The organism is Mycobacterium sp. ACS4331 (assembly GCF_001667265.1).
Classification (GTDB): Bacteria; Actinomycetota; Actinomycetes; order Mycobacteriales; family Mycobacteriaceae; genus Mycobacterium.
Genome location: NZ_LZHW01000087.1, coordinates 1 through 57,671, shown reverse-complemented (window position 1 = coordinate 57,671; position 57,671 = coordinate 1). Strand labels below are relative to the sequence as shown.

Genomic DNA, 57,671 nt, shown 5'->3' with positions numbered 1-57,671 from the left:
CAGCTGTCTGTTGAAGGCCGCATGAGCGCCCCGACCACGGAGGATCAGCGGGCTCCCGCCCGACGTCCCAGAATCGCCACCTTCATCCGGCGGTTCGCGCCGCTGATCATCCTGGGCTGGATCGGCTTCACCTTCCTGCTGGGGGCCACCGTGCCCCCACTGGAAGTCGTGGAACGTGAGAGGTCGGTCTCGTTGAGCCCCGCGGACGCACCGTCGGTCCGGGCTGCGCAGCGAATGGGAGAGGCCTTCAACGAGTCCGCGGGCGGCGGAGTGGCGATCCTGGTGTTGGAGGGCCAGCAGCAGCTCGGGCCGGACACCCATCGGTACTACGACGACCTCGTCCGTCAACTGCGGGAGCGGCCGGAGGCCGTCGAGCACGTCCATGACTTCTGGGGCGATCCGCTCACCGAGGGTGCAGCCGAGAGTGCCGACGGTAAAGCGGTTTTCGTCCAGTTGGATCTTGTCGGAGAGATCGGGCAGGCGCAGTCGATCGAGTCGGTCAAGGTCGTCAAGGACATCGTCGATGGGACTCCGCCACCGCCCGGCGTGCAGGCATACCTCACGGGGCCCTCGGCGATCGTGTCCGACATGGGGGAGAGCGGTAACCGCACGGTCATCCTGATCACGCTCGTGACCGTCAGCGTCATCTTCGTGATGCTGCTCCTGCTGTACCGCTCAATCCTGCTCGTCCTGATCCTGTTGTTCACCGTCTTCATCGAGTTGCAGGTCGCCCGCGGTGTCGTGGCATGGCTTGCGATGCAGGGGTACGTCGGGTTGACGACGTATGTCGTGAACCTTCTGGTGTCTGTGGGGATCGCGGCCGGAACCGACTACGCGATCTTCTTCACGGGCCGATATCAGGAGGCACGGCAGGCGGGGGAGACCCGCGAAGAGGCGTTCTACACCACCTATCGCAGTGTCGCCAAGGTGGTGCTGGCATCCGGTGCGACCATCGCCGGGGCGATCGCCTGCCTGAGCTTCACCCGGCTGCCCTTCTTCCAACCCCTGGGCATTCCGGGCGCGATCGGGATCATGGTGGCGGTCGCCGTTGCGTTGACATTGGTGCCGGCGTGCATCGCAGCGACTTCTCGTACGCGCATCTTTGACCCGAAGCGGCCCGTCGTCACCCGCCGATGGCGACGGATCGGCACTGCGATCGTCCGATGGCCCGGACCGATTCTCGTTGCCACGATGGCGATTTCGCTGATCGGACTCCTGACTCTGCCCGGTTACACACCCAGCTACACCGATCAGAGGTATCTGCCACCGGACATCCCCTCCAGCAAGGGTTTCCAGGCTGCCGCACGACACTTCCCCGAATCGCGGCTGACATCACCCGACCTGCTGATGATCGAGTCGGATCACGACATGCGCAACTCGTCGGATCTGTTGGTGCTGAACAGACTCGCCAAGGCGGTCTTCGCGGTACCGGGGGTGGCGAACGTGCAGTCCATCACCCGCCCGGAGGGGACACAGATCAAGCACGCGTCACTGCCATTCCTGCTGAGCATGAGCAACGCCAGCCAGAAGCTGGTCATGCCGTTCCAGCAGCAGCGGATGGAGGACCTTGCGGCGCAGGCCGAAGAGATGACCACGATGATCGAGCTGATGCAGCGGATGTACGGGCTGATGCAGCAGATGGTGGACACCACCCACAGCATGATCGAGACCACCCGCGAGATTCAGTCGACGACCGAGGAGTTGCGGGACCACATCGCCGATTTCGACGATTTCTTCCGGCCGATCCGCAACTACCTCTACTGGGAGCCGCACTGCTACAACATCCCGATCTGCTGGTCGCTGCGCGGCATCTTCGATGCTCTGGACGGTGTCGACAAGGTGACGCTGAAGATGCAGGACCTGATCGCAGATCTGGACAAGCTGGATGTGCTGATGCCGCAGATCCTCACGCAGTTCCCGCCGATGATCGCCAACATGAAGAGCACCCGCACGATGATGCTGACGATGCACAGCACGATGTCGGGCATCTTCTCCCAGATGGAGGAGTCGAACCAGAACGCGACAGCGATGGGCAAGGCGTTCGACGCCGCGAACAACGACGATTCCTTCTATCTGCCGCCAGATGTCTTCGAGAACAAGGACTTCAAGCGGATCGCTGACATCTTCATGTCTCCGGACGGCAAGGCGGCGCGGCTGCTGATCGCGCAGAAGGGTGATCCCGCATCGCCTGAGGGCATCGCGCGTGTCGAACCCATCCGGACCGCGGCCGAGGAGTCGCTGAAGGGGACTCCGCTGGAGAGCTCGAAGATCTACCTCGCCGGCACCGCCGCGGGCGTCAAGGATCTGGTGGACGGCTCACGGATCGACCTCCTGATCGCCGCCGTGGCGGCGCTGTGCCTCATCTTCCTGATCATGGTGATCGTGACGCGAAGCCTGATCGCCGGTCTGGTCATCGTGGGGACAGTGGCCCTTTCGTTGGGTGCGTCATTCGGTCTCTCGGTGCTCGTCTGGCAGCACTTCCTGGGGATACAGATTCACTGGGTCGTGCTGGCGATGTCGGTCATCGTGCTGCTTGCTGTCGGCTCGGACTACAACCTGCTGCTGGTCTCGCGCATGAAGGAGGAGCTCTCCGCGGGTATCAACACGGGCCTGATCCGTGCAGTGGCGGGCAGCGGAAAGGTCGTGACGGCAGCGGGTTTGGTCTTCGCGGCGACGATGGGCTCCATGATCGTGAGCGACCTGCTCACCATCGGTCAGGTGGGGACCACAATCGCGCTCGGCCTCCTGTTCGACACGCTTGTCGTGCGGGCATTCATGACGCCGTCCATCGCCGCCCTGCTCGGTCGCTGGTTCTGGTGGCCGCTGCGGGTGCGCCCCCGCCCAGCCAGTTCGATGCTTCGCCCGACCGGGCCTCGTCCGCTGGTGCGTTCGCTGCTGCTCAGGGATTGACCAGGGCGTATGGACATTGAGCGTCCCCGTCCGCCCCGCGTAGCGCGGACGATTCGTCGGATGGCCCCCATCATTGTCTTGGGGTGGCTGGCCATCATCCTGTTCACCACGCTCTCGGCGGTCGGTGGCGACTGGCGAGCGGCAATCCCTGCGCTTGAACGGGTGGCCGAGGAGAACTCGGTGTCGCTGATGCCCGCTGAGGCACCGTCGACGGTCGGCATGCTCAGGATGGGTCAAGCCTTCGGCGAGTCCGACTCGGACAGTTCGGCGATGATCGTGCTGGAGGGCGAGCAACCACTCGGTGAGAATGCCCGCGAGTATTACGCGGGTTTGGTGCGTGAGCTGCGAGACGACACGAAGCACGTCGAGCACGTCCAGGATCTGTGGGGTGATCGACTCACGTCCTCCAGTGTGCAGAGTCCCGACGGCAGAGCCGTTTACACGCAGCTGAACCTGGCCGGGAACCAGGGCACCGCGTTGGGCGACGAGTCGGTGCGGGCGGTTCGTGACATCGTGGACCGCTCGTCACCGCCGGAGGGGGTACGGGTCTATGTGTCCGGCGCGGCACCGCTCGCGTCCGACATGCAGCACAGCGGCAACGACTCGGTCCTGAAGATCACGATCGTGACGGTCGTGATCATCTTCACGATGCTCCTGATCGTCTATCGCTCTGTCATCACGGTGGTTCTGCTGCTGGTCATGGTCGGTTTCGAAGTGGCCGCGGCACGTGGAATCGTGGCCTTCCTCGGCGCCAACGAAGTGTTCGTGCTGTCGACGTTCGCGGTCAACATGCTGGTCTTTCTGGCCATCGCGGCCGGAACCGACTACGGAATCTTCTTCTTCGGCCGGTATCAGGAGGCGCGCCAGGCCGGCCAGGATCGAGAATCGGCTTACTACACCACCTATCGCAGCACCGCCCCCGTGGTCCTGGCCTCCGGTCTGACCATCGCGGGTGCGATTCTGTGTCTGAGTGTCACCGGGCTGCCCTACTTCAACACGATGGGTGTTCCCTGTGCCATCGGCATGCTCACCGCCGTCGCCGCGGCGGTGACCCTGGTGCCGGCGGGAATCGCGATCGCCGGCCGCTTCGGTCTGCTCGATCCGAAGCGCACCCTGAGGTCTGGCCGGTGGCGAGGTATCGGCACGGCGATCGTCCGCTGGCCGGGGCCCATCCTGGCTGCGTCGCTGACGGCGGCACTGGTCGGTCTCCTGGCGTTGCCCGGGTATCAGACGAGCTACAACGACCGCGACTACATCCCCCCGGACATCCCGGCGAATCAGGGATTTCTCGCGGCTGAGCGCCATTTCTCGCAGTCCCGCCTCTCGCCCGACATCCTCATGGTCGAGACCGACCACGACATGCGGAATCCCACGGACCTCCTGACGCTCAACAAGATCGCGAAGGCCGTCTTCAAGGTTCCCGGGGTCTCACGCGTCCAGGGCATCACGCGGCCCGAGGGAACCCCGATCGCCAACACGTCCATTCCCTTCCTCATCAGCCTGCAGGGGGCCACCCAGGTCCAGATCCAGAAGCTGCAGAACGAGCGCAACAAGGACATGTTGAAGCAGGCCAACGACATGGCCGCCATGATCAAACTGATGGAAGACCAGTACCGGTTGACCAAGATGCTCAACGCGATCACCGACGACATGATCGCGACCACGCACGCCGTTGAGGACATCATCGTCGGTCTGAGGGACAGTCTCACGCTGTTCGACGACTTCTTCCGGCCCATTCGGAACTACTTCTACTGGGAACCGCACTGCTACAACATCCCCATCTGCTGGGCGTTGAGGTCGATCTTCGACGTCATGGACGGCACTCAAGAACTCACCGACAAACTCGATGTGCTCGTGGAGAACATGGATCAGCTGAAGGTGATCCTTCCGCAGATGCTTGAGGTCTTCCCCCGGATCATCGAGGTGATGCGGACCCTGCGGACGATGCAGCTGACCATGTACAGCACGATGTCCGGGCTGGCCGAGCAGTCAGAGGAGACGACCTCCGACGTCAGCGCGATGGGCCAGGCCTACGACGAGTCGAAGAACGACGACTCGTTCTACCTGCCGCCGGAGGTGTTCGAGAACGCGGAGTTCAAGCGGGCCATGGCGTCCTTCATGTCTCCGGATGGCAGGGCCGCGCGATTCATCATCTCCCACAAGGGTGATCCGGCCACACCTGAGGGAATCGCCAGGATCGACAAGATCAGAACCGCGGCAGAGGAGTCGCTCAAGGGGACACCGCTGTCCAATGCCCAACTCCACCTCGCCGGTGCGGCAACAACTGCCAAGGACTGGCATGACGGTTCGGCGAATGACCTGTTGATCGCCGGAATCGCCGCCATCTGCCTGGTGTTCATCATCATGTTGATCATCACGCGCAGCTTCATCGCGGCGCTGGTCATCGTCGGTACGGTCGTGCTGTCCCTCGGTGCGTCGTTCGGACTCGCGGTGCTGTTGTGGCAGTACATCCTGGGCATCCACCTGCACTGGATGGTGCTGGCGATGTCGGTGATCATCCTGTTGGCGGTGGGCTCCGACTACAACCTGCTGTTGGTCTCCCGGATGAGAGAAGAGGTGGGAGCCGGCATCAACACCGGCATCATCCGGGCGATGGGTGGCACCGGCAAGGTCGTCACCACCGCGGCACTCGTATTCGCCGCCACGATGGCCTCGATGGCGGTGAGCGACCTGCGGATCATCGGCCAGATCGGTACCACCATCGGGTTGGGTCTGCTGTTCGACGCGATGATCGTCAGGTCCTTCATGACGCCCGCCATCGCGGCCCTGCTGGGACCTTGGTTCTGGTGGCCGCAGCGCGTGCGCTCGCGTCCGGCAAGCACCATGCTGCGGCCCTACGGCCCGCGTCCGCTGGTGCGGGCACTGCTCGGGACAGACCGCCCGCGCGGCGACGACGATGCTCCCACGATCGAGTTTCCCCGGGCGCCGGGCTGATCACAGTGCGAAATGGCCTCTGCCGCCTTGAGATTGCTCTTGGATGTGTAACGCGGGCGAAACAAAGGAGGATAAGAAGGTTAAGTCTCGGTGGATTGGGGGCGAGACTTGCGTTTCAGGTGTACTCGCAGCGAGATTGGGTAATCTCGACCGGGGGCAGCTGAGCGGAGCACATTTCATCAGCAATCTGGAGGGGAAGCATGAAAAAGCTGTTGACCAGTGTGGTCGTGGCCGCGGGCGGCCTGGCGATGTCGTTGACCGCGGGTGCGGGGGGAGCCGCCGCAGATCCCGTGCTTGATCCGATCGTCAACACCACATGTAATTACGACCAAGTGATGGCTGCCGTCGGAGCACAGAGTCCCATGGCGGCCGCGGTGTTCAACTCCTCGCCGAAACAGCAGGCTGGCCTGCGCCAGTTCCTCGCCGCTTCTCCCGAGCAGAGACTGCCGATGGCTGAGTCAATCAGGGACGCTCCACAGAACCAGCCGTACCTGGGTCTCATCCAAACCGCCTTCAACACCTGCAACAGTTTCTGAGCGAACGGCTCGAAGAACGCGACGGAGCGAAGATCGGCGCGACGTGCACGTGAGTGCGTCGCGCCGTTTTTCGTACGTCACCAGTGGAACATCGTGCGTTAACATCGGCGCCGTCGCACGTCGATGCGCCGAATGTCGTTCGGCCACAGCCACGATCGCAGACAGAGTTTTATTCGCCATAAACGCCGAGGGCGGAGTAAGGTTGGGCACTTGAGCGCGGTGCGACCCATGTTCGCGCGCGCGACGCTCCGCAGTATCATGATGGATAGTGTTGCCGCACAGGCGAATTCGACGATCGCACACCGCTCAGGTGGCCCGCTTGGATGTTGCTGGGAGAATCCTGACGGTGCCGAAAAATATCGTCAAAAAATTTGCTGTGTATGAAAATTTGGGGTAGAGCGTGTTCGCTCGACGTGCAGTGGGTATCCACCAACATCGGCGGATCGAACAAATGCAGGACCGCCAGTACTGGCTTGTCACAAGGGATCAACGGTGATCGGTGTGGGGATGGCGACGCAGCGGCGTGATGGCGGCAAAGCCTGTCGGCCTGTCTAAGTCTTAGCCACGGTGGGAGGGGGTAGTTCGCCAGCAACTTACGCGAAAGCTGTCGGGCAAATCGTTTCTTTAGGTAAAGTCCGAAACACTTGACGTTCTATCGACTGATCTGGAGTGCCGGTGAGCATCAATCCGTTTGACGACGACAACGGCAGCTTCTACGTCCTGGTCAACGACGAGGAGCAGCACAGCCTTTGGCCCACCTTCGCCGACGTTCCGGCCGGGTGGCGCGTGGTCTACGGCGAGGCGGAGCGTGGCGCGTGTCTCGAGTACATCGAGCAGAACTGGCCGGACATTCGCCCGAAGAGTCTGCGTGACCGGCTGAACGCCGGTCAAGCGTCTGATTCGTAGACGCTCTCCAGCGCCGCCACGCGGCGTGACGGGAACATTGGCCACAGGGTCGGGGGATCCGTGGGGGGACTCAGATGGAGTCTGTCGATCGTGCATATCCGCTGACTCGCGGGCAACTCGACATCTGGCTGTCACAGGAGACAGGAGACACCGCCGCAACCGAGTGGCAACTCGGGCTCCTGGTCAGGATCGACGGTGCGGTTGACCGCCATGCCCTCGAATGGGCTGTCACGCGCGTGGTGCGGGAGATCGAACCGGGTCGGGCGTCCATCGCTGAATGCGACGGGCAGATCGTGCAGCGAGTGCTCGACGACCCCGAAGTGGTGCTCGATTTCCACGACCTCACCGGTGCCGACGACGGGTTGGCCGAGGTTCACCGAATCGTGTCGGCAATCCAGAGTGCGCCGATGCCGTTGTCGGGACCTCTGTTCAGATTCGCGTTACTGCAGACCCGGGCCGACGAGTTCCACCTGTTCGCATGCTGTCACCACATAGTGGTCGACGGATTCGCCCTGGGACTGGCGGGCCAGCGGATCGCCTCGGTGTATACGGCGGTCGTGTCCGGCGCTCCGGTCTCCAGTCCCCTCTTCGGCTCGCTGCAGGACATGGTGGACCTCGAGTCGGCTTACGAGATGTCCGACGCCTACCGTGACGACGAAGAGTACTGGACCAGAAACCTGCCGCCCGAGGTCGACACGGATGAGGGCCTGCAGGACGCCGCGTACGGCGCAGGTCCGATCCCGTCGCGTCCCACGGACCCATTCCCGTTGGACGCCAGCGTCATCGGTGCGGCGGAGGAGTTCGCCAACACCCTCGGCGTTCCGCGTTCCTCGGTGCTGACCGCCGCATGCGGCCTGTTGGTGCGTGGCAGGTTCTCCGAAGGCCCTGAGGTGGTGCTGGACTTCCCCGTCAGCCGGCGAGTCGAGCCAGAGGCCAAGACCCTCCCAGGCATGTTCGCCGGGATCATCCCGCTGACATTGACGGTCTCCCCCGAGACCTCCGTCGCGGACTTCTGCCTGCATGTCGATTCCAGGATCCGTGAAGCGCTTGAGCACCAGCGCTTTCCGGTGCACGCGCTCGAACGGAGGGAACGCACCCACCCCCTCGGGCATTCCACGCCGCGCGTCGGCGTCAACTTCCTGCCCACCACCACTGCTCTCTCCTTCGGTGGTGTCCCGGCCACAGCGTCGTACACCAACACCGGTCCGGTCGGCAGTTTCGGGCTGATCTTCTCGAGCGCTGACGGTGACCTTCTCCTGAGCACCGCTGGCGCCGAACAGCCGTCGTCGGCCTGGAACGGTCCTGACCTGGCGAATCAACTCGTCCGAGTGTTGAAGGCAATGCTCAGCGATCCCACCCGGCGGGTGTCGACGGTCGATGTGTCGGCTGACGAAGAGCTTGCCGACGTGTACGCGTTCGGTCACCGGGATGCGTTGGCCCAACCGTGCCTGACCAGGGTCTCGGTGCCGGAGATGTTCGCCGAGCGGGTCCGGAGCGATCCGGCGGCGGTGGCCGTTCGTTTCCAGGATCGTAGTCTGACGTACCGAGAACTCGACGATGCTTCGACTCGGCTCGCGTATCAGCTCTCCCGCGCTGGAGCGGCCCCTGGTGAGCGGGTCGCACTGCTGTTCCACCGAAGCCCGGAAGCGATCACTGCGATGTTGGCAGTGCTCAAGACGGGTGCGGCGTATGTGCCGATCGACCCGGCACATCCGGACAGCCGGATCGATTTCATGCTCGGGGACGCCACCCCGGTGGCGTTGGTCACCACCGGTGCCCTGGCAGATCAGATGGCGGCACACGCTATTCGGGTCATCGTCATCGACGAACCGCAGGTCGGCGACGAACACGGGGTGAACCTGCCGGCGCCGGCGGCAGACGATGTGGCTTACGTCATCTACACCTCGGGCACCACCGGTGTGCCCAAGGGCGTGGCGATCACGCATCACAACATCACGCAGATGATGGGGGCGCTGGCTGCCACAGATGTGCCGGTGGGCCCGGGCCAGGTGTGGTCACAGTGGCATTCCTACAGTTTCGACATTTCGGGCTGGGAGATCTACGCGGCACTGTTGACCGGTGCGTCGCTGGTGGTCGTGAGCGAGGAGACGGGACGTTCCCCAGAGGATCTGCGGGCGCTGCTGGTGGCGGAGAAGGTCACGGTGCTCAGCCAGACGCCCTCGGCCGCAGGGATGTTGTCGCCAGACGGACTCGACTCGGTCGCGTTGCTGGTCGGGGGCGAGGCGTGTCCACCGGACCTGGTGCGGCGGTGGGCACCGGGACGGCTGATGCTCAACGAGTACGGTCCGACCGAGGCGACCATGTGGGTCACCACGACCACGCCGCTCACCGCCGAGGTCGAGACGGTCCCAATCGGGCGGCCACTGCCGGGGACCGCGCTGTTCGTGCTGGACGGATGGCTGCGCCCGGTACCCGTGGGCGTGGTCGGTGAGTTGTACGTCGCCGGGCACAACGTTGGTGTGGGGTATCTGGGGCGCTCGGCGTTGAGCGGATCCCGATTTGTGCCGTGTCCGTTCGGGTCGCCGGGGCAGCGAATGTATCGCACCGGCGATCTCGTGCGCTGGGGTTCCGACGGGCAGTTGCGGTATCTGGGTCGTGCTGATGAGCAGGTCAAGATCCGTGGGCATCGGATCGAGTTGGGTGAGATCCAGGCTGCTCTGGCGGCTTCGGACGCTGTCAACCAGGCCGCCGTGATCAGCCGTGAGGACCGGCCCGGAGACAAGCGTCTCGTCGGGTACGTCACCGGAGCGGTTGACCCCGCCGAGCTTCGGGCGGAAGTGGCCGAGACACTGCCCGCCTACATGGTGCCGTCGGCCATCGTGGTGCTCGAATCGTTGCCGGTGACGGTGAACGGCAAGCTCGACAGGCGTGCCCTGCCGGCCCCGGACTACCAGGACGCCGCGGCCTATCAGGCTCCGCGCGACGCAGTGGAGGAGATCCTCGCCGGTGCCTTCGCGGAGGTGCTCGGCACGGACCGGGTCGGCGTCGGTGATTCGTTTTTCGACCTCGGGGGCGACTCGCTGTCAGCGATGAAACTGGTCGCAGTCGTCAACGCCGCGCTGGACGCGAAGATCTCGGTGCGAGTGCTGTTCGAGAATCCGACCGTGGGTGCACTGGCCACCCGGGTCGGCGACGTTGCCGACATCATGGATCCACTGCGGCCCGTCGAACGACCCACGCCGGTCCCGTTGTCGTTCGCGCAGAACCGGCTGTGGTTTCTGGATCAGCTCCAAGGTCCCTCATCGGTCTACAACATGGCCATCGCGCTCGAACTGCGCGGACCGCTGGATCACGGCGCGCTGAAGGCTGCGCTGGCCGATGTCGTATCACGACATGAGACCCTTCGCACGTTGTTCGTGGCCGCGGACGGGGTTCCGCACCAGGTGATCCTCCCGCCTGACGAGGCCGAGGCGGGATGGCGAGTCATCGACGCATCGGGTTGGACGTCGGCGGCGTTCGAACGCTCCGTCAACGAGGCAGCCGGCCACCGCTTCGATCTGAGCGCAGAGACCCCGCTGAGAGTCACGCTGCTGCGCCGCAATGACAATGACCACGTCCTTGTCGGCGTGGTGCACCACATCGCCGCCGACGGCTGGTCGATCGCGCCGCTGATCGCGGACCTCGCCACCGCCTACCGGGCCCGCTGTGGTGGTCAGACCCCTGATTGGGCCCCGCTGCCGGTTCAATACGTGGATTACACGCTGTGGCAACGCAAACAGCTCGGCGATGTCGAGGACGGCGGCAGCCGGCTGGGCCAGCAGGTGGCCTACTGGCGAGACACGCTTGCAGGTCTGCCGGAGATGCTGGAGTTGCCGACCGTCCGGCCGTATCCGGCCGTCGCCGACCACCGCGGGGCCACCATCGCCGTGGAGTGGTCAGCGGAGTTGCAGCGTCGTGTGCGCGCCACGGCGCGGGACCACGGAGTCACCACCTTCATGGTCGTCGAAGCGGCGCTCGCGGTACTGCTCACGAACGTCAGCGGCAGCTCCGATTTCGCTGTCGGCGTCTCTGTGGCGGGCCGGCCCGATCCTGCCCTCGAGCAGCTGATCGGCTTCTTCGTCAACACCCTCGTCCTCCGGGTGGACACCGGCGGGGACCCGACGGTGGCCGAGCTTCTCGACCAGGTGCGCCAGCGCAGTCTGTCGGCCCTCGAACACCAGGACGTGCCGTTCGAGGTGCTCGTGGACCAGATGAACCCGACCCGGTCCATGACACACCACCCCCTTGTCCAGGTGATGTTGGCCTGGCAGAACTTCGCCGGGCAGCAGGGCACTGACCCCACGGACGGATTGGTGCTCGGTGACGTGGCGGTTCGCCAGATACCGGTGCAGACCCGGACCGCTCGGATGGACCTGGCGTTCGCCCTGGGTGAGCGCTGGAATGAGCGTGGTGAACCACGGGGGATCGGTGGAACGGTCGAGTATCGCACCGACGTGTTCGACGCGGCCAGTGTCGAGCGGCTGCTTGCATACCTGCATCGGATCCTCCTGGCGATCACCGCCGACTCGTCGCAGCGCCTCTCCTTCCTGAATCTGCTCACCGAGGACGACGACCGGCAGCTGGCCGAGTGGGAGAACCGGACGGCGTTGGTGGAACGCGCGGTGGCGTCCATCCCCGCGGCCTTCGCCGGACAGGTGGCGAATCGCCGGAACGCGGTGGCGTTGACCTTCGGTGAGCGTTCGCTGACCTACCGCGAGTTGGATGAGGCGTCCAACCGCGTGGCCCATCGGTTGGCCGAGCACGGCGCCGCGCCGGGCCAGCGCGTGACCCTGCTGTTCAGCCGGTCCATCGAGGCGATCGTGGCCATCCTGGGCGTGCTCAAGACCGGTGCGGCCTACGTGCCGATGGATCCCGCGCACCCCGACGCTCGGACAGCCTTCGTCCTCGCCGACGCCGACCCGGTGGCTGTGGTGACCACGACGACGCTGCGCCCGCATGTGGACGGCCACGGCGTTCCGATCGTCGACATCGACGACGAGCGCCTGGCCACTGCTCCGAATGCAGCACTGCCGGTGCCGGCAGCCGACGACATCGCTTACCTCATCTACACCTCGGGCACCACGGGTGTGCCCAAAGGCGTTGCGGTACAGCATCGCAACGTGATCGAACTGCTGGAGTCACTGGGCTCGGACCTCGAACTGGCCGGGCAGGTGTGGACGCTCGCGCACTCGTTGGCCTTCGACTATTCGGTGTGGGAGATCTGGGGTGCGCTGCTCGGTGGCGGACGCCTGGTGATCGTGCCCGAGGCCGTGTCCCGCTCACCGCAGGATCTTCTGACCCTGTTGGTGACCGAACAGGTCAACATTCTGAGCCAGACCCCGTCAGCGTTCTACGGTCTGCAGGCCGTCGAGGCGTCGGCACCCGAGCTGGGGCAGCAGCTGAAGCTGCAGACGGTGGTGTTCGGCGGGGAGGCGCTCGACCCGCAGCGGCTCGGCTCATGGCTTGACCAGCACGCCGGGTTGCCGCGCATGATCAACATGTACGGCATCACCGAGACGACTGTGCACGCATCGATTCGCGAGATCGTCGCTGCCGACGCGGCACGCAGTGGCAGCCCGATCGGCGTGCCGCTGTCGCACCTCGGATTCTTCGTGCTCGGACGTTATCTCAAGCCGGTCCCGGTCGGGGTGGTCGGCGAACTGTACGTTGCCGGCGGCGGCCTCGCAGTCGGGTATCTCGGTCGGCCGGGGCTGTCCGCGTCGAGGTTCGTGGCGTGTCCGTTCGGTACGGCCGGGATGCGGATGTACCGCACGGGCGACCTGGTGCGGTGGGGTCCGGACGGTCAGTTGGAGTACCTCGGTCGGGCTGACGAACAGGTCAAGATCCGTGGGCATCGCATCGAACTGGGGGAGATCCAGGCGGTGCTGGCCGGCCTCGACGGAGTCGAGCAGGCCGCGGTCACAGCCCGTGAGGATCTGCCGGGGGAGAAGCGTCTCGTCGGTTATGTCACCGGTTCCGTCGATCCGGTGAGGCTCCGCAGCCAGCTTGCGGAGCGCCTGCCGTCCTACATGGTGCCGACAGCGGTGGTGGTGCTCGAGAGTCTGCCGTTGACCGTGAACGGCAAGTTGGACACTCGCGCCCTGCCCGAACCCCGGTACGCCGAGCGGGGCGGGGTGTACCGCGCCCCCACCGACCCCACTGAGGAGATCCTGGCCGGCGTCTTCGCCGAGGTGCTCGGGCTTGAGCGGGTTGGGGTCGATGACTCGTTCTTCGATCTCGGCGGGGATTCACTGTCGGCGATGCGGTTGATCACGGCGGTCAACAGGTCACTCGATGCCGGGCTCTCGGTGCGGGCGCTGTTCGAGGCGCCGACGGTGGCGCAGCTTGCGCGCCGGACCGGTGACGAGGTGGACTTCCCGGCGCCGTTGGTGCCCGCCGATCGGCCGGCCACGGTGCCGTTGTCGTTCGCGCAGAACAGGTTGTGGTTCCTGGACCAACTGCACGGTCCGTCGCCGATCTACAACATCGCGGTCGCGCTGAAACTGCGCGGCGTCCTCGACGTCGAGGCTCTGAGGACCGCATTGGCGGACGTGGTGGGGCGCCACGAGAGCCTGCGGACGGTCTTCGCGGCTTCGGATGACGGTGTCCCGCAACAGGTTGTGCTGCCCGGCACGGAGGCCGGCTTCGGTTGGCGGATCCTCGACGCATCTGGTTGGTCGCCCGCGCAGGTCTCCGCGGCGATCGCCGATGTCGTCGGCCACACATTCGATCTGCAGACCGAGATCCCTTTGCGGGCAGAGCTTCTGCGACTCTCGGACAGTGAGCACCTCTTGGTCGGCGTGGTGCACCACATCGCCGCGGACGGCTGGTCGATCACCCCGCTGGTGAAGGATCTGGCGCGGGCTTACGAGGCGCGCAGGCACGGCCACGCGCCCTCCTGGGCCGCGCTGCCCGTGCAGTATGTCGACTACACGCTGTGGCAACGCGCCGAACTCGGCGATGTCGACGACGGTGGGAGCCGCATCGCGACGCAGGTGTCGTACTGGCGGGAAGCGCTCGCCGGCCTGCCCGAATGGCTGGAACTGCCCACCGATCGCCCCTACCCGGCCGAGGCCGACTTCCGTGGATCCGCAGTCACCGTCAACTGGCCGGCCGAGTTGCAGCAACAGATCCGCAGGACGGCCCGCGAGCACAACGCGACCACATTCATGGTGGTCCAAGCCGCACTGGCCGTGGTCCTGGGCAGGATCAGCGCGAGTTCCGATGTCGCCGTGGGATTCCCGATTGCCGGGCGGCGCGACGCCGCGCTCGATGACCTGATCGGGTTCTTCGTCAACACCGTGGTCCTTCGGACCGACCTGTCCGGTGACCCCACGGTTGGCGAGTTGTTGGGTCAGGTGCGCCAGCGCAGTCTCTCCGCATTCGAGCACCAGGACGTGCCGTTCGAGATCCTCGTCGAACGTCTCAACCCCGCCCGCTCGCGCACCCACCACCCGCTGGTCCAGGTGATGTTGGCCTGGCAGAACTTCGCGGGGCAGGGTGGCGAGCCCAGCGCGGGACTGTCTCTGGGCGACGTGGACGTGGCGGAAGTGCCAATCGACACCCGCACCGCGCGTATGGACCTCGCGCTGTCACTCGGGGAGCGGTGGACTGACACCGGCGACCTCGCCGGAATCGGCGGCAGCGTGGAGTTCCGCACGGACGTTTTCGACGCGGCGAGCATCGACACCCTCATGGAACGGGTGCGACGCGTGCTGGACGCGATGACCACCGACTCCTCGCAGCGGGTCTTCTCGATCGACCTCCTCGATCCCTCGGAGCGCGCCGGGCTGGACGTGATGGGCCAGCGGACCGTGTTGGCGGAGACCGTCACGCCGGTGTCCATCCCCGCGCTGTTCGCCGAGCACGTCGCGCTGGCCCCCGAGGCGGAAGCGGTGACCTGCCAGGGCCGTTCACTCACCTATCGCGAACTCGATGATTCCGCGAACCGCTTGGCGCACCTTCTTGTCGGGCAGGGCGTCGGGGCCGGGGACTGTGTGGCGATTCTGCTTCCCCGCTCACTTGAGGCCGTTGTGGCCATCCTGGCGGTGCTCAAGTCCGGGGCGGCGTATCTGCCCATCGACCCGTCACTGCCGTCCGCCCGGACGGACTTCGTCCTCTCCGATGCCGCGCCGGTCGTCGCCGTCGTGACCGCGGACCTCGTCGAGCGCGTAGCGGGTTCGGGTCTGGCGGTCATCACCGTCGACGACCCGCGACTGGATTCCCAGCCCACCAGTGCAATTCCGGAGCCGGACCCCGATGACCTGGCCTACCTGATCTACACCTCTGGGACCACGGGTGTGCCCAAAGGTGTTGCCGTCACGCATCGTAACGCCACCGAACTCTTCAAGACGCTCCACGTCGACATGGGTCTGCCAAAGGGTCAGGTCTGGACTCAATATCACTCGCTGGCCTTCGACTTCTCCGTGTGGGAGATCTGGGGCGCGCTGCTCGGCGGTGGACGGCTTGTGGTCGTGCCCGACACCATTGCCCGGTCCCCGGAGGCGTTTCGCCAACTGCTGGTCGACGAGCACGTCAGCGTGTTGACGCAGACCCCGTCCGCAGTGGGTGCGTTGTCCCCCGAGGGACTGGACCACGTGGCACTCGTGGTGGCCGGTGAGGCCTGCCGCCCCGAAGTCGTGGACCGGTGGGCTCCCGGCCGGGTGATGATCAACGGCTACGGCCCGACCGAGACCACCGTATGCATCGCGATCAGCGCGCCCATGACATCTGGGACGACTGTGCCGATCGGCTTCCCCGTGACCGGTGCTGCGCTCTTCGTGCTCGACGAGTGGCTGCAACCGGTGCCTCCCGGGGTCGTCGGCGAGCTGTATGCGGCCGGCCGAGGAGTGACGAGCGGTTACCTGCGCCGCGCAGGGCTGACCGCATCACGCTTCGTGGCATGTCCGTTCGGGGCACCGGGGCAGCGGATGTACCGCACGGGCGACCTGGTGCGTTGGGGTGCCGACGGGCAGCTTCAGTATCTGGGTCGCGCTGACGAACAGGTCAAGATCCGCGGGTACCGCATCGAACTCGGTGACATCGAGTCCGCGCTCTCCGCAGTCCGCGGTGTGAAGCAGGCGGCCGTCGTGGTGCGAGAGGACCGGCCCGACGACAAGCGCCTCGTCGGATACATCACCGAGTCGATGCCAGGGGCGGTGGACCTCGCGGCAGTCCGACCCGAGCTCGCCGAGCGCCTGCCGGCCTATATGGTGCCCTCGGCGGTCGTCGTACTGGACGCGCTGCCGCTCACGGGAAATGGCAAGCTCGACAGGCGCGCCCTGCCCGCACCGGATTACCAGCGCGGGGACGGCTACCGCGCACCCGCCACCCCGGCGGAGGAGATGCTGGCCGGCATCTATGCACAGGTGCTGGGGCTGGAGCGGGTCGGTGCCGACGATTCCTTCTTCGAGCTCGGCGGCGACAGCATCTCGGCGATGCGTCTGATCGTCGCGATCAACCGTGCCTTCGATTCGGATGTCTCGGTTCGCACCGTGTTCGAGGCACCATCGGTCGCACAGCTGGCGGCCCGTCTCGACGACGAGGGGGACCGCCTCGAGCCGCTGGTCGTGATGGAACGCCCACCGGTGGTGCCGTTGTCGTTCGCGCAGAACCGACTGTGGTTCATCCACGAACTGCAGGGACCGTCGCCGGTCTACAACATGGTGGTCGCACTCGAACTGAACGGTGCCCTCGACGCCGGCGTCCTCAAGTCAGCACTGGCCGACGTGGTCGGGCGGCACGAGAGCCTGCGGACGGTGTTCGCCTCCACAGACGGCATCCCGCACCAGGTCGTCGTACCTGCCGAGGACGCGGATTTCGGCTGGTCGGTCATCGACGTCGCGGGCTGCTCAGACGGCGAACTCGCCGAGGCGGTGCGTGAAGCCGCTCGCTGCACCTTCGATCTGTCGACCGAGATCCCTCTGCGGGCGACCCTGTTCCGCCGCACCCCGGATCGCCACGTACTCGTCGGCGTGGTGCACCACATCGCCGCCGACGGTTGGTCGCTGATGCCGCTCATCAGTGACCTCGCCGACGCCTATCAGGCGCGGCAGCAGGGCGTGGCGCCGGCGTGGGCGCCGCTGCCGGTGCAGTACATCGACTACACGCTCTGGCAACGCGCGCAGTTCGGCGACCTCGACGACAGCGCCAGCCGGATCGCCACCCAGCTGGCCTACTGGACCGACGCACTGGCCGACATGCCGGAACGCATCCAACTGCCCACCGACCGGCCTTACCCCGCGGTCGCCGACAACCGCGGCGCCAGCGTGGCGGTGGCATGGCCGGTCGAGGTCCAGCAGCGAGTGCGCGAGCTCGCCCGCGAGCACAACGCCACGAGTTTCATGGTGGTCCAGGCCGCACTCGCGCTGTTGCTGTCGAAGACCAGCGCCGCCACCGATGTGGCGATGGCCTTCCCGATCGCCGGTCGTCGCGATGCGGCGCTCGACGATCTCATCGGCTTCTTCGTCAACACCTTGGTGCTGCGGGTCGACGTGTCCGGTAATCCGACGGTCGGCGAGCTGCTGAACCGGGTACGGCATCGCAGCCTCGCCGCGTTCGAGCACCAGGACGTGCCGTTCGAGGTGCTCGTCGAGCGCCTCAACCCGACGCGGTCGCTGACACACCACCCGCTCGTCCAGGTGATGCTCGCCTGGCAGAACTTCGCCGGGCAGGGCAACGATCTCATCTCGGGGCTGGCCCTCGGTGACGTCGAGGTGAGCCAACTGCCGGTTGACACGCGCACCGCACGGATGGATCTGTCGTTCTCACTGGGCGAGCGGTGGAATGAAGACGGCGAGCCCATGGGCATCGGCGGCGCAGTGGAGTTCCGCACCGACGTATTCGACACGGCCACCATCGAAGGGCTCGTCGACCGATTCGAGCGGATCCTGCTGGCAATGACCATGCAACCGGCACAACGGATCTCGGCTGTCGACATCCTCGGTGAGGATGAGCATGCCCGCCTCGATGAACTGGGCAACCGTGCTGTCCTCTCCGCCGACGGAACCGCGAGGGTGTCCATCCCGGCGTTGTTCGCCGAACATGTCGCGAGCACTCCCGATGCTCCCGCGGTGACCTTCGAGGGCCGGACGTGGACCTACCGCGAGATCGATGAGGAGTCGAACCGACTGGCACACAGCCTGTCTCGACGCGGCGTCGAATCCGGCCAGCGCGTCGTGCTGCTGATGGAACGCTCGGTGCAGGCTGTCGCCGCGATCCTCGGCGTCCTCAAGGCCGGGGCGGCCTACGTGCCGATCGACCCGATGGTTCCCGACGCCCGGATCGACTTCATTCTCGCCGACGCGGCGCCGGTCGCCGCGATCACCACCGCGGATCTGCGTGACCGGTTGACGGGCGGGGTCGCGACGATTGTTGAGGTGGGATCGGCCCCAAGTCCTGAGTTCGGTGACGCGGGCACCGCGCCGTCAGCGGCACCCGTCCCAGAGGACACCGCCTACCTGATCTACACCTCCGGAACCACCGGCGTGCCCAAAGGCGTTGCCGTCAGCCACCACAATGTCACCCAGTTGATGACGAGCCTCGATGCCGGCCTGCCTCGGCCGGGCGTGTGGGCCCTGTGTCACTCGCTCGCCTTCGACGTCTCGGTGTGGGAGATATTCGGTGCCCTCCTGCGCGGTGGCCGAGTGGTGATCGCCGCCGAGATGGTGGTGGGATCGCCGCAGACTTTCCAGGATGTCCTTGCCGCGGAAGGCGTCAGCGTCCTGACCCAGACCCCGTCGGCCGTGGGGATGCTCTCGCCGGAGGTGTTGGACTCGGTCGCGTTGGTGGTCGTCGGCGAGGCCTGTCCGCCGGAGGTGGTGGAACGGTGGGCGGTCGGACGGACGATGATCAACGCATACGGACCCACCGAAACCACGATGTGTGTGGCGATCAGTGCGCCGCTGACGCCGGGGTCCACGGTCCCGATCGGCTCACCGGTGGACCGGGCGGCGCTGTTCGTGCTCGACGGATGGCTGCGGCCCGTGCCCGCAGGTGTCGTCGGCGAGCTCTACGTGGCAGGTGATGGTGTCACCAACGGTTACCTGGGCCGGCCCGCGCTGACCGCGTCGAGGTTCCTGGCGTGCCCGTTCGCGGGCCGGGGCGCCCGCATGTACCGGACCGGCGACCTGGTCAGTTGGGGTGCCGATGGGCAGCTTCAGTATCTGGGCCGCGCCGACGAGCAGGTCAAGATCCGCGGTTACCGCATCGAACTGGGCGAGATCCAGTCCGCCCTGGGCAATCTCGACGGCGTCGGACAGGCGGCGGTGATTGCCCGCGAGGACCGCCCCGGCGACAAGCGCCTGGTCGGGTATGTGACGAAGGCGCACGCCGAAGCGCTCGACCCCGCGGCGCTGCGTGCCGCGCTGGCTGAGCGGCTGCCCTCGTACATGGTGCCGACGGCTGTGGTGGTGCTCGATGCCATGCCGTTGACGTCCAACAACAAGCTGGACACGAAGGCGCTGCCGGCGCCGGACTATGGCGACAGCGCCCGCTATCGCGGGCCGAGCAACGCGGTCGAGGAGATTCTGTCGGGCATCTACGCCGAGGTGCTCGGGCTTGAGCGGGTCGGCGTCGACGACGCCTTCTTCGAACTCGGCGGTGACAGCATCCTGTCGATGCGTGTGGTGGCCCGCGCCCGGGCCGCGGGACTGACGTGCAGGCCGCGCGACGTCTTCGTCGAACAGACGGTGGCCCGACTGGCGCGGGTGGTGGGGTTCGCCGATGGCGGGGGCGAGGCCGACGACGGCGTCGGCCCCGTGGTGGCCACGCCGATCATGGGCTGGTTGCACGACGTCGAGGGCCCGATCGATCAGTTCAACCAGACCATGGTGGTGCAGGCACCGGCCGGTGTCGGCGAGGCCGACGTGATCGTGGTGCTGCAGGCGCTGCTCGACCGGCATGGCGCGCTGCGCCTGCAGGTGCGCGAGGGCGGGGCCGGCGGCTGGTCGCTGGGCGTGCCCGAGGCGGGACTGCTCGATGCCGCGCCGTTGGTGCACACCGTCGACGTGCTGACCCGCGAGGCGCTGCTCGACGCACGCTCACGGTTGAACCCGGCGGCCGGAGTGATGCTGTCGGCGCTGTGGGCTGTGGAGACGGGCCAGCTCGCCGTGATCGTGCACCACCTTGCCGTCGACGCCGTGTCATGGCGGATCCTGTTGGAAGATCTCAACATTGCGTGGGCGCAGCACCACGCCGGGCAGCCCATCGCGCTGCCGCCCGGCGGAACGTCCTTCGCGCGGTGGTCCGCGGTGCTGGCCGACCGGGCATCAGACCCGGCCATCGTCGCTGACGCGGAGGCCTGGCGGAAGCTCGTGGTCGACTCGGCACTGCCGGCCCCGCGCCCCGAGGTCGACACCTATGCCAGCGCGGGGCAGCTGACCGTCGAGCTGGACGCCGAGACCACCCGTCTGCTGCTGGGTGAGGTGCCGACGGCGTTCCACGCCGGTGTGCAGGACATCCTCTTGATCGCCTTCGGATTGGCATGGGCGGAGTTCTTCGGGACGCCGCGTGCCCCGATCGCGATCGACGTGGAGGGCCATGGCCGCCACGAGGAACTCGCTGACGGAATCGACTTGTCGCGGACCGTCGGTTGGTTCACCACCAAGTACCCGGTGTCGCTCGATGTGAGTGGTCTGTCCTGGGCCGAAATCACGGCTGGTGAAGCAGGACTCGGCGCCGTCGTCAAGAGCGCGAAGGAGCAGCTGCGCGCTCTCCCGGAGGGCGTGACCTACGGTCTGTTGCGCTATCTGAACTCGAATGTGGAGCTGGCCGAATCGGATCCGGCGATCGGCTTCAACTATCTCGGTCGCGTCGGTGGGGCCGCGGAGCTCTCCGGCGATCTGTGGCGCATCGACCCCGACAGTGCGGAGTTCACCGCCGCCGCCGCGGCGGTGCCGATGCCTCTGGCGCATTCCGTCGAGGTCAACGCCGGGACGATGGAACGGGCTGGCGGGCCGCAGTTGCACGCCACCTGGACCTGGGCGACATCGGTGCTCGACAGGGACCAGGTCGATCGGGTCGGCCGCCTCTGGTTCGAGGCGCTGGCAGGCATCTGCGCACACGTCCGCCGGGGCGGCGGCGGGCTCACCCCGTCCGACGTCCTGCCTGCGCGGCTTGACCAACAGCAGATCGACGACCTCGCGAAGCAGTATTCGCTCGCAGACGTGCTGCCGCTGACGCCGCTGCAACAGGGTCTTCTCTTCCTCACAAGTCACGCTGACGCCGACGAGCGCGGCGACGATGTGTACGTCGTGCAACTGGCGCTGACGCTGACCGGAGCCCTGGATGTGGACCGGCTTCGTCGGGCCGTGCTGCAGGTGGTCCAGCGCCACCCGCACATCGTGGCGCGCTTCTGTGATCAGTACGACCAGCCCGTGCAGGTGATCCCCGCCGAACCCGAAATGGCATGGACATACCAGGATTCGGCGAACGAGGAGCGGTTCGAGGCGCTGTGTTCGGCGGAACGGTCCGCAGTCCTGCGCCTGGCGGAGTCCCCGGCATTCCGGGTGGCGGCGGTCCGCACCGCGCCGGCACAGCATCGAGTGGTGCTGACCAGCCACCACATCGTGGTCGACGGATGGTCGCTTCCGATCCTCCTCCAGGAGATCTTCGCGTGTTACTTCGAGCAGCCCCTGCCGGCACCGGTGCCTTACCGCAGGTACGTCTCCTGGCTGGCTGAGCGAGATCTGACTGCGGCGCACGAGGTGTGGAAGCGGGTGCTCTCCGGATTCGACAACCCCACGCTTGTCGGTTCCGCCGCGGCGTCCGTGCCCGGGCCGCATGAGATCGTCGCTGCGCGGTTGTCGGAGCCGACGACCCAGGCCCTGACCGAACTGGCCCGGTCCCAGCGCACCACGGTCAGCACGGTGCTGCAGTCAGCGTGGGCATTGATTCTCGGCCAGTTGACCGGTCAGCAGGATGTCGCCTTCGGTGCCGTGGTCTCCGGCAGGCCCGACGAGGTGCGAGGCGCGGACTCGATGGTCGGCCTTCTGATCAACACCGTTGCGGTGCGGGCCACCTTCAACGGATCCGCCACCGCCGAGGAACTCCTCGAGCAACTGCAGCACACCCACAACGAAACCCTCGAGCACGAACATGTGGCACTGCCCGAGATTCACCGGCTCACCGGCCACGACCAGCTCTTCGACACCCTGTTCGTGTACGAGAACTATCCGGTCGACGGCGCGGCAGCGCTGAGCGCGGAGGGGTTGAGCCTCGGTGACTTCTCGAGTCGCGAGTACAACCACTATCCGCTGGCTCTGCAGGTCCTGCCCGGGGATGAACTGGGCATCCGTGTCGAGTTCGACACCGCCGTGTTCGAGAAGTCCGCGATCGAGGCGTTGACAGCCCGATTGGAGCGACTCCTGGTGGCGATGGCGGCCGATCCCCGGCGGCCGGTGTCGTCGCTGGACCTTCTGGATGCCGAGGAGCATTCTCGGCTCGACGAGTTCGCCAACCGGAGATCGCTGCAGAAGTCGACACCTGAGGCGGCGTGGATTCCGGCCCTGTTCGCGGACCGGGTGGCGGAGGCGCCCGAAGCGCCGGCAGTGACCTTCGAGGGGCGGTCGCTGACGTACCGGGAGCTCGACGAGTCGGCGAATCGGTTGGCGCATCTGCTCATCGAGCACGGCGCGGGTCCCGGCCGTTGCGTGGCGCTGCTGCTGCCGCGGTCGCCGGAGATGGTCGTATCGACATTGGCCGTGTTCAAGGCGGGAGCCGCATACCTGCCGCTCGATCCCGCGCATCCCGACGCCCGCATCGACTTCATGATCGGCGATGCCGCGCCGGCCACGGCGGTCACGACGAGGGAGTTGGCGCACCGACTCGACGGATACGACCTTCAATCGGTGGTTGTCGACGACCCGCGGATCATGGATCGGCCCGTCACGGCGCCCCCCGTTCCGGCGGCCGCCGACATCGCCTACCTCATCTACACCTCCGGGACCACCGGAACCCCGAAAGGTGTTGCTGTCGCGCATCGCCACGTGATCCAACTGCTGAAGACACTCGGTGAGCACCTGCCCGTCTCGGGGGTGTGGACGCAGTGTCACTCCTACGGCTTCGACACCTCGGTGTGGGAGACCTGGGGGCCGCTGCTCAACGGTGGCCGTCTGGTGGTGGTGCCGGACACGGTGGTGCGCTCACCGGATGAGTTCCACGCCCTGCTGGTCGATGAGGCGGTGGACCTGCTCACGCAGACCCCGTCGGCGGTGGGTGCGCTGTCCCACGAGGGTCTCGACGGCATGGCGCTGGTGGTGGCGGGGGAGGCCTGCCCCCCGGATGTGGTGAACCGGTGGGCACCCGGACGCGTGATGATCAACGCCTACGGCCCGACCGAGACCACGATGGTGGTGACCCTCAGTGCCCCATTGGCGGCGGGGACGGGTGAGCCGCCGATCGGGTCGCCGGTGGCGGGAGCGGCACTGTTCGTGCTGGATGCGTGGTTGCGACCGGTGCCGCTGGGCGTGGTCGGTGAGCTTTATGCAGCGGGCGACGGGGTGACGTTCGGGTACGTGGGTCGACCCGAACTGACCGCGACCCGGTTCGTCGCGTGTCCGTTCGCGGGCGGCGGAACACGGATGTATCGCACCGGGGACCTCGTGCGATGGGGCGCCGACGGGCAGTTGCAGTACCTGGGCCGCGCTGACGAGCAGGTCAAGATCCGCGGGCACCGCATCGAACTGGGTGAGATCCAAGCCGCTCTGGCGGGTGTGGCCGGTGTGGAGCAGGCCGCGGTGATCGCCCGTGAGGACCGTCCCGGTGTGAAGCGGTTGGTCGGCTACATGACGGGAACTGCCGACCCGGGCGATGTTCGGGCGGCGCTGGCGGAGCAGTTGCCGAGCTACATGGTGCCCGCGGCCGTCGTGTCCGTCCCGGCCTTCCCCCTCACGGTCAACGGCAAGCTCGACACCCGTGCCCTCCCGGCTCCCGATTACCAGGACTCCGAGCGGTATCGCGCGCCGGCCAACGCGGTCGAGGAGATCCTGACCGGTATCTACGCGCAGGTGCTCGGGCTCGAGCAGGTCGGCGTGGACGACGCCTTCTTCGAACTCGGCGGCGACAGCATCTCCTCCATGCAGGTCGTGACGCGGGCCCGGGCCGCGGGTCTGATCTGCCGGCCGCGTGACGTGTTCACGGAGCAGACAGTCGCTCGCCTGGCTCAAGTCATCGCAGTGGCGGACGGGCCCGCGGAAAGCGATGACGGCAGCGGCCCAGTGGTGGCCACGCCCATCATGCGGTGGCTCGAGGAGGTCGATGGTCCGGTCGACCGGTTCAACCAGACCATGGTGGTGCAGGCACCGGACGGGGCGACCGAGGCCGATGTCGCGGTGATCCTTCAGGCACTGCTCGATCACCACGCGATGCTTCGGCTGCGCGTGCAGACCGACGATGCGGGCCGCTGGAACCTGACGGTGCCAGAACCGGGCTCGGTCGCCGCCCTCGACGCGCTCACGTCGGTGGAAGCGTTCTCCGATGCGGCACTCGTGACGGCGCAGGCACGCCTGAATCCGGGTGCCGGGATGATGTTGTCCGCGCTGTGGGCACGGTCGACGCGACAGTTGGCCGTCATCATCCACCACCTCGCGGTCGACGGCGTGTCATGGCGAATCCTTCTGGAAGACCTGAACATCGCGTGGGCTCAACACCACAGTGGTCAACCGATCGCCCTCCCGGCCGGCGGCACGTCGTTCGCGAGATGGTCATCGGCGTTGGCGGACTACGCGAGGACATCCGTCGTCACACAGTTCGCCGACACGTGGCGGCGCATCGCGGACGTGCCCCCGGTTCTGACCCCGCCGCACCCGGAACAGGACACCTACGCCACAGCCGGATCCATGGCGTCGATGCTGGACAGCGAGACCACCCGCCTGCTTCTGGGTGAGGTGCCCGCAGAGTTCCACGCCGGTGTGCAGGACATCCTGTTGATCGCCTTCGGGATGGCGGTGCGGGAGTTCGTCGGTGCCAACGGTGATGCGCCGATCGGTATCGAGGTGGAGGGCCACGGCCGCAGTGAGGATGTCGCTGGTGACCTCGACGTGTCGCGCACCGTGGGCTGGTTCACCGCCAAGTACCCAGTGGCTCTCAGAGTCGGTGAATTGTCCTGGGCAGAAGTCACTTCCGGTGCGCCGCGCATCGGATCCCACGTCAAGAACCTCAAGGAGCAGCTGCGCGCCCTCCCGGACGGCATGACCTACGGGTTGCTGCGCCACCTGCGTGAGGACGTGGAACTCGGTGGGCCCGAGCCCACGGTGGGTTTCAACTATCTGGGCCGAATGGACGCAGGTGCCGCCGCGTTGTCGGAGGACGTGTGGCGGCCCGGCGAGGACGTCTCGATGGCGGCGGCGGCTGCCGAGTTGGCAATGCCCTTGCCGCACACCGTGTCTCTGAACGCCGCGACCGTCGACACGGAGGCGGGCCCGAGTCTGCGGGCGAACTGGACGTGGGCGTCCTCGGCGCTGGACGAGTCCGCTGTCCAGCGGTTGAGCAGCCTCTGGTTTGACGCGCTGAGGGGCATCTGCGCCAGTGTCCGCGGCGGCGGTGGTGGTCTCACGCCATCGGACATCGCTCCCGCCCGGCTCGACCAGGAACAGATCGATGAGTTGCAGGCCCGGTACCGGGTGGCCGACGTTCTGCCGCTCACGCCGTTGCAGAAGGGACTGCTCTTCCACACGAGCACCGTCGACGACGGCGATCTGTACACCGGACAGCTGTCGATCACCCTGGTCGGCCCACTCGACGTCCGTCGCCTCCGGGAAGCCGTCAACAGCTCGGTGAAGCGCCACCCCAATCTGGTGGCTCAGTTCGCCGACGACTACCGCGAACCGGTGCAGGTGCTCCCGGTCGACCCGGTCGCTCCCTGGCGCGTCGTGGAGTTGGATCCGGCCACGAGCGAAGCGGAGATCGAGGCACGGATCGCACAGGAATCGGCGGCAGAGCGTGCGGCCGTACATGATCTGGCCCACTCGCCCCCATTCAGAGCGCTGTTGGTCGAGACCGCACGCGACCGCCACCGACTCGTCCTGACCAACCATCACATCGTGACCGACGGATGGTCGATGTCCATCCTCATGAAGGAGGTCATCGCCTCCTATCACGGGATGCGGCTTCCCGCGCCGGCGTCGTACCGCACCTTCGTCACCTGGCTCCTCGAGCGCGACGTGGAGGCCGCGCGGGCCGCCTGGAGCGAGGTGCTGGCCGGCGTGGACACGCCGACGCTGGTGGCCCCGACGGGCCATCAGCGGTTGGGCCGCCGGGGTGTTCGATCGCTCGAACTGACCGAGGACGTCTCGCGCGCGGTGCGGGAATTGGCCCGCTCGCAGCACACCACCGTGAGCACGGTGCTGCACGCGGCATGGGCACAGATCCTGATGTGGCTGACCGGGCAGACCGACGTCGTGTTCGGAACCACCGTCTCGGGACGTCCGACCGACCTGCCCGGTGCCGACAGCCTGGTCGGCCTGTTGATCAACACGGTGCCGGTGCGGGCCACGATCACGGCGGACACCACGATCGCGAGCCTGCTTGCGCAGCTGCAGACCGCGCACAACAACACGCTCGAACATCAGCACTTGGCGCTCAGTGAGATTCACCGCAGCACCGGTCACGACCAGCTGTTCGACACGGCCTTCGTGTACGAGAACTACCCGATCGACGATCGTGCCTCGCTCGGCGAACAGGACCTGACGATCACCGACGTCACGCCGCGCGAGTTCAACCACTACCCGTTGACGGTGCAGGCCGTGCCCGGTGACCGGTTGACCCTGCGGATCGAGTTCGACACCGAGGCGTTCGGGGACCGCAAGATCGAGAAGTTGATCGAACGGCTGCGCCGGGTGTTGGTGGCGATGGCTGGCGATCAGGACGGAGACTCATGACGGCGGACGCCTCCCGACGGCTCTTGTCGATCGATCTCTTCGACGAGGACGAGCACGACGATCTCGACGAGTGGGCCAATCGATCGGTCCTGTCGCGGCCCGGTCCGCCGGCGGTCTCGATCCCGGCCATGTTCGCCGAACACGTGGCGCACTCGCCCGACATCGTCGCAGTGAGTGCCCAGGGCCGCTCGATGACCTACCGCGAACTCGATGAGGCATCGAATCGCCTGGCGCACCTGTTGATCTCGCGAGGAGCTCGGCCGGGCAGACACGTGGCGTTGTTGTCGCACCGGTCAGTCGAGGCCGTTGTCGCGGTCATCGCAGTGGTCAAGTCCGGGGCCGCGTATCTGCCGATAGACCCCGTGGTGCCGGATGCGCGAATTGAGTTCATCCTCGCCGATGCCGCCCCGGTCGCCGTCCTGACCACAGGCGAGTTGGCGGACCGACTGGACGGATCTGGGGTCTACATCCTCGAATTCGACGACCCCCGCATCGGGGTTGAACCGAGTACGCCGGTCCCAGCGCCCGACGCCGAGGACACCGCATACCTGATCTACACCTCAGGGACCACTGGCACTCCGAAAGGTGTTGCCGTCACCCATCACAACGTGACGCAGTTGATCGGGTCGCTCGACGCAGGCCTGCCCAACCCCGGAGTGTGGGCGCTGTGTCATTCGCTGGCATTCGACGTGTCGGTGTGGGAGATCTTCGCCCCGCTGCTGCGTGGTGGCCGGGTGGTGGTGGTGCCCGAGGAGGTGGCGGCCTCACCCGAGGACTTCGGTGCCGTGCTCGCCGACGAGCGGGTCACCGTGTTGACCCAGACACCCTCTGCGGTGGCGGCGCTGTCGCCGTCTGGTTTGGAGTCCGTCGCGCTGGTGATGGCCGGGGAGGCCTGCCCCCCGGAGGTGGTGGACCAGTGGGCTCCTGGGCGCGTGATGGTCAACGCCTACGGGCCGACTGAGACCACGATGTGCGTGTCGATCAGCGCCCCGTTGACGCCGCAGACCGGTGCACCGATCGGGACGCCGGTGCCGCAGGCCGCGTTGTTCGTGCTGGACAGCTTCCTGCGTCCCGTCGATGCCGGCGTGGCCGGTGAGCTGTACGTGGCCGGCGCGGGTGTGGCGAACGGGTACCTTGGCCGGTCCGGTTTGACCGCATCACGTTTCGTGGCATGCCCGTTCGGCGGGTCGGGTGCACGGATGTACCGCACCGGTGACCGGGCCCGGTGGGACGAGAACGGTCAGTTGCACTATCTGGGCCGAGCCGACGAACAGGTCAAGATTCGTGGATACCGGATCGAACTGGGGGAGGTGCAGGAGGCGCTTGCCCGGGCCGACGGGGTCAGACAGGCCGCGGTGATCGCGCGGGAGGACCGCCCGGGCGACAGGCGCCTGGTCGGATACATCACCGGGACCGCGGACCCGGTGCAGGTGCGTGCCGAGCTGGCGGAGCGGTTACCGGGTTACATGGTGCCGGTCGCGGTGGTGAGGTTGGAGGCGCTGCCCCTGACGTCGAACAACAAACTCGACACCCGGGCGTTGCCCGCACCTGAGTATCAGGGTGCCGAGGGTGCCTACCGGGCGCCGTCCACGCCCACCGAGGAGCTGCTGGCCGACATCTACGCACAGGTCCTCGGGCTCGACCGGGTCGGAGTCGACGATTCGTTCTTCGAACTGGGCGGCGACAGCATCCTGTCGATGCAGGTGGTTGCCCGGGCGCGGGCCGCCGGTGTGTTGTGCAAGCCGCGGGACGTCTTCGTCGAGCAGACGGTGGCCCGCCTGGCTAGGGTGGCCGGCGTCGTCGACGGTGCCGGTGTGGTCGACGAGGGCATCGGAGACGTGACGCCGACCCCGATCATGGGCTGGCTGAGGAGCCTGCGCGGGCCGGTCGACCAGTTCAGCCAGACCGTGGTGGTCAGGGCTCCGGATGGGGTGATCGCGGACGACGTGATCGCCGTGGTTCAGGCGTTGCTGGACCGGCATGCGATGTTGCGAATGCGGGCCCGCGAGGACGCCGACGCCGGATGGGTGCTGTCCGTGCCCGAGAAGGGCGCGGTCGACGCGCGATCCTGCGTGCAGACTGTCGAGACCCTCTCGGCGGAAGCGCTCGCCGATGCGCGGTCGGCGTTGGACCCGGCCGCTGGCGTGATGCTGCGGGCGTTGTGGGTCGGCGACACCCAGCAGTTGGCGTTGACCGTGCATCACCTCGCTGTGGACGGTGTGTCGTGGCGAATCCTGTTGGAAGACTTGAATCTCGCATGGATGCTGCGACGGGGCGGAGAGCCGATCGTGCTGCCCGTCACCGGCACGTCCTTCAAACGCTGGTCGGAGCTCTTGGCCGAGTACGCCGGCCGCGCGGAGGTCGCGGCGCAGGCCGACGCGTGGCGACGGGTGGCGGGTGTCGCACCGGTGCTGCCGGCGACCGACCGGCAGCGCGACACGTATGCCGACGCGGGGTCACTGTCGATGTCGCTGGACGTCGCCACCACCGAGAGGCTGCTGGGGGAGGTGCCCGCCGCGTTCCACGCAGGCGTCAACGACATCCTGCTGATCGCGTTCGGGCTGGCGATCGCGGAGCTGACGGGCACCGGCGCAGCGCCCATCGGGATCGACGTCGAGGCCCATGGGCGTGACGAGGACTTGGGCGATGTCGACCTGTCGCGCACAGTGGGGTGGTTCACGGCGAAGTACCCGGTGGCACTGACCGTCGGGAGTCTGACCTGGGACCGGATCGTTGCGGGCGATGCCGCGGTCGGTGCGATCGTCAAGGCCGCCAAGGAGCAGTTGCGCGGGCTGCCGGATGGACTGACCTACGGTCTGCTGCGTCACCTCAACGCCGACGTCGACTTGTCCGCTGAGGATCCGACCATCGGCTTCAACTATCTGGGACGGCTGGGTGGCGGCACCGCGCCGTCACCGGACTTCTGGCACGTCGACCAGGACGGCATGGCCGATGTTGGGGCGGCGGCGCCGCCGATCTCGCTGGCGCACACCGTCGAACTCAATGCCAGCACAGTGGAGGGTGACGCGGGACCGCGGCTGGAGGCGGTCTGGACGTGGGCGCCCGCGCTTCTCGACGAGGAGCAGGTCGCCCGGCTGGCCCGACTGTGGTTTGAGGCGCTGGCCGGCATCTGCGCGCACGTGCAGCGCGGTGGGGGAGGTTTGACGCCATCGGATATCGCTCCGGCTCGGCTGAGCCAGCAGCAGATCGACGAACTGGCGGACGAAGTCGACCTCGCCGACATCCTGCCGTTGACCCCACTGCAACAGGGGCTGCTCTTCCACAGCGGAACCGCAAGGGGTGCAGGCGAACTCGACGATCTCTACACCCTGCAGCTTGATGTCACTGTCGACGGCCCCCTGGACGCCACTCGGCTGTGTGAGGCGACCCGCGCTGTCGCGCGCCGCCATCCGAATCTGTCGGCGCGGTTCTTCGAAGGCTTCGACGAGCCGGTGCAGGTTCTGCCCGCCCAGGGTGAACTCGCGTGGCGCTACGTCGAACTCGACGAGATCGGCGCCGAAGTGCAGGTTGAGCAGCTGTCCGCGGACGAGCGCGCGGCGGTGTGCGATCTGGCGCGCGGCCCCGTGTTCCGGGTGGCGCTGATCCGCACCGCCCCGGGCCGACACCGGTTCGTGCTCACGGTGCACCACATCGTGATGGACGGCTGGTCGCTGCCGATCCTGCTGAAGGAGATCTTCGCCGGCTACTACGGGCATGCGTTGCCGGCGCCGACGCCGTTCCGAAATTTCGTCGACTGGCTTGCTGACCGCGACCACGACGCCGCCCATGCCGTGTGGCGGCAGGTGTTGGTGGGCTTCGAGACGCCCACCCTGGTGGGTCCGCCGAATCGGATGGCCCTGGGGCAGCGTGGTGTTGAACTGCTGACCGTGCCGTCGCCTCTGATGCAGGCGTTGACGGATCTGGCACGTTCGCAGCACACGACGGTGAACACTGTGCTGCAGGCCGGTTGGGCCATGATGCTGTCGGCCCTGACGGGCCAGCGCGACATCGCGTTCGGCGTCACCGTGTCGGGGCGCTCACCTGAACTGCCCGGTGTCGAGTCGATCGTCGGTCTGATGATCAACACCGTGCCGATGCGCGCGGAGATGGGTATCGACACCACCACCGTGGGGCTGCTCGACCAATTGAAGACCGTGCACAACGACACCCTGGACCATCAGCACGTCGCGCTCAGTGAGATCCATCGCGTCACCGGTCACGAGGTGCTGTTCGACACGCTGTTCGTCTTCGAGAACTACCCGATCGACGTCGCAGAACTCACCGGCGCCGACGGTGTGGCCGTCGCCGACGTCGTCACCCGCGAATCCACCCACTACCCACTCACCGTCCTGGTGCTGCCCGGCGACGAATCGACCATCCGCGTCGAATACGACAGCGCTGTATTCGACCCCGACCGGGTCAGGGCACTGCTCGGGCGACTGCAACGGGTGCTGGCCGCCATGGCGACGGATCCGGAGGCGCGCCTGTCCGGGATCGATCTGCTCGATGACGGCGAACGGGAACGACTGGACCGCTGGGGAAACACCCCCGCCCTCGAAAGCGCTGTGCCCGAGCCGGTGTCGATACCATCGGTGTTCGCTCAAGTCGTCGGCCGGTCGCCGGATTCGCCCGCGATGACGTTCGAGGGCCGCACCCTGACCTACCGCGAACTGGACACGGCGTCGAACCGGCTGGCGCACCTGCTGGTTGCTGAGGGGGTGGGGCCGGGGTGCTGCGTGGCGCTGCTGATGCCACGGTCGGCGCAGGCGATCGTGGCGGTGCTTGCGGTGCTCAAGACGGGCGCGGCCTACCTGCCCATCGACCCGGCGACCCCAGCGGCCCGCATCGCGTTGATTTTGGACGATGCCGGGCCGACCGTGGTGTTGACCACCGCGAAATTGCACTCGCTGCTCGAGGGGTGTGCGGCGCCGACGATCGATGCCGCCGACCCGCGTATCGAGGCGCAGCCCGACACCGCGTTGACGTTCCCGAGCGGGGACGACCTCGCGTACCTGATCTACACCTCCGGGACGACGGGGACGCCCAAGGGCGTGGCGCTCACGCACGCCAACGTGACGCGCATGCTGCAGTGGGTGGATCTCGGCCTGCCGAGTGACGGGGTCTGGTCGCAGTGGCATTCGCTGGCATTCGACGTCTCGGTGTGGGAGATGTTCGGTGCGCTTCTTGGGGGCGGACGACTGGTCGTGGTGCCCGAGAGCGTCGCGACCTCACCCACGGACCTGCATGCCCTGCTGGTCGCCGAGGGTGTCACGGTGCTCAATCAGACTCCTTCGGCCGCTTCGGCATTGAGTCCCGAGGGTTTGGACGCCGTGGCCCTCGTGGTTGCGGGTGAGGCGTGTCCGCCGGATCTCGTGGATCTCTGGGCGCCGGGGCGGTTGATGCTCAACGGATACGGACCCACCGAGACCTGGTACACATCGTTCAGCGCTCCGCTGTCCGCCGGGTCGGCTGTGGTGCCGATCGGCGCGCCCACCGCAGGCTCGGCGTTCTTCGTCCTCGATACGTGGTTGCGACCGGTGCCCGCGGGCGCGGTGGGCGAGCTGTACGTCGCCGGAGCCGGTGTCGCCACGGGCTACGTGGGGCGGCCCGGGCTGACCGGCTCGCGGTTCGTGGCGTGCCCGTTCGGAGCCGGTGGGGCACGGATGTACCGCACCGGCGACCTGGTGCGCTGGGGCGAGGACGGACAGCTGCACTATCTGGGCCGCGCCGACGAACAGGTCAAGATCCGTGGCTACCGCATCGAACTCGGTGACGTGCAGGCAGCGCTCGGCGGGATCGACGGGGTTGACCAGGTCGCGGTGGTCGCGCGGGAGGACCGTCCTGGAGACATGCGCCTGGTCGGTTACATCACCGGTACGGCGGATCCACGACAGATTCGTGCCCAGCTTGCGGACCGGCTGCCCTCCTACATGGTGCCGTCCGCGGTGATGGTCGTCGACGCGTTGCCGCTGACGGTCAACGGAAAACTCGACAAGCGTTCGCTGCCGGCACCGGATCACGTGGACGCTGGTGTCCCGTACCGGGCGCCGTCGGACCCGGTCGAGGAGATTCTCGCCGGAATTTACGCGGATGTCCTCGGTGTGGATCGGGTCGGTGTGGACGACTCGTTCTTCGATCTGGGCGGCAACTCGCTGTCAGCGATGCGTGTCGTCGCTGAATTGAACAGGGCTCTCGGATCGCAGCTTTCGGTGCGGGCGTTGTTCGAGGGCCCGACCATCGCTGCGCTGGCACCCCGCACTGGTGACTTCGGTGATCGCTTCGAACCCCTGGTGCCGGTGGAACGGCCGGATGTGGTGCCGTTGTCGTTTGCTCAGAGTCGGTTGTGGTTCCTGGATCAGCTGCAGGGGCCGTCGCCGGTTTACAACATGCCGGTGGCGTTGCGGCTCAGTGGCGATCTCGACGTCGAGGCCTTGGAGGCCGCACTGGCCGACGTGGTCGGGCGGCATGAGAGCCTGCGGACGGTGTTCGTGGCACCCGAAGGTGTTCCGCAGCAGGTGGTGCTGCCCGCGTCGAGAGTGGAGTTCGGGTGGCGTGTCGTCGATGCGGGCGGGTGGTCGTCTGACCGGTTGGAGCAGGAGATCATGGCCGCAGCCGGGCATTGTCTCGACCTGTCCACCGAGATTCCCTTCCGTGCAGTGCTTTTCCGCGTCGCAGAGCAGGAGCACGTGTTTGTTGGGCTTGTGCACCACATCGCGGGGGATGGTTGGTCGATCACCCCGCTGGTGAGAGATCTCGCTGCGGCGTACGAGGCGCGGCAGCGCGGCGATGCGCCCGCATGGACTCCGCTGCCGGTGCAGTACGCCGATTTCACGTTGTGGCAACGGCGGGAACTCGGCGATATCGACGACGCCGGCAGCCGGGTTGCCCTGCAGTTGGCGTACTGGCAGGACGCGCTGGCCGGTATACCGGACCGATTGGAGCTGCCCAACGACCGGCCGTATCCGGCGGTGGCCGACTATCGGGGTGCCAGTGTGCCGGTGGACTGGCCGGCTGAGTTGCAGCAGGCGGTGAATGACCTGGCCCGTGCGCACAACGCGACGAGTTTCATGGTGGTGCAGGCCGCCCTGAGTATCCTGCTGTCCAAGATCACCGCCAGTTCTGATGTGGCGACAGGGTTTTCGATTGCGGGCCGCCGGGATCCGGCTCTTGATGACCTGGTGGGGTTCTTCGTCAACACGTTGGTGCTTCGCGTTCAGATCGACGGGGATCCCACGGCTGCCGACGTTGTGGAGCAGGTGCGCCAGCGCAGCCTGGCCGCCTATGAGCATCAGGACGTGCCGTTCGAGGTGCTGGTGGACCGGCTCAACCCGGCGCGGTCGTTGGCTCACCATCCTCTGGTTCAGGTCCTGCTGGCGTGGCAGAACTTCGCCGGGCAGGGCGGCAACGCGATGCCGTCTCTGTCGCTTGGTGAGGTCGCGATCACCCAGGTGGCGATGGACAGCCACGTCGCGCGCATGGACCTGTCGTTCTCCCTCGGCGAGCGATGGGACTCAGACGGTGCACCGGCGGGGATCGGTGGTGCAGTTGAGTTCCGCACTGACGTGTTCGACACCGCGACTGTCGAGAGGTTGGCGCAGTGTTTGAGACGGGTGCTGGTCGCGATCACCTCGGACGTGACGCAACCGCTTTCGTCGATCGACCTGCTCGACGATGCCGAGTCCGCCGAGTTGGCGCAGTGGGGCAACCGGGCGGCATTGACCTCGCACCCGATGACGCCGGAGTCCATCCCCGCGGTGTTCGCGGCGCAGGTGGCCCGGTCCCCAGATGCCGTTGCGCTGAGTGACCGCGGGCGGTCCTTGACGTACCGGGAACTGGACGAAGCCTCAAACCGATTGGCGCATGCGCTGGTCGAGCACGGTGCAGGCCCAGGCGAGCACGTGGTGTTGCTGATGAACCGATCGGCGGACGCGATCGTCGCAATCTTGGGAGCCCTGAAGACGGGGGCGGCCTACGTGCCGATCGATCCAGCCCACCCGGACACGCGAATCGGGTTCGTTCTCGACGATGCGGCCCCAGTCGCAGCCATCACGTCATCCGAGCTGCGCCATCGCCTGGAAGGTCACGATCTGCCCACGGTTGTGGTTGACGATCATCGGATTGGCGAGCAGCCGACGACGGCGTTGCCCGCTCCCGCCGGTGATGACATCGCCTATCTGATCTACACCTCGGGCACCACGGGAAACCCCAAGGGGGTGGCGATCACCCATGCCAATGTGCTTCAGCTGTTGGCGTCATCACCGGTCGACCTTCCGCGGGAAGGGGTGTGGACGCAGTGGCACTCCTACGCCTTCGACGTCTCGGTCTGGGATGTCTTCGTCCCCCTGCTCGGTGGCGGCCGATTGGTGGTGGTGCCAGAGGAGGTCGCGGCATCGCCGGAGGAGTTCCGGGCACTGTTGGTGGCCGAACACGTCACGGTGCTCAGTCAGACGCCGTCGGCGTTGGCGATGATGCCGCAGGAGGGTCTCGGTTCGTTGTCGCTGGTCGTCGCCGGTGAGGCGTGCCCGCCGGACCTCGTGGACCGGTGGGCGCCGGGACGGGTGATGATCAACGCCTACGGGCCGACTGAAGCCACCATCTACGCCGCTATCAGCGCACCTCTGAAAGCTGGATCGCAGGTGGTCCCGATCGGACGGCCGGTGCCCGGGGCGTCGTTGTTTGTGTTGGATCCGTGGTTGCGTCCGGTGCCGGTGGGTGTGGTCGGTGAGTTGTATGTGGCCGGTTCCGGTGTGGGTGTGGGGTATATGGGTCGTGCGGGGTTGACGGCGTCGCGGTTTGTGGCGTGTCCGTTCGGTGGTGTGGGTGTTCGGATGTACCGGACGGGGGATCTGGTGCGGTGGGGTGCCGATGGGCAGTTGCGGTATCTGGGCCGCGCCGACGATCAGGTCAAGATTCGCGGGTATCGCATCGAGTTGGGTGAGATCCAGGCGGTGTTGGCTGATCTGGATGGCGTCGAGCAGGCCGCCGTGATCGTTCGCGGGGAGCGCCCCGAGGATAAGCGTCTGGTCGGTTACGTGGTGGGCGACTGTGAGCCCACCACACTTCGTGCGGCATTGGCTGAGCGGTTGCCGGGTTACATGGTGCCCGCGGCGATCGTGGTCATCGGCACGCTGCCGTTGACCGTCAACGGGAAGCTGGATCGCCGTGCCCTTCCGGCTCCGGAGTATCAGGACGCTGGTGACGGATACCGGGCGCCGAGTACTCCGACTGAGGAGATCCTGACGGGCATCTTCACTGCGGTTCTTGCTGTCGAGCGGGTCGGTGTGGACGATTCGTTCTTTGACCGGGGCGGGGATTCGCTGTCGGCGATGCGGCTGGTGGCGGCGGTGAACAACGCGTTCGACTCCCAGATCGCGGTGCGGACGCTGTTCGAGGCCCCGACCGTCGCGGGTCTCAGTGATCGCCTCGCTGCGCCTGGTGGACCCGACGACGTCGATCGAGTGCTGCCCCTGGAGATCCTCCGCCCCGGGACCGGTACACCTCTGTGCTGCATCCACGACGGATTCGGGCTGAGCTGGCCCTATCGCAGACTGGGTGAGCTTCTGGACTGCCCGATCATCGGGATCAACCAGGTCGCGGGTGAGGGTGAGGTCGAACCCGAGTCGATCCGAAGCATGGCCATCAATTACGCCGACCGGCTTCAGTCACGCTGTCCGACAGGGCCGTACAACCTTCTGGGCTGGTCTTTCGGCGGGGTGGTCGCGCACGAAATGGCAGCGGAGTTGCAGCGGCGCGGATGTGTGGTCGAAAACCTGATCCTGTTGGATCCGTCGCTGAGAGCGATCCAGGTCTTTGTGCCTGGCACCACAATGGACGAGGCCAGTGTTCTGAAGCAGCTGCTGCGGGTCAACCGGATTCCAGTTCCGGCCAAGGGACGGAGGCTGACCCGCCGGCAGGCCATGGAGACGGTCGAGGAGAATTCAAGCACTGGCCTGGTTATTCCCTCACAGGAGATCCTGGGGCTGATGACGCGCAGTATCAATGCCAACCGGCGGCTTCTCATGCGACATCGTGCAGGGGTGGTCAATGGTGATGCGGTGATCTTCGCCGCAGCGCACCTGCCCCGTCTCGGTCCCACGTCGCGTCCAGTGCGATCGCGCTGGGCCGTCCTGGCGCAGCGCAGGTGGTGGCGACGGCGGGTCAGCGGCGAACTTGCGGTACATGCCGTCGGCTGCACCCACTACGAGATGCTGACGGACGAGGCGCTCAACCAGTACGGAGCTGAGCTTCAGAAGATGCTGGGCCGCTGAACAATCGGTTCCGCTCCACGGTCAGCAACGTGAACTGTCGAGCGGTGAGGCGTCTGGTCACAGCCGGGATATGCCCTGCAACAGCATCCAGGTTGCGGCCAGGGCACAGATGGACAGAAAAATCGGAGTCCGGCGGGCCGCCGTCCAGTCATGCACCCGCCCCAGCACGGTTTGAGTTCTGCCGGGCGCTATCCAGTAACTGACCAGGATGAGTTCGTTGGGTGCGAACATGATGACGATGCATACGAGGACGGCGCTGATCTGTGCGGCGGGGCCGAAGCCCGACATCACGATCACCGCGGCGATGAACAGTATTCCCTCCACCGAGATCGAGAACATGCCGAGAACGTAGGCGACCCACAGTGCTCCCCGCTGCCAGGCATCCCGAAGTCGAGTCCACAGTCGTTGCCGTGCCGTGGCGGGCGAGGTGCCGGGGGTCTCATCCCGATGGTCGAGTCTGTGCAGGAACGGAATTCCCTGGTGAGGTTTCTCCGGACGCGTGGAAGAAATGTTGCCGGCGGCCACCGCCATCTTCGCGCGTGATCGCATCAGGTGGCGCAGCCCCAGGCCGGCGGTGATCGCCAGAATCACTGCGCCAAAGCCGATCTGGAAGCGGGGGCTGATGTCCACATCCACACGGAGGAATCCGTTCGGCACGAAGTTGAGCACCAGGACGGGGGTCAGCAGATAGAAGAGACCCACAGTGACACAACCCAGCCAATAGGCGAGCAGATTCTGCACCGGTCGCGGACGCGAGATGATCAGGAGCATCAGCGCCAGGCGTACGGGGTTCAGGGCAGACAGGGCCGCCAGACCCGTCGCCGTACCCCACATCCTCAGAACCCCGCTCGACGGGGCGATCCAGAACGTGCGTCAAGTAGCGCGTTGATCGACACCTCTGAACCGTGTCGAACCCGCCCGGGACGCGAGAACCTGGTTCCCCAGCGACGATGACCCTCCATGTCAGGCGGCGCTCTTCGGCGCCAGCTCATCGCACAGCTGGCCGGCGAGGTCGCGGACGGTCGTCGTCATGTCCTTGGGACTGATGCGGATTCCGGTCTCTCCCTCGATGCGGGTGCGGAGTTCGAGGGCGCCCAATGAGTCCATGCCGTACTCGGCCAGCGGACGATCGGGATCCACACTTCGTCGCAGGATCAGGCTGACGTGGTCGGAGATCAAGCGCCGCAACCTGATCGGCCACTCCTCCGGGGGAAGCTCCTCCAGCTCGGCACGGAGTTTGGCCGTTCCCGCGCCGCTCTGGCCTGTTGAGCGGAACGCCTCGGCGAACGGGCTGTGCGCCGCGAAGGCGTCCAACCAGGGAGCGTTCATGATGGGGGCATAGCCGGTGTAGGCCCGGTCGAAACGCAGCAGTGTGTCGAACGCGTAGGCACCCTCGTCCGGGGTGATCGCCGTACCGGTGCTGTCGGCGAGCGCGGTACCGGCACCGATCTGACTCCAGGCGCCCCAGGCGATCGCGGTGGCCGGAAGTCCCTGCTCTCGACGCCACAGCGTGAACGCGTCCAGCCAACTGTTGGCCGCGGCGTATGCACCCTGACCGGGTGAACCCACCAGGGCCGCCGCCGAGGAGAACGAGCAGAACCAGTCCAGCGGCTGGTCCGACGTGGCGGTGTGCAGGTTCCATGCGCCCTGCACCTTCGCCCCCCAATCGCGTTCGAGAAGTTCGTCGGTGATGTTGGGCAGGGTGGCGTCCTCGATCACCGCCGCGGCGTGCAGCACGCCGCGCAACGGCAGTCCGGTTGCGGTGGCCGTCGCGACCAGGCGTTCGGCAGTGCCGGGTTCGACGATGTCGGCGGACTCCACCACGATGTCGGCGCCGGCGGCCCGCAGGCGATCGATGGTCTCGCTCGCCTCCGGGGTGGGCGCAGAGCGGGAGGTCAGCACGATCCGGCCGCATCCGCTCTCGGCCATCCGCTGGGCCAGGAACAGCCCCAGTCCGCCGAGACCGCCCGTGACGAGGTAGGAACCGTCGGGGCGGAAAGCAGGAACCTGATCGGGTGGCACCACCACATGTGTTGTGCCCGTGCGAGGAATGTCGAGGACGAGTTTTCCGGTGTGCCGCGCGCCGCTCATCACTCGGATCGCGTTCGCCGCATCGTCGAGCGGGTAGTGCGTGCACTCCGGCATGGGCAGCATGCCGTCGGCGGTGCGCTGGTAGACGGTCGTGAGCAGTTCGCGGATTCGGCGGGGGTGGCTCACCGACATCAGGGCCAGGTCCACACCGTAGAACGACAGGTTGCGGCGGAAGGGGAAGAGGCCGAGGCGGGTGTCGCCGTAGATGTCTCGTTTGCCGATCTCCACAAACCGTCCACCGAACGCGAGCAGTTCCAGACCGGCGCGCTGCGCCGCCCCGGGCACCGAGTTGAGCACGATGTCCACCCCGTACCCGTCGGTGTCGTGGCGGATCTGATCAGCGAAGTCGAGACTCCGGGAGTCGTAGACATGCTCAATGCCCATGTCCCGCAGCACCTGTCGGCGCTTGTTGTTGCCCGCTGTCGCGAAGATCTCTGCACCGGCGGCCCGGGCGATGGCGATCGCCGCCTGGCCGACGCCGCCGGTACCCGAGTGGATCAACACCTTGTCACCGGGCTGAATCCGAGCCATGTCGTTGAGCCCGTGCCATGCGGTGGCGGTGGCGATGGTCAGCGCCGCGGCCTCGGCGTAGTCCAGCCCGTCCGGCAGGGTGGCCGCCAGGTCGGCCTCACAGGTGATGAACGTGCCCCAACTGCCGTCGGCGGTCAGGCCTCCGACACGATCGCCGACGCTGTGCTCAGTCACGCCCGGCCCGACGGCTGTGACCACACCGGCGAAATCGATCCCCAGCTGCGGTAGCCGGCCGTCGAACGCCGGGTAGCGACCGAAGGCCACCAGGACGTCGGCGAAGTTGATGCTGGACGCGTGGACGGCCACCTCGATCTGCCCCTCGGCCGGGGCCACCCGTTGGCGGGCCAGATACTCCATCGACTCCAGGTCGCCGGGAGTTCGGACGTGCAGGCGCATGCCCGCGGTGTCGTTGTCGATGGTCGCTGTTCGGCGCTCCTCGGCGCCCAACGGCGTCGGCGTCAGTCGTGCGACGTAGAACTGGCCGTCACGCCACGCGGTCTCGTCTTCGTCTGACGCTGTGAGCAGCTGCGGCACGAGCGCCTCACCGCCGGTGTCGTCATCCAGATCGATCTGGGTGGCACGGAGATGCGGGTGCTCGATCGCGATCACCCGCATCAGACCCCGCAGTCCCGCCTGGTCCAGATTCAGGCGATCATCGGGCAGCACCGCCTGCGCGGACCGGGTCACGACGTAGAGACGGGGTGGTTCGCCAGGACTCTCCGGCAGTTCGCGGGCGATGCGCACCAGGTGCTGCACGTAATCGCGCCCCAACAGCGGGGACCGGTCTGCGCTGTGGCCGTTCTGCGGTCCGGTGAGGATCACCACGCCGTTCAGACCCCCGGACCGCAGGTGGTCCTGGAGTTCCTGGGCGAGCGGCTCCGCGTCGCTGTGATGCGGCCAGCACATCGTCGCGCAGTGCGCGCCATGGGACTTGAGCGCGTCGGTCAGTCCCGTGGCCACCACATCGGCCGTCGGGGTGGTTCTGATCAGCAGCCAACTCCCGCCGTCGGCGTACTCGACATCGGACAGCTCGCGGCGGCGCCACTCGATGGTCAGCAGCCGCTCGGCCAGGACCCGGTCCCGCTGGGCGGCCTCGGAGACCCCAGTGCCCAGTCTCAATCCCTGCACCGTCAGCAGGACCGTGCCGTGCTCGTCGAGCAGGTCGATGTCGGCCTCGACTCCGGCGGAGTCGGCCTTGGTGACCCGCGTATGGCAGTACTGCACGTTGCGGGTGGGGCCGTAGGCCCGCAGCCGAGCGATGCCCAGGGGCAGACCGAGCGCACCGTCGCCCAGCGCTCGGACCCTGGGATGCGATTCGACCGATTGGAAGCAGGCGTCCAGAAGGGCCGGATGCACCTGGTAGGCGTCCTGCTGTGAGCGGATCTGACGCGGAAGTGCAACCTCGGCGAGCACGGAGTCCGCAGCCTCGTCACCGGTGTACACCGCCCCCAGGCCGGCGAACGCCGGACCATAGTGAAGGCCGCGTTGGTCCATGCGGTTGCGCACGTCGTCGCCGTCGTCGCGGTTCTGGTGCGACGAGAGCAGCGCGGCCATGTCGTAGGATGGCGGCGTCTCATCCTTGGCCGCGTGAAGTGTGGCCGCGGCCTGCCGCGTCTGCTCGCCCTCCTGTGTGGTCTCGACGGTGAAGTCGGCGACGCCCGGCGCCGTCAGCGACGCCGAGGCACCGACCGTGGTCTGTTCGTCCAACAGCAGGGCGCGCTCGAAGTCGATGTTCCGAACCTCGACGACGTCGCCCAGGGTGGCTCGGGCGGCTGCCAGCGCCATCTCGCAGTAGGCGGCGCCGGGAAGCACCGCCACACCGCGCACCTGATGGTCTCCCAGCCACGGCTGTGCGACGGTGCCGACCTCGCCCTGCCACACGTGCCGTTCCGGCTCCTCCTGCAGACGCACGTGTTCGCCGAGCAGTGGATGGACCGAGACCGTGCACGCGCCGTGTGTCGGCGAGTCCTGGCCGCCGCCACTGAGCCAATGGTGGCGATGTGTCCAGGTCGGCAGCGGCGCGTCGACGAGCAGGCCGCTCGGGTGGAGCACCGAGAAGTCCACGGCGGCGCCCGCGGCATGAGTGTCCGCCACGAACGCCCGAAGTCCGTGCGGCAGCTGCTGTTCGCGGCGCATACCGGCCAGCGCCGCCAGTGGAACATCGACGTGCTGACCGGTCTGCTGCAGCGCGCGCACCAGCAGGGGGTGTGGGGACAGCTCGGCGAACACGCGGTGACCGTCCTCGAGGGCGGCCTGGACAGCGGTCGCGAAGCGCACCATGCGGCGGCAGTTGTCGGCCCAGTACCGGGCGTCGAACGACGGCTGTTCGCGAGGCTCGAACAGCGTTGCGGAATAGAAGGGGATGTCGGGAGTCCGCGGCGTGAGGTCTTTGAGTGCCTCGGTCAGTTCGCCGAGGATCGGATCGACCTGTGGGGAATGGAACGCGACGTCGGTGGGCACCACCCGCGCCATCACGTCGCGTTGTTCCCACTCGGCGACGAGGTCGTGGACCGTCTGTGCTGCACCGGCGACCACCGTGGACTGCGGGGAGGCCACCACGGCGACGACGACATCCTTGACACCGCGCGCCATCAGTTCCGAGAGCACCTGTTGGGCGGGAAGTTCCACCGACGCGGTGGCCCCGGTGCCGGCGACCTTGCCCATCAGACGGGAGCGACGGCAGACCACCCGGGCGCCGTCCTCCAGCGACAGCGCACCGGACACGACGGCCGCGGCCGCCTCACCGAGCGAGTGCCCGATCACCGCGGCGGGCCGGACTCCATGGGACCGCAGGGTGGCGGCCATGGCGACCTGCATCGTGAACAGGGTGGGCTGCACCCTGTCCTGGCCCGTCACAGTGCTCGATGACGTGATGGCGTCGGTGACCGAGAAGCCCGACTCCTCGGCGATCACCGGCTCGGCCGCAGCGACGGTTGCCGCGAACACCGGTTCCGTCGCCAACAGCTGGGTGCCCATACCCGCCCACTGCGAGCCCTGCCCGGAGAACACCCAGACGGGGCCGCGGTCGTCGTGCCCGACGGCGGGCTGATACGGCGTGTCTCCGTCGGCCACCTCGCGCAGGGCCGCGGTCAGCTCGGCGTGGGTGCTCGCGATGACCGAGGTGCGCACGGGACGGTGTGCTCGCCGCCGGGTCAGCGTGTAGGCCAGATCCGGCAGCGACACGTCCTCGTTCGTGTCCAGCCAGTCCGCCAATCGCCCCGCCGTTCGGCGAAGTTCATCGGGTGACGATGAGGACAGTGGAAACAGCAGGGGCCCTGAGGGTTCCGCATCCCCGGACATCGTCGACGGAGTGGCGGTCTCCGGAGCCTGCTCCAGGATCGCGTGGACGTTGGTTCCCGACACCCCGTATGCCGACACCGCCGCGCGCCGCGCCACGCCACCGTTCGTCGGCCACGGGACGCTCTCCTGCGGAACGAACAGCTTGGTGTCGATCTGCGCCATCTGGTCGGGCAGACGGTTGAAGTGCAGATTCTGCGGTACGACGCCGTGCTGCAGGGCGAGCACGGCCTTCATGAGGCCGAGCGCCCCCGAGGCCGACTGGGTGTGCCCGAAGTTGGTTTTCGAGGATGCCAGCGCGCAGGGTCCGTCAACGCCGTAAACCTCTGCCAGGCTGGCGTATTCGATCGGATCACCCGTGGGTGTGCCGGTGCCGTGGGCCTCCACCATGCCGACACTTCGCGGATCCACCTCCGCCGAGGCCAGGGCGTCGCGATAGGCCGCCACCTGTGCGGACTGGGACGGCGTTGCGATGTTGACGGTCCGGCCATCCTGATTCGACGCCGTTCCGCGGATGACTGCCAGGATGCGGTCGTTGTCGCGCAACGCATCCGGCAACCGCTTGAGCATCACCACCGCACAGCCCTCGCCGGCCACGAATCCGTCCGCGTCGGCGTCGAACGCATGGCACCGACCGGTCGGGGAGAGCATTCCCTCCGCGGATCCGGCCGCCCATTTGCGGGGATCCAGTGCCAGCGCGACACCACCGGCCAGGGCCAGGTCGCTCTCCCGCTCGGACAGGCTGCGGCACGCGAGGTGGATGGCCGCCAGGCCCGAGGAGCACGCGGTGTCGACGGTGAGCGCGGGGCCGTGCAGCCCGAGGGCGTAGGCGATCCGCCCGGAGGCCAGGCTGAAACTGTTGGCGATGAAGCCGTAGGGCTTCTCCACGGCGCCGGCGTCGGCGGCCAGAAGTTGGTAGTCGTTGTGGGTCAGTCCCAGAAAGACACCGGTCTTGGAATCGACGAGCATGTCTCGATTCAGTCCGGCGTGTTCCATGGCCTCCCAGGAGGTCTCGAGCAGCAGGCGGTGCTGCGGATCGCTCACGGTCGCTTCGCGCTCGCCCATGCCGAAGAACTCGGAGTCGAAGCCCGCCACGTCATCGAGGAATGCGCCCCACTTCGAGACGGACCGACCCGGCACACCCGGTTCGGGATCGTAGAAGTCGTCGGCGTCCCACCGGTCGGGCGGGATCTCGGTGACCAGGTCGTCCCCCCGAACCAGTGCCTCCCACAGTCGTTCTGGGGAGTCGATCCCGCCGGGAAGGCGGCAGGCCATTCCGATGACAGCTACCGCTGTCGCGGGCACCGTGCTGGTTCTGTTCGGTGGAACGGATGAATTCTGCGTTGACAGCGAATCCTGCCCACTTTCGATGGAAACCATGTCCTCCCCTTAAACGCAGCGACGCGGCAACGTCAGCTAAGTTCGCTCCCCTTTAGCCCGTGACGACGACTGAAATCCGCGGAGGTGTCGAGCGACATTTCCGTCCGCGGATCTCGGTGTGCGTCAGCAGGCTGACCCTTTCGTCACGGTAATTGCGGTGGGCCCGGTTGTCCCGGCTTCCGGCTAATCCGGATCGGCGCGGGTGGGCCCACTCGTGATTTGCTCACGAATCCCGGACCGCCAGGCGCGGCCGCCGCGAGGTCGCCGAGTCGCGTCGGAGCAGCCTGGGAACACCTGCTGGTCACAGGTGGTCCACAGGGTGGCCGTCCGGCGTCCCCGCGTCGCGGGTTGGTTTCAAGATCACATGGCCTGGTTGCGGATTCAACATTCGCGGTGGCCGAGGACGGGTGGTTGACCGGCATGCTCGGCGTTACTCATCGGCGGACGGACTCCACGCCGGTGAGCCCTGGACGGGCGCCTCTGGGCCGCCCCTTCGGGGGTTCCTGCGGTGTGCTCGCGGCACCGGGCCGGCAAACCATCCTCAAGCCCGTTCGGCGGCAGACGGTGGGGATGTCTGGACACGCGCAGCCGTCAGCAATGCGGCGTGCGTTGAGGTGTGGGCGGAGTGTGCGCACACAGATCCGCGGTCGGTATCATCTGTCGCGCTGTCTGTAATCGGTTGAGTTGTCGAACGGAAGCACATGACTGCACACGTTGAACAGCGGGAATTCCAAGCCGAGGCGCGTCAACTGCTGGACCTGATGGTCCACTCGGTGTACTCCGACAAGGACTCCTTTCTCCGTGAGCTGATCTCGAACGCCTCCGATGCGCTCGACAAGCTCCGGCTCGAGTCGCTGCGGAACAAGGACCTGGACGTCGACACCTCCGACCTGCACATCGAGTTGGTGCCGGACAAGGACGCCCGCACCCTGAGCGTCCGGGACAACGGGATCGGGATGTCCCGCGACGACGTGGTGGACCTGATCGGCACCCTGGCCAAATCGGGTACCGCCGAGTTGCGGCAGCGGTTGCGCGACGCCAAGCAGGGCTCGGACTCCGAAGAGCTCATCGGCCAGTTCGGCGTGGGGTTCTACTCGACGTTCATGGTGGCCGACAGGGTCGAACTCCTCACCCGCAAGGCCGGTGAGAGCGAGGCGACGCGGTGGGTGTCCACGGGCGACGGCACATACACCGTGGAGGCCGTCGACGACGCCCCGCAGGGCACCTCGGTCACGTTGCACCTCAAACCCGAGGATGCCGAAGACGAACTGCACGACTACACCTCGGAGTGGAAGCTTCGAGAACTGGTGAAGAAGTACTCGGACTTCATCGCGTGGCCCATCCGGATGCAGGTCGAGCGCCGCACGCCGCCCGCTGAAGAGGGCGGCGAGGAGACCGTCACCGTCGAGACGCAGACCCTGAACTCGATGAAGGCTCTGTGGGCCAAGTCCAAGGACGAGGTCACCGAGGACGAGTACAAGGAGTTCTACAAGCACATCGCCCACGCGTGGGACGACCCCCTCGAAGTCATCTCGATGAAGGCCGAGGGCACCTTCGAGTACCAGGCGCTGCTGTTCATTCCGTCCCACGCGCCGTTCGATCTGTTCACCAGGGACGCCAGCACCGGGGTGCAGCTGTACGTCAAGCGGGTGTTCGTCACGGCGGACTGCGACCAGCTCGTCCCCCGATATCTGCGGTTCGTCAAGGGTGTGGTCGATGCAGAGGACGTGTCCCTCAACGTCTCCCGCGAGATCCTGCAGCAGAATCGACAGCTCACCGCGATCCGTCGCCGCCTGACCAAGAAGGTGCTGTCGACGATCAAAACCCTGCAGTCAGAGCGGCCCCAGGACTACCGCACGTTCTGGACCCAGTTCGGCGCGGCCCTCAAAGAGGGGCTGATGTCCGACGTCGACAACCAGGACACCCTGCTGCAGATCGCGTCGTTCGCATCGACGCACAGCGAGGACGAACTCACGACTCTGGCCGACTATGTCGGCCGCATGGCCGAAGGTCAGGAGCAGATCTTCTACGCCACGGGGCAGTCGCGTGAGCAGCTCCTCAAGTCGCCACATCTGGAGGCGTTCAAGGCCAAGGGCTATGAGGTCCTGCTGCTGACCGATCCGGTCGACGAGGTCTGGACGGGTTCGGTGACCGAGTTCGACGGGAAGCCGCTGCAGTCGGTCGCCAAGGGTGAGGTGGACCTCGACACCGAGGAGGAGAAGGCCGAACACGAGGCCGAGCGCGAGGAGCAGCAGAAGGACTTCGCCGATCTTCTGAACTGGCTCAAGGAGACCCTGACCGAGCACGTCAAGGACGTGCGACTGTCCACTCGCCTGACCGAGTCGCCGGCCTGCCTGATCACCGACAACTTCGGCATCACGCCCGCGCTCGCGCGCATGTACCGGGCGTCGGGGCAGGTGGTGCCCGTGGGGAAGCGCATCCTCGAGATCAACCCGAAGCATCCGCTCATCACGGGCCTGCAGCAGGCCTATGCGGGACGGTCGGAGGACGACTCAGCACTCGGTGAGACGGCAGAATTGATCTACGGCACAGCCCTTCTCGCGGAGGGGGACGTGCCGGACGACCCGGCCAGGTTCGCCAGTCTGATCGCCGAGAGGCTGGCCCGAACGGTCTAGCCTGCCCTCGTCGCCGGTGGGGACGCCGCCGTGATGTCGTTTGTTTAGCTAGCAAACGTCATTTCGCTTTGCGGGTCCGCGTGCGGCGGTAGCGTGATCTGCGTGACTGAGACGTCGGTTCCGAACGTGCTGCGCGAACGGGCCAGCATGCAGCCCAATGACACGGCCTTCACGTACCTCGATTACGACAAGGACTGGAACGGGGTCGCGGAGCGTCTGACGTGGGCACAGCTGTATCGGCGCGTGCGTAACGTGGCCAATGAGCTGAGGCGACACGGGTCGATGGGAGACCGGGCGGTCATCCTGGCGCCGCAGGGGCTCGACTACATCGCGGCATTCCTGGGATCGCTGCATGCGGGACTGATCGCGGTTCCGCTCGCGGTCCCGCAGGGCGGTGTCAGTGACGAGCGGGTAAGTTCGGTGATGGCAGACGCGGCCCCGAAGATCGTCCTCACGACATCTGCCGTCGCAGGCCTCCTCGACGACTACGTGTCAGCCGACGTCCATGGTGAGGCGCGCGCGGTGATCGCGATCGACGCCCTGGATCTCGACGCCCAACCCGGGCCCGGTTCGTCGTCGGAGGATCTGCCGGAGATCGCGTATCTGCAGTACACGTCGGGATCGACCCGCACGCCCGCCGGGGTCGTGATGTCGCACGCCAACATCCTCGCCAATTTCGAACAGTGGACGGATTATTTCGTCGACTACGGGAGGGTTCTGCCGGCAGACGCCGCCATCGTCTCGTGGCTGCCGTTCTACCACGACATGGGACTGTATCTGGGAGTCTGTGCGCCCATTCTGACCGGAGTGCCCGCGGTGCTCACCAGTCCGGTGGCGTTCCTCCAGCGTCCGGCGCGGTGGGTGCAGATGTTGGCCAGCAACGGCAAGACATTCACGGCGGCACCGAATTTCGCGTTTGAGTTGGCCGTACGGAAGACCTCGGATGAGGATATGGCGGGGTTGGACCTGTCAGAGGTGTTCGCCATCGTGACCGGCAGTGAGAGGGTGAATCCGGCAACCCTGCAGCGCTTCACCCAGCGGTTCGCCCAGTTCAACCTGCCCGACAACGCGATCCGGCCGTCCTACGGCCTCGCCGAGGCCACCGTCTACGTGGCGACCCGGGTCCCGGCCGAACCGCCTGTCATCGTCCGGTTCGACGCCGACAAGCTGAGCGCCGGAACGGCAGAGCGCTCCGAAAGTCGCAGCGGCACACCGTTGGTCAGCTATGGGATGCCGCAGTCGCCCATCATTCGCATTGTCGATCCGGACACGCGCCACGAATGTCCGGCGGGAATGGTCGGTGAGATCTGGGTGCATGGTGACAACGTCGCGCACGGCTACTGGCAGAAACCGGACGAGACCGCGGCCACGTTCGGGGCCGAGATCATCGGTCCGACGCCCGGCACCCCGCCCGATTCCTGGTTGCGCACGGGTGATTCCGGTTTCGTCTTCGACGGTGAGCTGTTCATCATCGGCCGAATCAAGGATCTGTTGATCGTGTACGGGCGCAACCATTCACCCGACGACCTGGAGGCCACCATCCAGGAGGTCACCCATGGACGGTGCGTGGCGATCGCCGTCCCGGACAGTCAGACTGAGAAGCTCGTGGTGATCGCCGAAGTCAGGGATCGGGGAGAGTCGCAGGAGGCCGCGGAGAAGCTCGCCGCGGTGAAGCGCGAGGTCACGTCGGCGATCTCCAACTCGCACGGTCTGGCCATCGCGGATCTCGTTCTCGTTCCGCCTGGTTCGATCCCGATCACCACCAGCGGCAAGGTCCGCCGCTCGTCCTGTGTCGAGCAGTACCGACAGCGTCAGTTCGCCCGCCTCGACGCCTGAGCGCCGCACCGGGCGGGTCTGCCCGCCGCTCTGCCCGCCGCGGCACCATGCCGGGCCTCGTCAGTGCGCCACGACCGGTTCGGCGTCAGGATCCGCCTGGACCGGGCCGGGCGGGAACAGGAGCCCGCAGACCACTGCGCCTGCCGCGAATATCGCTGCGCCCCAGAAGAACGTCGTGGTGTAGCTCGCCATCGCGGCGATCGCCTGGTTGGCAGGATTCGGCGCCCTGCCCTGCAGGTGGTCCGACGCCGCTGCCGCGGCGAGGGCGCTGAGCACCGCGGTGCCGATCGACCCGCCAATCTGTTGGAAGGTGCTGACGGCCGCTGAGGCGACCCCGGCATCGTCGGCCTGCACTCCGGACGTGGCGGCCGCCATCGCCGGGGCCATCACAAGGCCCAACCCGAGGCCGGTGATCACCAGGCCCGGCACCACGTGCGTCAGGTAGGAGCTGTCGAGGTCCAGCAGAGTGAACAACATCAGGCCGCCGGCCGCGAACAGCATGCCCGTGAACACCGAGAGCTTCGGTCCGACCAGCGCGGTCACCTTGGCCAGCGCGGTGGCCGTCACGGCCAGGGCGGCGATCATCGGCAGGAAGGCGAAACCGGTCTGCAGCGGGCTGAACTGCTTGATCGTCGACAGATAGAAGGTGAGGAACAGCAGCACCGCGAACATTCCCGCCCCGCAGACCGCCAGCGCGGCGTAGGCACCGCCCCTCGTTCGGTCGGCGAGGATCCGCAGTGGCAGAAGGGGATTGGCCACGTCGCGCTCGATGAGCAGGAAGATGCCGATCAGTGCGATGCCCAGCGTGATGCACGTCAGCGTGGTCATGCTGGTCCAGCCCTCAGCTTCGGCGTTGCCGAGGCCGTACACCAGCGCGACCAGCCCGCCGACGATGACCAGCGAACCGGGCAGGTCGATGCGCGTCCGCGTGGCGGGCCTGGTCACCGATGGGATGAGGACCATCGTGCCCACGACGGCCGCCAGCGCCAGCGGGGCATTCACGTACAGGCACCACCGCCAGGACAGGTATTCGGTCAGTGCGCCGCCGAGGATCAGGCCGATCGCGCCGCCACCTCCGGAGACGGCCCCGAAGACGCCGAAGGCCTTCGCGCGCTCGTCCTTCTCCGTGAAGGTCACGGTCAGAAGGGACAGTGCCGCCGGTGCCAGCATCGCTCCGAACACACCCTGCAGCGCGCGGGCAGTGACGAGCACCTCGAAGCTGCCTGCCGCGCCGCCGAGGGCAGAGGCCGACGCGAACCCGATCAAACCGATGAGGAACATCGGTTTGCGGCCGATCAGGTCGCCGAGACGGCCGCCCAGCAGCAGCAGTGAGCCGAAGGCCAGCGCGTACGCGGTGATGAGCCACTGCCTGGCGTCGTCGGAGAAGCCGAGATCCTGCTGGGCCGACGGAAGCGCGATGTTCACGATGGTGGCGTCCAGCACCACGACCAGCTGGGCCAGCGCGATGACGCCCAGAATCAGCCAGCGCGCGCCACCCCTGGAGGTGCGGCTCGAACTGCCCGCGGGCCTCCGATGTCGCCCGGTCTGGGGGGAGCGGGTCTCGGTGGGTGGCGTTCTCTGCAGTGTGGTCACGGAATCTCCAAACGGAAAAGTGTTTCCGTTTCAGGGTAGGCTATCCGGAAAATGGATTCCATTTCGACGAGTGGGGTGATGACGTGGCGTTGGGCACAGCGCGCAGCGCCGGGGACACACGCGCGGTTTCGTATCCTTACGGCGTGCCCCGCTCCGAATCCCGCGCTGAGCAGGACGGAAAGGCGCTCCGGCGGGACGCCGCCCGCAACCGGCAGCGCGTCCTGGAGGCGGCGAGCGAGGCGTTCGCCGAAGAGGGGCTGGATGTCGGCTACGACGTGATCGCGCGGCGTGCCGGCGTCGGCGTCGGGACGGTGTACCGCCGGTTTCCGGAGCGGGCCGAACTCGTCATCGCGTTGTTCGAGTCTCGGGTGGAGACGCTGGTCGCCCTTTCGGCCGAGGCCCTGGAGATGCCCGACGGGTGGAGTGGCCTGCGATGGTTTCTCGAGAAGTCCGTCGAGATGCAGGTCGACAATCGCGGACTGCAGGAGCTGGTCGCCGGTTCCGCATTCCGCGACGAGCGCCTGGTCCGGGTGCGCCGCCGGATCGAACCCGCAGTGAAGAGCCTGTTGGATCGTGCGAAACGCGAGCGCGCGGTCCGCGCCGACATCGAACCCCTGGACATCGGTGCGCTCATGATGGTGGTCAGCACCATGCACACCCCCGGTCAGCCCCACCTGTGGAGGCGCTACCTGGAATTGGTCCTCGACGCGTTGGCACCCCGCCCGGAGGGCGCAGCGCCGCTGCCGCTGCGTGCCCCCACCGAGGAGGAGATGGAAGACCTCGCGGTCAGCATGCGCAAGGCGTGACTGGCCGCCCGCGAATCATGCAGCGATCTGCGCACTTTCGAGCAGCGAGCGGATCTCGCCGGGAATCGGCACCGGCCTGCGCGTCGTGCGGTCGACGTAGACGTGCACCCAGTGGCCGACCGCCGCGACCGGGTGATCACCGGCGTCGATCTGATCGTGTGGGGTCTGGAACGCTGCGAGCCGGTAGGTGACGCTGCTGCGGCCCAGCCGCGTGACGGCCAACCCGACGGCCAGCGAGTCGGGGAACTTCAGCTCGGAGTAGTAGCGGCATCCGGACTCGGCCACGACCCCCAGCCACGGTGCTGTCACCGGATCGGTGCCCGTTGCGGTGTTGATCCACGCGTTGATGGCGGTGTCGAACATCTCGTAGTACACCGCGTTGTTGAGGTGACCGAACATGTCGTTGTCGGTCCACCGGGTCAGCACCGGCCAGCGCACCGGGAAATCACCGCTCCGCAGCGACCGTTCGTCGTTCGTCATGGCGTCGAGTGTGTCAGTCGGGGCAAGCTGGCCTCATGAAGATCCGTGGGGCCGTCCTCGAGCGGATCGGTCTGCCTCGTCCCTACGAAGTCTCCGAGCCCCTGGCGATCACCGAACTCGACCTTGCGCCGCCCGGACCCGACGAACTTCTGGTGCGGATCGAGGCGGCTGGGCTGTGCCACTCGGACCTCTCCGTGATCGACGGCAGCCGGGTGCGCCCGGTGCCGATGCTGCTGGGTCATGAGGCCGCCGGCGTCATCGAACGGGCCGGGCCCGACTGCGACCTCACCGTGGGCCAACGGGTGGTGTTGACGTTCCTGCCGCGTTGCGGACAGTGCGCGGGATGCGCGACCGGGGGCCAGGCCCCGTGCCTGCCCGGCAGCGCCGCCAACGGTGCCGGCACCCTGATGGGCGGCGACATCCGGCTGAGCCGCGACGGTGTGCCGGTCTTCCATCACCTCGGGGTCTCCGGCTTCGCCAGCCATGCCGTCGTGGACCGCCGCTCGGTGGTGCCCGTCGCCGCTGACGTCCCACCGGTGGTCGCATCCCTGCTGGGGTGCGCTGTCCTGACCGGCGGGGGAGCGGTGCTCAACGCGGGTCGGCCGGGACCCGGGCAGACCGTCGCGGTCGTGGGCCTCGGCGGCGTCGGGATGGCCGCGCTGATGACGGCACTGGCCCAGGACGGCGTCCATGTCGTCGGCGTCGACCCCCTGGCGGACAAACGTCAGCGCGCCCGCGACATGGGCGTCCCCGACGCCTACACACCCGAGGAGGCGACCGATCGCGGACTGAAGGCCGACGTCGTCATCGAAGCCGTGGGGCACCCCGTCGCGTTGGACACCGCGATCGCGCTGACGGCGCCCGGCGGCCGCACGATCACCGTCGGTCTACCGCGGCCCGATGCTCAGATCAGCCTGTCACCGCTGAGCCTGGTCGCCGAGGGCCGCGCGCTGATCGGCAGCTATCTGGGATCGTCGGTGCCCGCCCGAGACATCCCCCGCTTCGTGGAACTGTGGCGCGCCGGACGACTTCCGGTGGAGTCGCTGGTGTCATCGACAATCACGCTCGAACAGATCAACGCCGGTATGGAGGCGTTGGCCGACGGAAAGGCCGTGCGGCAGGTCATCGAGTTCCCTTAGCCACACTTCCGGGCGCCTGAGCAGCCGCGATTACCGCTGCGGCGTCTTCGGCCAATACAGTCGATGCTGCTATGACCGATACCGCTCCAGGCGTGTCCGCAGTGGCCGCCGGGCCCCACGCCGACCGAATCTCCGCAGAAGCGCGCCGTCGCCGTACGTTCGCCGTGATCAGCCACCCCGACGCGGGCAAGTCCACGCTGACCGAGGCCCTGGTCCTGCACGCGAAGGCCATCACCGAGGCCGGGGCCATCCACGGCAAGGCCGGGCGCCGCGCGACGGTGTCGGACTGGATGGAGATGGAGAAGGCGCGCGGCATCTCCATCACCTCGACCGCCATGCAGTTCCCGTACCAGACCAACAGCGGTGAGACCTGCATCGTCAACCTGCTCGACACCCCCGGCCACGCCGACTTCTCCGAGGACACCTACCGCGTGTTGACCGCGGTCGATTCCGCGGTCATGCTCATCGACGCCGCAAAGGGACTGGAACCGCAGACCCTCAAGCTGTTCGAAGTGTGCCGTCTGCGCCGGATTCCGATCATCACCGTCGTCAACAAATGGGATCGCCCCGGTCGCCACGCGCTGGAACTGATGGACGAGATCCAGGCGCGCATCGGGCTGCGGCCCACGCCGCTGACCTGGCCCGTCGGCATCGCCGGCGACTTCAAGGGGGTTCTCGACCGGCGCGTCGGGAACTTCATCCGGTTCACCCGCACCGCGGGCGGCGCGACGGCCGCACCCGAGGAGCACATCGACGCCTCACGGGCGCACGACGCCGCGGGCATCGACTGGGACACCGCCGTGGAGGAGTCCGAACTGCTCAGCGCCGACGGCGCCGACTTCGACGCGGAGACGTTCCTGGCCTGCACCTCCACTCCGGTCCTGTTCACCTCCGCAGCGCTGAACTTCGGCGTCAATCAGTTGCTGGACGTGCTGGCCCAGCTTGCGCCGTCGCCGAACGGACAGGTCGACGTCGAGGGCAACCGGCGCGAGGCGTCCGCGCCGTTCAGCGCGTTCGTGTTCAAAGTGCAGGCCGGCATGGACTCCAACCACCGCGACCGGATCGCCTACGCCCGGGTGTGCTCGGGCACATTCGAACGCGGCGAGGTCCTCACCCATGCCGCCACCGGGAAGCCGTTCGTCACCAAGTACGCCCAGTCGGTGTTCGGCCAGCAGCGTTCGACACTCGACACGGCCTGGCCCGGTGATGTCATCGGTCTGGCCAACGCGGCCGCGCTGCGTCCGGGGGACACGCTCTACCGCGACATTCCCGTGCAGTACCCGCCCATCCCGAGTTTCTCGCCCGAGCACTTCGCCGTGGCGCGGGGCACCGACCCCAGCAAGCACAAGCAGTTCCGCAAAGGCATCGAACAGCTTGAGCAGGAGGGTGTCGTACAGGTGCTGCGCTCGGATCGCCGCGGCGACCAGGCGCCGGTGTTCGCGGCCGTCGGACCCATGCAGTTCGAAGTGGCCAGCCATCGGATGGCCGCGGAACTGAGCGCACCGATTCAGTTGGAGCCGCTTCCGTACCAGGTGGCCCGCGCGGTCGTCGATCCCGCCGACGTGGACTTCCTGCAGCGACAGCCGTCCTGTGAGGTGTTCACTCGGACCGATGGCGTCATCCTCGCGGTGTTTTCGACGAAGTGGCGCCTCGAGGGGTTCCAGCGCGATCATCCCAAGGTGCAGCTGGAATCGCTGGTCGCAGCCGGCGACGATTGACGCCTTTGATCGGTTACCGTCGCTGAATGAGCGATACGGCTCGCGCCCAGGCCCCGACGCACGCCCCGACGAGCACGCGCCGTGCGGTGCTCAACACGATGAAGGGCTCGGCGGGCAACCTCGTCGAGTGGTACGACGTGTACGTCTACACCGTCTTCGCCAGCTACTTCGAGGCGCAGTTCTTCGACAAGGCCGACACCAACTCGACGGTCTACATCTATGCGATCTTCGCGGTGACGTTCATCATGCGCCCCGTCGGCTCCTGGTTCTTCGGGCGTTTCGCCGACCGCCGGGGCCGCAAGTCCGCGCTGATGGTGTCGATCACCGTCATGTCGATGTGCTCGTTCATCGTGGCGATCATGCCCACCCGCGACACCATCGGGTGGTGGGCCGCGGTGATTCTCGTGATCGCCCGTCTCGTACAGGGTTTCGCGACCGGCGGGGAGTACGGTACGTCCGCGACGTACATGTCGGAGGCGGCGACGGCGAACCGGCGTGGGTTTCTCTCGTCGTTCCAGTACGTCACCCTCGTCGGCGGCCATGTGCTCGCGCAGCTCACGCTGTTGATCGCCCTGCATTTCCTCGATGACGATGCGCTGCACGAGTGGGGGTGGCGGATCGGGTTCTTCATCGGCGGCATCGCGGCCCTCGTTGTGCTGTGGATTCGCCGGTCGATGGACGAGTCGCTGAGCGAATCGCACCTCGAGGCCATTCGGTCCGGTGCGGACCGCAACGCCGGATCGCTGAAGGCGCTCTTCGGAATCCATTGGCGGCCACTGCTTCTGGTCTTCCTCATCACCGCCGGCGGTACGGTCGCGTTCTACACCTACAGCGTCAACGCGCCGGCCATCGTGAAGTCGACCTTCGGTTCCGGCGGGGCGATGACGGCGACATGGGTCAACCTGACGGGCCTGATCTTCCTGATGCTCCTGCAACCGGTCGGTGGCCTGCTCAGTGACCGGGTGGGCCGAAAGACGCTACTGGTGTTCTTCGGTGTCGGCGGCGTGCTCTACACCTACGTCCTGCTCACCTATCTGCCCCAGACCACGTCAGCGTTCACGGCGTTGGCGCTGCTGGCCGTGGGCTACATCATCCTCACCGGCTACACCTCGGTCAACGCGATCGTGAAGGCCGAGCTGTTCCCCGCCGAAATCCGGGCGCTGGGAGTGGGATTGGGCTACGCGCTGGCCAACTCGGTGTTCGGCGGCACCGCTCCGATGCTGTATCAGGCGTCCAAGCCCGACCACATCACGCTGTTCATCGTGTACGTCACCGTGGTGATCGGTGTGAGCCTGCTGGTCTACATCTTCGGGCTCAAGAACAAGGGCATCACGGTGCTTGACCGCGAACAGGGAAGTGCCTGGGTGCGTTGACGCGCCGCGCCTCAGGGCAGCACTGTGCTCGACCGCGACCAGGGCAGTGCCTGGGTGCGTTGACGCGCCCCGCTCAGGGCAGCACTGTGCTCGACCGCGACCAGGGCAGTGCCTGGGTGCGTTGACGCGCCGCGCTTCAGGGCAGCACGGTGCGCATCAGCATGACGTTGTACGCCGACCACAGGGACAGGTTGTAGTACAACTCCCTGCCGGTGGACCACGGGTGCAGGTACGGCGCGTAGATGCCGCCCGGGATCTGCGATGACGGCACCAGCAGCGTCTCGGGGCTCCAGGGACCCTGGGGTGCGGGCGCGGTCCGCATGACGACGTCGTTGAGGCCGTTGCCGTACAGCACGAGGTACTGCTTGAGGTGCGTGTTGTACTGGGCTGACATCTCGCCGACTGGGCCCGGGATCACGGGTGTGGCGGCCGCGGGATCACCGGGCACCCACGAATTGCTGCCGGCGTTCCAGTACTCGTAGCGCCGCAGGTCCGGGACGAAGTTCGGTGGTACGCGGGCGATGTACGCCGATCCGCCACGCCCGTTCGGCGTGCCGAACGAGTACAGATACGGGTCGCCGGGGCCCGGTTTGAGGAACGCGCCCATCTGGAAGTTCTCGTTGCCGCCGCCGGGCGCGCGGATCGTTCCCGGGTAGACACCCCAGTTCTCCCCGTTGTCCGAGGACACCGCGATGGCCGAGAAGTTCGTCGACCACGAACCGGGGCTGTCCCAGTTCCGGATCGACATGAAGTTCATGTACTGATTTCTCCCGACCGCGATGCCCGCGGTCGGGATGATGCCGGTCTCCTGCGGGGCGCGACCGATGGTGTTGACGATCTGTTTGGAGATGCCGGGGCGCCACACCGGCGAACCGGAGTAGGGGTTGGCCACCACGCCGTCCGGAACGGCGACGGTCTTGGCGAGCGCGCCGTCCTGGCTGCGGAACAGCACGTTGTACCGCCACTGCTTACCGGGGATGCCGCAGTAACCGTTGGTGTCACCGAAGGCCATCAGCACCTGACGGTTGGCGGGATCGCCGTTGTCCCACATGATTCCGAGGTCAGTGCCGGTGATCGCGAACCGCTTGATGGTCTCGTTGGGACTGTCCGGACCCGTCACCCAGCCGACGATCGACGTGCCAGGGGGTGCGGCGGGCGCCGCAGCCGCTGCGGGTGCGGGTGCGGGTTGAACCGGGGCGGGCGCTGGGACGGGTTGGGGCGCCGGGGGGGGGGGGGGGGGGGGGGGGGGGCCCCCCCCCCCCGGGGGGGGCCCCCCCGGGCGGGGGGGGGGTGGGCGGGGGGGGGGGGGTTTTAAAAAAAAAAACCGCCCCCCCCCCCA

The 57,671-nt window shown here is 67.0% G+C and carries 18 protein-coding genes (1 of these 18 running past the window's edge); 13 read left to right on the top strand and 5 right to left on the bottom strand.

Annotated features, from left to right (window positions below):
• The 7 genes from A5727_RS19990 to A5727_RS19960 all read left to right on the top strand — a co-directional run.
• On the top strand, positions 1-25 hold the end of the coding sequence (locus A5727_RS19990) for an MmpS family transport accessory protein (protein ID WP_068253800.1). It extends 395 nt beyond the left edge of the window; the window shows 25 of its 420 coding nt (coding positions 396-420); the start codon falls outside the window, past its left edge; the stop codon is at positions 23-25.
• Positions 22-2,910 carry an MMPL/RND family transporter gene (locus A5727_RS19985; protein ID WP_068253797.1) on the top strand — a complete coding sequence of 963 codons (2,889 nt, stop codon included), beginning with the start codon at positions 22-24 and terminating at the stop codon, positions 2,908-2,910. Before A5727_RS19990 ends, A5727_RS19985 begins: the two co-directional genes overlap by 4 nt.
• Positions 2,911-2,919: 9 nt before the next feature.
• Positions 2,920-5,865, top strand: coding sequence for an MMPL/RND family transporter (locus tag A5727_RS19980; RefSeq protein ID WP_068253794.1), 2,946 nt, complete (start codon positions 2,920-2,922; stop codon positions 5,863-5,865).
• Positions 5,866-6,065: 200 nt separating this feature from the next.
• The gene (locus tag A5727_RS19975) at positions 6,066-6,401 is read left to right on the top strand and encodes a hemophore-related protein (RefSeq protein WP_068253791.1); all 336 of its coding nucleotides are present in this window, start codon (positions 6,066-6,068) and stop codon (positions 6,399-6,401) included.
• Positions 6,402-7,076: 675 nt separating this feature from the next.
• Entirely contained in the window at positions 7,077-7,307 is a 231-nt protein-coding gene (locus A5727_RS19970) for an MbtH family protein (RefSeq protein ID WP_068254338.1), read from the top strand.
• A gap of 74 nt (positions 7,308-7,381) precedes the next feature.
• A complete protein-coding gene (locus A5727_RS19965; RefSeq protein WP_068253787.1) occupies positions 7,382-27,184 on the top strand; it encodes a non-ribosomal peptide synthetase in 19,803 nt (6,600 codons plus the stop codon).
• A gap of 23 nt (positions 27,185-27,207) precedes the next feature.
• Positions 27,208-37,452, top strand: coding sequence for an amino acid adenylation domain-containing protein (locus A5727_RS19960; protein ID WP_502687697.1), 10,245 nt, complete (start codon positions 27,208-27,210; stop codon positions 37,450-37,452).
• A 57-nt stretch (positions 37,453-37,509) separates the two neighbouring features.
• Here the strand turns inward: A5727_RS19960 and A5727_RS19955 are convergent, their stop codons facing one another.
• The gene (locus A5727_RS19955; RefSeq protein WP_068253781.1) at positions 37,510-38,286 is read right to left on the bottom strand and encodes a GAP family protein; all 777 of its coding nucleotides are present in this window, start codon (positions 38,284-38,286) and stop codon (positions 37,510-37,512) included.
• 129 nt (positions 38,287-38,415) lie between these two features.
• Complete coding sequence (gene pks2 / locus A5727_RS19950; RefSeq protein WP_082949917.1) at positions 38,416-44,751, bottom strand: sulfolipid-1 biosynthesis phthioceranic/hydroxyphthioceranic acid synthase; 6,336 nt, start codon at positions 44,749-44,751, stop codon at positions 38,416-38,418.
• 701 nt (positions 44,752-45,452) lie between these two features.
• On the opposite strand from pks2, the gene htpG reads away from it, so the two are divergent.
• Positions 45,453-47,387 carry a molecular chaperone HtpG gene (gene htpG, locus A5727_RS19945; RefSeq protein WP_068253778.1) on the top strand — a complete coding sequence of 645 codons (1,935 nt, stop codon included), beginning with the start codon at positions 45,453-45,455 and terminating at the stop codon, positions 47,385-47,387.
• 102 nt (positions 47,388-47,489) lie between these two features.
• A complete protein-coding gene (locus tag A5727_RS19940) occupies positions 47,490-49,223 on the top strand; it encodes an AMP-binding protein (RefSeq protein WP_068254330.1) in 1,734 nt (577 codons plus the stop codon).
• A 60-nt stretch (positions 49,224-49,283) separates the two neighbouring features.
• Here A5727_RS19940 and A5727_RS19935 read toward each other — a convergent pair whose 3' ends face one another.
• Complete coding sequence (locus tag A5727_RS19935) at positions 49,284-50,816, bottom strand: MFS transporter (protein WP_068253775.1); 1,533 nt, start codon at positions 50,814-50,816, stop codon at positions 49,284-49,286.
• A 143-nt stretch (positions 50,817-50,959) separates the two neighbouring features.
• On the opposite strand from A5727_RS19935, the gene A5727_RS27605 reads away from it, so the two are divergent.
• Positions 50,960-51,622, top strand: a complete 663-nt coding sequence (locus tag A5727_RS27605) for a TetR/AcrR family transcriptional regulator (RefSeq protein WP_068253772.1) — start codon at positions 50,960-50,962, stop codon at positions 51,620-51,622.
• 15 nt (positions 51,623-51,637) lie between these two features.
• Here the strand turns inward: A5727_RS27605 and A5727_RS19925 are convergent, their stop codons facing one another.
• A complete protein-coding gene (locus A5727_RS19925) occupies positions 51,638-52,102 on the bottom strand; it encodes an acyl-CoA thioesterase (protein ID WP_068253769.1) in 465 nt (154 codons plus the stop codon).
• Positions 52,103-52,137: 35 nt separating this feature from the next.
• Between A5727_RS19925 and A5727_RS19920 the strand changes: the two genes are divergently transcribed.
• From A5727_RS19920 to A5727_RS19910, 3 genes are all read left to right on the top strand, one after another.
• On the top strand, positions 52,138-53,241 hold the full coding sequence (locus A5727_RS19920) for an alcohol dehydrogenase catalytic domain-containing protein (RefSeq protein ID WP_068253765.1): 1,104 nt from the start codon (positions 52,138-52,140) through the stop codon (positions 53,239-53,241).
• Positions 53,242-53,312: 71 nt separating this feature from the next.
• Entirely contained in the window at positions 53,313-54,959 is a 1,647-nt protein-coding gene (locus A5727_RS19915) for a peptide chain release factor 3 (protein ID WP_068253762.1), read from the top strand.
• Between the two features lie 26 nt (positions 54,960-54,985).
• Positions 54,986-56,332, top strand: a complete 1,347-nt coding sequence (locus A5727_RS19910) for an MFS transporter (protein ID WP_068253759.1) — start codon at positions 54,986-54,988, stop codon at positions 56,330-56,332.
• A 136-nt stretch (positions 56,333-56,468) separates the two neighbouring features.
• Here the strand turns inward: A5727_RS19910 and A5727_RS19905 are convergent.
• Positions 56,469-57,671 (bottom strand): glycoside hydrolase family 183 protein (locus A5727_RS19905; RefSeq protein ID WP_197507709.1); only part of this gene is annotated, 1,203 nt, incomplete at its 5' end.

What these genes read in the sequence shown, in the direction of transcription:
- A5727_RS19985 (WP_068253797.1), top strand. Translation starts at nt 22, where the DNA reads ATGAGCGCCCCGACCACGGAGGATCAGCGGGCTCCCGCCCGACGTCCC.
- A5727_RS19980 (WP_068253794.1), top strand. Translation starts at nt 2,920, where the DNA reads ATGGACATTGAGCGTCCCCGTCCGCCCCGCGTAGCGCGGACGATTCGT.
- A5727_RS19975 (WP_068253791.1), top strand. Translation starts at nt 6,066, where the DNA reads ATGAAAAAGCTGTTGACCAGTGTGGTCGTGGCCGCGGGCGGCCTGGCG.
- A5727_RS19965 (WP_068253787.1), top strand. Translation starts at nt 7,382, where the DNA reads ATGGAGTCTGTCGATCGTGCATATCCGCTGACTCGCGGGCAACTCGAC.
- A5727_RS19955 (WP_068253781.1), bottom strand. Translation starts at nt 38,286, where the DNA reads ATGTGGGGTACGGCGACGGGTCTGGCGGCCCTGTCTGCCCTGAACCCC.
- pks2 (WP_082949917.1), bottom strand. Translation starts at nt 44,751, where the DNA reads ATGGTTTCCATCGAAAGTGGGCAGGATTCGCTGTCAACGCAGAATTCA.
- htpG (WP_068253778.1), top strand. Translation starts at nt 45,453, where the DNA reads ATGACTGCACACGTTGAACAGCGGGAATTCCAAGCCGAGGCGCGTCAA.
- A5727_RS19925 (WP_068253769.1), bottom strand. Translation starts at nt 52,102, where the DNA reads ATGACGAACGACGAACGGTCGCTGCGGAGCGGTGATTTCCCGGTGCGC.
- A5727_RS19920 (WP_068253765.1), top strand. Translation starts at nt 52,138, where the DNA reads ATGAAGATCCGTGGGGCCGTCCTCGAGCGGATCGGTCTGCCTCGTCCC.
- A5727_RS19915 (WP_068253762.1), top strand. Translation starts at nt 53,313, where the DNA reads ATGACCGATACCGCTCCAGGCGTGTCCGCAGTGGCCGCCGGGCCCCAC.
- A5727_RS19910 (WP_068253759.1), top strand. Translation starts at nt 54,986, where the DNA reads ATGAGCGATACGGCTCGCGCCCAGGCCCCGACGCACGCCCCGACGAGC.